Here is a 55,758-nt window from a genome sequence, read left to right on the forward strand (position 1 = left end):
CGACATCCCGGCGCACATCCCGCAGCACCCGGAATCCCGCGCACCTCCCGCAGCCGCCGGAGCCGCCGCAGGCCTCAGCTCCTGGCGAGGACGCAGAATTCGTGGCCCTCCGGGTCGGACAGGCATGTCCACGGGACGTCGCCCTGGCCGACGTCGAGGTCGGTGGCGCCGAGGGCGCGCAGGCGGGCCACCTCCGCCTCCTTGTCGGCGCCGGGGTGGGGCACCAGGTCGAGGTGGACGCGGTCCGGGACGGTCTTCCGGTCGGGGGAGCGGAGGAATTCGAGGTAGGGGCCGGTGCCGGCGGGGGAGCGCAGCACCGCCTGGCCGTCGGTCACCGCGTGCAGTGCCCAGTCCGTCGCCTCGTCCCAGAAGCGGGCCATGGCCGGCGGGTCCGCGCAGTCGACCACCACCGCGGCGACCGGCCCGGTGTCCTGGTAGGTCCTGCGGGGTTCGAGCACGCAGAATTCGTTGCCCTCGGGATCGGCGAGCACGGTCCAGGGCACGTCGCCCTGGCCCACGTCGGCGGGCGTCGCGCCGAGGGACCTCAGCCGGGCGACCAGGGCGGCCTGGTGGGCGAGGGAGGTGCTGGCGAGGTCGATGTGCACGCGGTTCTTCACCGCCGCCTTGGCCTCCGGGACGGCGATGACGTCGATGCAGACGGTGGCCGCCGGGTCCAGCCAGTCGAAGCCGGCGGGGGTGGCGCTGGTCGCGCCCTGTCCTCCGGTGGAGGCGGTCCAGCCGAGCGCATCCGCCCAGAACCGGCCGACCGCCTGGTCGTCCCGGGCCTTGATGTTCACTTGAACCAGTCGCAGTGGCATGGCGGGGATCCTATGCACACGCCGGGCGCACACGCCGGAATGACCTTTGCATAAAAGTGCGGCCCGCCGTATAGTCATGCCGTTGACGAGGAGGGTTCGATGGCGGTGCGGGTGGCGGTTGCCGGGGCGAGCGGATATGCGGGCGGGGAGGTGCTGCGGCTGCTGGTCGGGCACCCCGGAGTCCTGATCGGGGCGGTGACCGGGAATTCCAATGCCGGGCAGCGGCTCGGCGGGCTCCAGCCGCATCTGGTGCCGCTGGCCGACCGGGTGCTCCAGGACACCTCGGCCGAGGTGCTCGCCGGGCACGACGTGGTCTTCCTCGCGCTGCCGCACGGGCAGTCCGCGGCCGTGGCCGAGCAGCTCGGCGACGAGGTGCTCGTGGTCGACATGGGCGCCGACTTCCGGCTGGAGAACGCGGCCGACTGGGAGCGCTTCTACGGCTCGCCGCACGCCGGCACCTGGCCCTACGGGCTGCCCGAACTGCCAGGCGCCCGCGCCGCGCTCGCCGGGACCCGGCGGATCGCGGTGCCCGGCTGCTACCCGACCGCCGTGTCGCTCGCGCTCGTACCCGCCTACGCCGCCGCGCTCGCCGAGGACGAGGCGGTCGTCGTCGCGGCGTCCGGCACCTCGGGCGCCGGCAAGGCGGCCAAGCCGCATCTGCTGGGCTCCGAGGTCATGGGGTCGATGAGCCCGTACGGCGTCGGCGGCGGCCACCGGCACACCCCGGAGATGATCCAGAACCTCAGCGCCGCGGCCGGCACCCGGGTCGGCGTCTCCTTCACGCCCACCCTGGCGCCGATGCCCCGCGGCATCCTCGCCACCTGCACCGCCAAGGCCCGCCCCGGCGTCACCGCCGCCGACGTCCGGGCGGCCTACGAGAAGGCGTACGCCGACGAGCCGTTCGTCCACCTGCTGCCCGAGGGCCAGTGGCCCGCCACCGCGTCGGTCTACGGTTCCAACGCCGTTCACCTCCAGGTGGCGTACGACGAGGACGCGCGGCGCATCATCGCGATCAGCGCCATCGACAACCTGGCCAAGGGCACCGCGGGCGGCGCGGTGCAGAGCATGAACATCGCCCTCGGACTGCCCGAGACGACCGGGCTCACCACGATCGGAGTCGCCCCATGAGCGTGACCGCAGCGAAGGGATTCCAGGCGGCGGGCATCGCCGCCGGGATCAAGGCGAACGGCAACCCGGACCTGGCCCTGGTGGTCAACTCGGGCCCGCGCCGCGCCGCCGCGGGCGTCTTCACCTCCAACCGGGTGAAGGCCGCGCCCGTGCTGTGGTCGGAGCAGGTGCTCAAGGGCGGCGCGGTGACCGCCGTCGTCCTCAACTCCGGCGGCGCCAACGCCTGCACGGGGCCGCAGGGCTTCCAGGACACGCACGCCACCGCCGAGCGGGTCGCCGAGGTGCTCGGCCACAGCGCGGGCGAGGTCGCGGTGGCCTCCACCGGTCTGATCGGCCTGCTGCTGCCGATGGACAAGCTGCTGCCGGGCATCGGGCTGGCCGCGGCCGAGCTGTCGGAGCACGGCGGCGAGAAGGCCGCCATCGCCATCAAGACCACCGACACCGTCCACAAGACGGCCGTCGCCGGCGGCGCTCGTGGGGGCACCTCCCATGCCGGCGGCTCTGGTGGGGGCACCTCCCATGCCGGCGGCTCTGGTGGGGGCACCTCCCATGCCGGAGGCTCTGGGGGATGGACGGTCGGCGGCATGGCCAAGGGCGCGGGCATGCTCGCGCCGGGCCTGGCCACCATGCTGGTGGTGCTGACCACCGACGCCGACGTGGACACCCCCACCCTGGACAAGGCGCTGCGTGACGCCACCCGGGTGACCTTCGACCGGGCCGACTCCGACGGCTGCATGTCCACCAACGACACCGTGCTGCTGCTGGCCTCGGGCGCCTCCGGCGTCACCCCCGGCTACGACGACTTCGCCGACGCGGTCCGCGCCGTCTGCGCCGACCTGGCCAGGCAGCTGATCGGGGACGCGGAGGGCGCGAGCAAGGACATCAGGATCGAGGTCGTGAACGCCGCCACCGAGGACGAGGCGGTCGACGTCGGCCGCACGATCTCCCGCAGCAACCTGCTCAAGTGCGCGATCCACGGCGAGGACCCCAACTGGGGCCGGGTGCTGTCCGCGATCGGCACCACGTCCGCCGCCTTCGAGCCGGACCGGCTCAGCGTCGCCATCAACGGCGTGTGGGTGTGCAGGAACGGCTCGGTCGGCGAGGACCGCGACCTGGTCGACATGCGCTTCCGCGAGGTCGTGATCACCGCCGACCTGGCCGCCGGCGACGCGTCCGCGGTGATCTGGACCAACGACCTCACCGCCGACTACGTCCACGAGAACAGCGCGTACAGCTCATGACCGCCCGCAAGCACGCCGCACTCCCGAAGGCACAAGTGCTCATCGAGGCGCTCCCCTGGCTGACCCGGCACAACGGCCGGGTCGTGGTGATCAAGTTCGGCGGCAACGCCATGGTCGACGAGGAGCTGAAGGCCGCCTTCGCGCAGGACGTGGTCTTCCTGCGGCAGGCCGGCCTCAAGCCCGTCGTCGTGCACGGCGGCGGCCCGCAGATCAACGCGGCGCTCGACCGGCACGGCCTGGTCAGCGAGTTCAAGGCCGGGCTGCGGGTCACCACGCCCGAGGCGATGGAAGTGGTCCGCATGGTGCTGGCCGGGCAGGTCCAGCGCGAGCTGGTCGGGCTGCTCAACCAGCACGGGCCCCTCGCGGTCGGCCTGACCGGCGAGGACGCCCACACCATCACCGCGGTCAAGCACTTCCCGACCATCGAGGGGGAGCCCGTCGACATCGGCCGGGTCGGCGAGATCACCGCCATCGACACCGGCGCGATCGAGGCGCTGCTCGCCGACGGCCGCATCCCGGTGGTCTCCTCGATCGCCCGCGCCGCCGACGACGGGCATGTGTACAACGTCAACGCCGACACCGCCGCCGCCGCACTGGCCGCCGCGCTGGGCGCCGAGACGCTGATGGTGCTCACCGACGTCGAGGGGCTCTACGAGGACTGGCCGCACAGCGACGACGTGATCAGCCGGCTCACCGCGACCGAGCTGGAGAAGCTGCTGCCCGACCTGTCCAGCGGCATGGTCCCCAAGATGCGCGGCTGCCTCTACGCCGTACGCAACGGCGTGCACACCGCCCGCGTCATCGACGGCCGGGTCCAGCACTCGATCCTGCTGGAGATCTTCACCGACGAGGGCATCGGCACGATGGTCGTCCCCGACGACCCGCGGGCAACCACAGCAGAGCACGTACCGGAACAGGCAGGGGGAGTACGGTGACCGCCACCACGGGCACGACCGCGACCACGGATACGACCGGCGGGGCGGGCACGACCGCCACCGCGGGCACGACCGGCAACCAGGCGCTGGCCGACCGCTGGCAGGGCGTGCTCATGGACAACTACGGGTTGCCCCGGGTGCCGCTGGTACGCGGCGAGGGCGCGAAGTTCTGGGACGCGGACGGCAAGGTCTACCTGGACTTCCTCGGCGGCATCGCCGTCAACTCGCTCGGCACCGCCCACCCGGCGGTCGTCGAGGCGGTGACCCGGCAGATCGGCACCCTCGGGCATGTCTCCAACCTCTTCGTGGCCGAGCCGCCGATCGCCGTCGCCGAGCGGCTGCTCCAGCTGTTCGGCAGGACCGGGCGGGTCTTCTTCAGCAATTCCGGCGCCGAGGCCAACGAGGCCGCCTTCAAGCTCGGCCGGCTCACCGGCCGCACCCGGATGGTCGCCACCGACGGCGCCTTCCACGGCCGGACGATGGGCTCGCTGGCGCTGACCGGCCAGCCGAAGAAGCGGGACGCCTTCGTCCCGCTGCCCGGCGAGGTCACCCATGTGCCCTTCGGTGACGTGGCGGCGCTGCGGGCGGCCGTCGACACCGACACGGCCCTGGTGATCATCGAGCCGATCCAGGGCGAGAACGGCGTGGTCGTGCCGCCGGCCGGCTACCTCAGGGCCGCACGGGAGATCACCGCCGCCACCGGCACCCTGCTGGTGCTCGACGAGGTGCAGACCGGGATCGGCAGGACCGGGCACTGGTTCGAGTGCCTGGCCCAGGGCGTCGAGCCCGACGTGGTCACGCTGGCCAAGGGCCTGGGCGGCGGGCTGCCGATCGGCGCCACCGTCGCCTTCGGACCCGCTGCCGACCTGTTCACGCCGGGTGCGCACGGCACGACGTTCGGGGGCAACCCGGTAGCGTGCGCGGCCGCGCTCGCCGTCCTCGACACCATCGCGGCCGACGGGCTGCTGGACCACGTCAAGCGGCAGGGCGAGAAGCTGCGGGACGGTATCGAGGCGTTGGGCCACCCGCTGGTCGATCATGTGCGCGGCGCGGGCCTGCTGATCGGTATCGTGCTCACCGAGCCGCTGTCCGCACCGGTCCAGCAGGCGGCTCAGGACGCCGGACTCCTGGTGAACGCCGCCGTGCCCGACACGGTGCGGCTCGCGCCGCCGCTCGTCGTCGGCGACGACGACACGGACGCGTTCCTCCGGGTGCTGCCCGGCGTGCTCGACCAGGTGTGGCAAGCGAACCAGCAGAATCGGGCAGCCCGGGGCAGCGCCGGAGTCCGGGGGACAGACGGAGAATGACGCGACGATGAGCGAGGCTCAGCAGCACGGCGGCGGCCAGGCCGTACCGCAGACCCGTACGGCCAGGCACCGCAGGATCGTGGACATCCTCGGCCGGCAGCCGGTGCGATCCCAGAGCCAGCTCGCCAAGCTGCTCGCCGACGACGGGCTGAGCGTCACCCAGGCGACGCTCAGCCGCGACCTGGACGAGCTGGGCGCGGTCAAGATCCGCACCAACGACGGCGAGCTGATCTACGCCGTCCCCTCCGAGGGCGGCTACCGCACCCCGCAGGCGCCGCTCGGCGAGTCGGTCAAGGAGGAGCGGATGCGGCGGTTGGCCGCCGAGCTGCTGATCTCCGCCGAGGCGTCGGCCAACCTGGTGGTGGTCCGCACCCCGCCGGGCGCCGCTCAGTTCCTCGCGTCGGCCGTCGACACGGCCGAGGTGCACGACATTCTCGGTACGATCGCCGGTGACGACACCGTCGTACTGATCAGCCGGGACCCCGCCGGCGGCCAGAAGCTCGCCGACCACCTGCTGCGCCTCGCCCAGGGCGAGGTCTAGCCGCCCGATCCGCCCTCCATTTCGACTTGCAGGACACGCTGACCTGCGGTTTTGACGAGTCATACGGTGGAGTGCATACTTATACCAGTCAGTGTATGCACCATAAGGAGAGACCGTGACCGAGCGCGTCGTACTCGCCTACTCAGGCGGCCTTGACACCTCCGTCGCCATCGGCTGGATCGCCGAGGAGACCGGCGCCGAAGTCATCGCCGTCGCCGTGGACGTGGGCCAGGGCGGTGAGGACCTGGACGTCATCCGCAAGCGCGCCATCGCGTGCGGCGCCGTCGAGGCCGAGGTCGCCGACGCCAAGGACGAATTCGCCGACGAGTACTGCCTGCCGGCGATCCGGGCCAACGCGCTCTACATGGACCGCTACCCGCTCGTCTCCGCACTGTCCCGGCCGGCCATCGTCAAGCACCTGGTCGCCGCCGCCCGCAAGCACGGCGCCGACACCGTCGCCCACGGCTGCACCGGCAAGGGCAACGACCAGGTCCGCTTCGAGGCCGGCATCTCCTCGCTCGCCCCCGAGCTGCGCTGCATCGCCCCGGTCCGCGACTACGCGATGACCCGGGACAAGGCCATCGCCTTCTGCGAGGCCAACAACCTGCCGATCGCCACCACCAAGAAGTCGCCGTACTCGATCGACCAGAACGTCTTCGGGCGGGCCGTCGAGACCGGCTTCCTGGAGGACATCTGGAACGCGCCGATCGAGGACGTCTACGAATACACCCAGAACCCGGTGACCCCGCGGGAGGCCGACGAGGTCGTCATCAGCTTCCACCAGGGTGTGCCGGTCGCCGTCGACGGCCAGGAGGTCACCGTCCTCGAGGCGATCCAGCTGCTCAACGTGCGGGCCGGCGCCCAGGGCATCGGCCGGATCGACATGGTCGAGGACCGGCTGGTCGGCATCAAGTCCCGGGAGATCTACGAGGCCCCCGGCGCGATCGCGCTGATCACCGCCCACCAGGAGCTGGAGAACGTCACCGTCGAGCGCGAACTGGCCCGCTACAAGCGGCAGGTCGAGCAGCGCTGGGGCGAACTGGTCTACGACGGCCTGTGGTTCTCGCCGCTCAAGCGGGCGCTCGACGGCTTCATCACCGAGGCCAACGAGCACGTCACCGGCGACGTCCGGATGGTCATGCACGGCGGCAGGGCCGTCGTCAACGGCCGGAAGTCCGGCGAGTCGCTGTACGACTTCAACCTCGCCACCTACGACACCGGCGACACCTTCGACCAGTCGCTGTCCAAGGGCTTCATCGAGATCTTCGGCATGTCCAGCAAGATCGCCGCCAAGCGGGACCTCGCCCAGTGAGCGCGGACCGGCAGGGCGCCAAGCTCTGGGGCGGACGCTTCGCCGACGGACCGTCCGCCGCCCTGGAGCGGCTGTCGGCCTCGGTGCACTTCGACTTCCGGCTCGCGCCCTACGACATCGCCGGGTCCCGGGCGCACGCCCGCGCCCTCTACCGGGCCGAGCTGCTCACCGCGGACGAGCTGGACCGGATGATCGCCGGGCTCGACGGGCTGGAGGCCGACGTGGCCGCCGGCGACTTCACCGGCACCATCGCCGACGAGGACGTGCACACCGCGCTGGAGCGCGGCCTGGTCGAGCGCCTCGGCGCCGACCTGGGCGGCAAGCTGCGGGCCGGCCGGTCGCGCAACGACCAGATCGCCACCCTCTTCCGGATGTACCTGCGCGACCGCGCCCGGATCATCGGCGGCCTCGTCGCCGACCTCCAGGACGCGCTGGTCGGCCTGGCGGAGGCGCACCCGGACGCCGCGATGCCCGGCCGCACCCACCTCCAGCACGCCCAGCCGGTGCTCTTCGCGCACCACATGCTGGCGCACGTCCAGTCGCTCTCCCGGGACGCCGAGCGGCTGCGCCAGTGGGACGCGCGCACCGCCGTGTCGCCGTACGGCTCCGGCGCGCTCGCCGGGTCCTCGCTCGGCCTCGACCCCGAGGCCGTCGCCCGCGACCTGGGCTTCGAGCACGGTTCGGTGGGCAATTCCATCGACGGCACCGCCTCGCGCGACTTCGTGGCCGAATTCGCCTTCGTCACCGCGATGATCGGCGTCAACCTGTCGCGGATCGCCGAAGAGGTGATCATCTGGAACACCAAGGAATTCTCCTTCGTGACCCTGCACGACGCCTTCTCCACCGGCTCGTCGATCATGCCGCAGAAGAAGAACCCGGACATCGCCGAGCTGGCCCGCGGCAAGTCGGGGCGGCTGATCGGCAACCTCACCGGGCTGATGGCGACGCTCAAGGCGCTGCCGCTGGCGTACAACCGGGACCTCCAGGAGGACAAGGAGCCGGTCTTCGACTCCTGCGACCAGCTGGAGGTGCTGCTGCCGGCCTTCACCGGGATGATGGCCACCCTGACGGTGCACACCGAGCGGATGGCCGAACTGGCGCCCGCCGGCTTCTCGCTCGCCACCGACATCGCCGAGTGGCTGGTCAGGCAGGGCGTGCCCTTCCGGGTCGCGCACGAGGTCGCGGGGGAGTGCGTCAAGGCCTGCGAGGCCGAGGGCATCGAGCTGCACGACCTGACCGACGAGCAGTTCGCCAAGATCTCCACGCACCTGACGCCGGAGGTCCGCGGCGTGCTCAACGTGCCGGGCGCGCTGGCCTCACGCAGCGGCCGCGGTGGTACGGCGCCGAGCGCGGTCGCCGTGCAGCTCGCCGAGGTCAAGGCGGACCTGGCGGTCCAGCACGACTGGGCGCGGCAGGGGGAGTGACGGCCGGGACTCAGTCCCGGTAGACGGCGGGAGGCGGCCCGAAGGTGGCGCCGTCTCCCAGCCATGTCTGCGCCAGCCGCTTGAGCGAGCCGTCCTGCCGCATTTGCTCCAGGACGGCGTTGACGAACCGCACGAAGTCGATCTGCCGCGGCTGCATGGCGATGCCGTGCGGCTCGGCGGTGAAGCGCGGGCCGATCAGCTTGGTGTTCGGGTCCTGCCGCTGCAGGCCGATCAGGATGGTGTCGTCGGTGGAGACCGCGTCCACCTGGCCCAACTGCATGAGCATCAGGCAGTCCGTCCAGTCCTTGACGCCCACCGCGACCACCGGGTGGTCCTTGAGCCCTTCGAGGGTGTCGATGGAGGTCGTGCCGGACGCCGCGCACACCTTCTTGCCCGCCAGGTCGTCGATGGACCTCGCGGTCGACTTCTTCGGCACCAGCACCCGCTGGCCGGCGTCCATGTAGTCGCTGGAGAAGGCGACGCTCTTCCACCGCAGGCAGTTCACCGTCATCGAGTCGATGACGATGTCGACCGGGTCCTTCTGCAGCAGCACCGGGATGCGCTGGGCGGAGGTGATGGTGCGGAACTGGATGTGGTCGGGGCTGCCGAACAGCGCGGTCGAGATCCGCTTCAGCAGCTCGATCTCGTAGCCGTCGAGCTGCCCGGTCAGCGGGTTGCGGTAGCCGAACAGATACGAGTTCTGGTCCACCCCTGCGATCAGCCGGCCGCGGGCCACGATCGCCGCCATCGTCGACTTCGCCGGCATCCGCCCCGGTTGCGGCAGCGCCCCGGCCGGGCGGTAGCTGTCCGGGGTGGCGCCGCACCGCGTGTCGTCCTGCGGCTTCGCGGAGGCCGACGGGAGCGGGGGCAGGGCGGCGGTCGTGTGCCCGCGCGACGGCGTGCCGCCACCCGAGGTGCAGCCCGCCAGCAGCGCGGCGACGGCCGCCAGGGCCGCCGCGACCGTCCCGTACCGTAAGCCACCGCGCACCGCAGGCCCCCTGACACCAGGTCTCGTCCCCGTGCAACGGACGACGCCGGGAGGCCGCCCGCGGTTCCGCGGGCGGCCGTGCGCCGGTGCGGGAAGCGGCGTCAGGCGGCCTTGGCCTTGGTGGCGTAGATGTCCACGTACTCCTGGCCGCCGAGCCGCATGACCTCGCTCATCACCTCGTCGGTGACAGCCCGCAGCACGTAGCGGTCGCGGTCCATGCCCTCGTAGCGGGCGAATTCCAGCGGGCGGCCGAAGCGGATGGTGACCGGGGCGATCCGCAGCATGCCGGACCCGCCGGGCTGCACCTTGTCGGTGCCGACCATCGCGAACGGCACCACGGGGGCGCCCGTCATCAGGGCCAGCCGGGCGACACCCGTACGGCCGCGGTAGAGGCGGCCGTCGGGGGAGCGGGTGCCCTCGGGGTAGATGCCGAAGATCCGGCCCGCCTCCAGGATCCGGCGGCCCGTCATCAGCGCGGCCACGCCCCCGTGCCCGCCGTCCCGGTCCACCGGGATCATGCCGCAGGTGGTGAAGAACCAGGCCATCAGCCGGCCCTTGACGCCCTTGCCCGTGACGTACTCGTCCTTGCCGATGAAGTAGACCTGCCGCTCCACCACCAGGGACAGGAACAGCGAGTCGACGAAGGTGACGTGGTTGCCCGCCACGATCACCGGCCCGTCGCCCGGGATGTTCGCCACGCCCTCGACCCGGGGGCGGTACAGGACCCGCATCAGCAGTCCGAGAATCGCCTTGAGCACGCTGCGGGACAACGCATTCCTCCGGTTCACGCGGTGGGGCGGCCGGACCTACCGGTCCGTACGTACACGAGGACGATACTTCTTCCCCCAGAGCTTCGCCTGCCTGGGAGGTACCCCGGGGGCGCCTCCGCACGTCTCCTTCACGCGGACGGCACCCAGTGTTGACACGAGTTACGGATGTGTTCCGGCCGGTGTCGGGCGTACGCAAGCTCCTCGCGGCACGATGCGGGCATGACGGATGACCAGCAGACGACCGGCCCCGGCCGGCGCACCTTGCTGTCCGCGGCGGCTCTCGGCGCGGGCGGCGCGGTGATCGGCGCCGCGGGCGCGGCGCAGGCCCACTCCCCGGGCAGCGCGGGCAGCGGACACGGCGGCGCCCCGAAGCTGCCGGTGCCGACCATCGTCGGCCACCGCGGCAGCGCGGGCTACCGCCCCGAGCACACCTTCGGATCGTACGAGTACGGGCTGGCGATCGGCGCGGACGTCGTCGAGCAGGACGTCGTGCCCACCAGGGACGGCCACCTGGTGTGCCGCCACGAGCCGGAGATCGGCGGCACCACCGACGTCGCCGACCACCCCGAGTTCGCCGGCCGCAGGACCACCAAGACCATCGACGGCACCGCCACCACCGGCTGGTTCACCGAGGACTTCACCCTCGCCGAGCTCAAGCGGCTGCGGGCCGTCGAACGGCTGCCCGCCGTCCGGCCGCACAACGCGGTCTACAACGGCCGCTGGGACGTCCCCACCTTCGCCGAGGTCCTCGAATGGGCCGAGAAGGAGGGCCGTAGGCGCGGCAAGCCGGTCTGGCTGCACACCGAGACCAAGCACCCCACCTACTTCCGCGGCATCGGCCTGCCGCTGGAGGAGCGGCTGGTGGCGCTGCTCAAGCCCTACGGCAGGCACCGTGCCGACGCCCCGCAGTTCCTCCAGTCCTTCGAGGCGCAGAGCCTCCAGCGGCTCGGCAGGCTCGGCGTGGACGCCGCCAAGGTCTTCCTGCTCAACGGACTGACCACGCGGCCCTGGGACTTCGTCGTGTCCGGCGACAAGCGGACGGTGGCCGACCTGGTCACACCCGCGGGGCTGCGCTGGATCGCCGGCTTCGCGCAGGGCATCGGCCCGACCACCGATGTGATCATCCCGCGTGACGCGTCGGGCAGGCTGCTCCAGCCCACCGCCGTGGTCAGGGACGCGCACCGGGCCGGCCTGGTCCTGCACCCCTTCACCGCGCGCAACGAGAACCAGTTCCTGCCGGCCGACTTCCAGGTCGGCACCGACCCGAACGCGTACGGCGACCCGCTGGCCGCGTTCAGGACCTGGTTCGCCACCGGCATCGACGGCCTGTTCACGGACAACGCCGACACCGCGGTGCTGGCCCGCGAGGACCACTGGGCCTCGTGAACCGCACGGCGGCGTGCACTCCATGAGGTGAAAACGGCCGCGCCGGGCGACCGCCCGGCGCGGCCGGCACGTGCGGGCGGATATGCACAGGGCATGCCCCTGTCCCTGGACTCCGCCGCCCTGCCCGCCGGTTACGCCGCCCTGCTGGCCGCCGAGGCCGCCGCCTACGCGCTGCCCGGCACCGGACTGGAGGCCGCCGACCTCGAACAGGCCGTGTGGCTGCGGCTGCTGGAGCGCGACGGGCCGCCCGCCGACCCGGTCGGCTGGACGCGGGCCGCGGTGCGCGCCGAGGCGCTGGGCGCAGACGTGCGGCGGCATTGCGAAGGGCCGTACGCCGACCAGGACGCCGGACCGCCGCCGCGGCTGCCGCACCCGGCCGGCGATGTCGAGGACCGGGTCGTCGCGGCGGACGCCCGGCACGCCGTCCTGGCCGCGGTCCGCACGCTCCCGGGGCGCTGCCCGGAACTGGTCCGCGCACTGATGTCCGGGTCTGACCCCACATACCGGGAAATCTCCCGGGAGTTGGGAATCTCACAAGGAAGTGTGGGCCCGCTGCGCTCGCGCTGCCTCGGCTGTCTTCGATCCATCTTGAATTCGAGGGTTGGATCCCCGGTGGGACGGGGTAATGCACGGTAAACAGTCAGAGGCAGTGGGCAGCTTCGGCACGCCTGGACGGGTCTGACACGGGTATCGCTCAGGCGGGACCCCACCGGAATCTATGTGCGATCATCGGCGCCACGGAGGCGGCGTACACCCGCACCAACTCCGGTCAGGCACACGTCCCGGGCGCACACCTCACCCTCAAGCTGCCCGGACGGATTCGAAGGGGAGGCCTGCGCGCATGGGCATGAGCGTGACCATCTCTACGGCGGAGTCGAGCGACGCCGAGAAGATCCTGAAACTTCAGTACCTCTGCTACCAGAGTGAAGCCGAGCTGTACGGCGACTACAGCATCGAACCGCTGACCCAGACCCTGGAGAATCTGCGCGCCGAACTGTCCGAGGGGTACGTGCTGGTGGCACGCCTCGGCGAGGAGGTCGTGGGTTCCGTGCGCGGCGCCGTCGACGACGACGGCACCGCCAGGATCGGCAAACTGATCGTGCATCCGCGCCTGCAGCGGCACGGCCTCGGCGGGCGGCTGCTGCGCGCCGTCGAGGTCCGGCTCGCGGCCGAGGCGGAGGCCAAGCGCTACCGGCTGTTCACCGGCCACCGCAGCGAGGTCAACCTGCGGATGTACCGCAAGCTCGGCTACCAGCAGGTCGGTGTCGCCGAGCCGGTCAGCCGCAGGCTGAGCCTGGTCACCATGGAGAAGTCCGCGGAACCGGAGCATTACGCCGCCACCGCGTGAGCGTCACCGCCTGAGCGCCACCGGCCGGGCGGACCGCGTCGACCGTCACGGCCGGGGCGCGGCACCTTCCGGGGTGCCGCGCCCCGGCCGTCCGGCCTTGCGCAGCCACAACAGGCCCATGACCGGCAGGATCAGCGGCAGGAAGACATAGCCGACGCCGAAGTCCGACCAGACGGTCGCGTCGGGGAAGGCCGAGGAGTCCGCCAGCGTCAGGACGCCGACCGCGATCACCCCGAGCAGTTCCGCGGAGCACGACACCAGCGCGACCTTGCGGGCCTGGTCGCCGCCCCGCCACAGGGCGACGGTGATCACCGCGTAGACGACGCCGGCCGCGAGCGACAGCAGGTAGGCCAGCGGCGCGTCGGAGAACTTGGTGCTGATCTGCACGATCGAGCGGGACAGCGCGGCCACCGTGAAGACGCCGTAGAACCACAGCAGCAGCCGCCCGGGTCCCTGCCCGAGCCGGGTGCCGCCGGGATCCGCGGCGGTGTCCGCCGCCGCGTCCGGTGTCCGCCGCTGTGCCATCGCCGTGTCCTCCGTGCCGTCCGCGGTGCTGTCCTCAGCCATGTCCGGCTCCCCAGATCTCGTGCAGCCGCAGTTCGAGCACGGCCAGGATGACACCGCCGGCCGCCACGATCGCCGATCCCCAGCGGCTGCGCTCGGCCAGCGACATGACGGCCGCCGCCGGGACGGTGCAGGCCGCGCCGATCTGGTAGCCGACGAAGACGGCCACCCCGTGGTCGGGGCGGTCGCCCTGCCCGAGCTGCACCAGCGCCACCACCAGCTGGACCAGCGCGGCGAGCGTCACCACCGCCATGCCGATGAAGTGCCAGTCGTTGGTCGGCTCGTCGCGGTACGCGGCAAAGCCGCACCACGCCGCGAGCAGCAGCGCTGTGACCGTGACCGTGAGGGTGACCGCGTCGAGCATGCGCCGACTTTATTACGGACCCTCCGGGCGACTTCCTCCCACCCCCGCCCACGGCCCTCCAGGGCCTTGTCACGTCACCATGTCGACACTGTGTCCGCATAATGAACAATCCGACCGGATTTCGGGATCGGCCGGGATGTCTGGTTTACTGGGAACCATGACCACGACGAACCACCGCATCCTTGCGACCGAGGCGACCGCGCCCGGTGTTCGCCGCATGTGTCGAATGTGTGCCTGACCTGAGGCCCTGAGCGGCGCGTCGTCCCCGACCGCCGCGCCCCGCGTCACCACTGCCGAGCCCAGGGCGCTGCCCTCCGACGAGGCCGCCCCGGCACTCGATCCGGAGACCGCCCGGCACCGCTGCGCGACCCCAGCCGGCGGCTCGGCCCGACCGTACTGCTCCCCACGCACGAGACCGACGCCGTCAAGGCGGTCCGCGACTCGGCGGCACTCATGAAAGGCGGACGTCTGGTGGAAACCGGCACCGTGGCGGAACTGCTCGCCACCCCCGGCCCGGAACCGGCCGACGAGGTCTTCCCCGTCGGCGGCCCGGCCTCCGGCACCGACAGCACCGTCGTCGACCTCACCTTCCACGGCGAGAGCGCGACCCGGCCGGTGATCTCCCATCTGGCCCGCACCTACAACGTGGACGTGTCCATCCTGGGCGCCGCCATGGAGACCCGCGACGGCCGGCAGATCGGCCGGATGCGGATCGAACTGCCCGGCCGCTTCGAGGACAACGTGGTGCCGATCGGCTTCCTGCGCGAGCAGGGCATCCAGGTCGACATCGCCGCACCCGCCGAGGAGCCCGCGACAGGGTGAGGTGACGCCGGCGCTCAGTCGCGCCGCACCCAGTAGACGTCCGTGGTGTACGGCATCTCGATGGCCCCGCCGGCCCGGGTCGCGTCATGCGCCCCGAGCACCGCCTCCACCTCCGCACGCACCCGTGCCTGGGCGCCGGCGTCCAGCACCGCGATATGGCTGGACGACATCATCCGCTCCACCACGTCGGCCACCGTCGTCATGTACGGGTTCGGCCAGTGCTGCTCCGACATCTCGCCCCAGCCCGCCACCCGCGCCTCGAACGCCTTGCGCCAGCCGCCGCCAGGCCCCCCGTCGCCCAGCGCCGACGTCAGCGGCGGACTGGGCAGATCGCTCGGCGCCAGCCGGAAGTAGATGTCCTGGAAGTCCCGCACCCACGGCACCGACGTGTCGTAGGTGTTCCACACCAGCGCCAGCGCCCCGGCCGGCCGCAGCAGCCGCTCCACCTCGGCCAGCGCCGCCCGCTCCTCGAACCAGTGCCAGGACTGCGCGGCCACCACCGCGTCCGCGCAACCGTCGGGCAGCCCGGTCGCCTCCGCGGCGCCCGCGGTCACCGACACGCCGGGCAGCAGCTCGGCCAGCGTCTCGCGCATCTCCTTGACCGGCTCCACCGCGAGCACCTCGGCGCCGGTCAGCGCCAGCAGACGGGTGAACTTGCCGGTCCCCGCGCCGAGATCGACCACCGTACGGCCCGCCTCCAGCGGCAGCGCGTCGGCGAGCGCGGCGAGCGCGGCGAGCGGATAGGAGGGCCGGGAGCGCTCATAGGCCCCCGCGGCCCTTTGATAACCGACTCCTGCTGCGTGGTGCACCGTCACGCGGGCTGACGGTAGCAGGATCGGATGGCGTCCACGGATACCCGCCCTGACCGGCATCCGCCCTACCCTGGAAGGGCGTTCGCCGCTCCGCCCGCCGCCGGCCGCCTCGCGGCGACCCTGCCCGGCGGGTGCCGCGCCCGATGCTGCATGCTGTGCAATCCACCCATGCCCTGGTTACGGAGCAGTTGATGACCTCCACCTTTCCGGACATCTCACTCAGTACGGAGCGGCTGGTGCTGCGCCCGTACGACGAGGCCGACATCCCCGAGCTCGTGGAGATGATGAACGACGACCTGGTGACCGCGTGGACCGGTGTGCCGTGGCCGTACACAGAGGAGGCCGCCCGCGCGTTCGTCACCACCGGCGGCCTCGCGGAGCGGCGCAGCGGCCGCGGCCTGGTGCTCGCCGTCACCGAGATGCTCACCCAGCGGCTGGTCGGCACCGTTCAACTGCAGAACACCGACTGGCGCGTCCGCGGCACCGAGATCGGCTACCTGACCGCGTCCTGGGCCCGCGGCGAGGGATATGCCGGCGAGTCGGTGCTCGCACTCGTCCGCTGGCTGTTCGCCGGCCAGGGCTTCGAGCGGGTCGAGCTGCGCACCGCGGCGGACAACACCGCCTCGCAGCAGGTCGCGCAGAAGATCGGCTGCATCAGCGAGGGCGTCCTGCGCAATGCCGGCATCATCCGCAGCCGCCCCGACGACGACCCGCACGGCCGCTGGGTCGAGACCCGTACCGACCTGCTGGTGTGGAGCCTGCTCCCCGAGGACCTCGACGACGCCGACGACACAGGCGAATTCGCGGGCCGCGCCACCGGTGACGGATACGACCCCGGATACGACTCCGCCTACGACGCCTACCACGGCCACGCCGGCTACAGCACCGCCGCCCACCGCCGCTGACCCGCGTCCGCCGCCGCCCGCGCCCGCGTCCGCGTCCGTACACACGTACCGCACTCGGCGCACCGTCGCACACGCTGCCGGGTTAGGGTTCTCACCCGGGCCCGCCCTCCGACCCCGCCGAGAGGGCCCACCGGCACCCCAGCGACCCACGGCTATGGAGGCAGACGACGATGGCCGACCGGGTCACCGTGATCGGATGGGACGGGTCACCCCCGTCCGAAGCCGCCCGTGCCGCGCTCGACGCCGCCACCCTCGTGGCCGGCACCCGCCAACACCTGGCCCTGCCCTACGTCCCCGCGCAGGCCGAGCACATCGTGCTCGGCAGCATCGACATCGCCGCCCGCCGGATCGCCGGACACCGCGGCACCGCCGTCGTGCTCGCCGACGGCGACCCGGGCTTCTTCGGAGTGGTCCGCGCCCTGCGCGACCCCGAACACGGCCTGGAGATCGAGGTCATCCCCGGTGTCTCCGCCGTCGCCAGGGCCTTCGCCCGCGCCGGCATGCCCTGGGACGACGCCCGCGTCGTCGTCGCCACCAGCCGCACCCTGCGCCGCGCGGTGAACGTCTGCCGCTCCTACCCCAAGGTCGCGGTGCTCACCGCACCGGGCGCCGGCCCCGCGGAAGTCGCACTGCTGCTCACCGGGGTGCACCGCACGTTCGTCATCTGCGAGGCCCTGGGCACCGAGCAGGAGCAGATCACCGTCCTGACCTCCGACAAGGTCGCCGACCACATCTGGCGCGACCCCAACGTCGTCCTCGTCGTCGGCGGCAACACCTCCGCCCTCCCGCGGATAGCCTCCCTGGGCGCCGCCCCGCTGCAGTCCGCCGGCCCGCCCCCTGCCAAGCCCGGCGCCGGCGGCTGGATCGCCGGCCGCGACCCCGGCTTCCCCGGACCCGTCAGGGGCTGGGCACTTCCCGCCGCGGAATACGGCGGCCACGTCCCCACCGGCGTCCGCGCCGTCCAACTCGCCAGGCTCGGACCCAGAACCGGCGACCTGGTCTGGGACATCGGCGCCGCCGACGGCGCCGTCGCGGTGGAGGCCGCCCGCTTCGGTGCCGCCGTCATCGCCGTCGACCGGGACGCCGACGCCTGCGACTGGATCAGCGCCACCGCCCGCCGCAGCGGCGTCCAACTCCAGGTCGTGCACGGCACCGCGCCCCAGGCGCTCGAAGACCTCCCGGAGCCCGACGTGGTCAGGATCGGCTGCGCCGACCCCGCCGTGGTCGCCGCCTGCGCCGCCCGCCGCCCGGAGCGGATCGTCGCCTCCGCGGCCACCAGGGACGCCGCCGAGGCCATCGACAGGGCCCTGGCCGAAGGCGGTTACACCGTCGAACGCATGTTGCTCCAGTCCGTCGGCCTCGACGCCGGATGGGACGAGCGGGACCGCTCCACGGACTTCGTGCTGTGCGGCAGCCGACCCTGACCTGTTCATGATCGACGGGTCGCTCCCGGCGGCGTTTGCGCCGGTCGGAGCCCTGTCGGCACGGCAACTGTGAGATACGTCCCGAGGTGCGGACTTCGGCACGGGCGGCGGCGTCACGGGGGGTAGGCTGACGGATCGTTGTGCCGTCGTCGCGCGTTGACGGGACGTCGAAACCTCCGGCGTCCCGGCGGCCGACGTACCGCATCCCACGCACGCTCGTTGGAGTCGGTGGGGGGTGGGATGTGCGCGGTGCAGCGGCTGGAAGGAGCGAAACCGATGGGCGAGGGGCACGCATGACGGACACCGGTCAGATCCCCGGCGAGGGGCTGCCGGAGAACGCGCTCGGTGACGCGGCTCCGCAGCCGCACACCGACGCACTCGGCGCACCGCAGGCCGCCGCCCCCGGCTGGGGCGCGGAGCCGCCCGCCGAGCACGGCGCTCCCGCCTACAGCTACCTCGACCAGCCCGCCGCCCCCGGCGCCGGGCTCGACGACGACGACGACGTCCTGCTCATGCCGGGCCCGCAGGGCACCTGGAGCGACCCGCAGCCGGTGCCGCCGCAGCCGCTCCCCGTGGCGGACTACGGCACCCCGCAGGGAGTTGACACACCGTCACCCGCTCCCGCGGCCCCCGCCGCCCCGCGCCGCCCGCTGCACCTGGGCCCGCCGGTCCACGACACCCCCAGCGGCGGCGTCTCCGTACGCTCCCTCGCCGACCGCGGCCCCGCCCAGGGCGGCGCCCCCGTCCCGCCCCCGCTCCGGCTCCAGGGCGGCCCGCCGACCTCGGGCCCCGAATACCTCGACATCGCGCAGGACGACGCCCACGGCATCCCGGCGCAGCAGTCCGGCGACCCCGCCGACCCGTCGACCCCGGCCGCGGGCACCGCCTGGCCCGCCGCCCGGACCCCGTCCCAGCAGTCCCTGATCCCGCACGCCGACAGCGTGATCCCGTCCCAGCAGGCGCCCGAGCCGATCCTGGCCTTCCCCCCGGCGGAGGTCGCGGCTCCGGCGGCGGCCGCTCCGGTCGAGGCCGAGCCGGTCGCCGAGCCGTCTGTCGAGCCGGCGCCTGCGGCCGGCGGTGCGCCGACCGAGGGCGCTCCGGTGGCCGGCGGTGCGCCGGGTGAGGGTGTTTCCGCGGTCGGCGGTGCGCCGGCTCCCGCTGCGGCCGAGCCTGTGGCCGCCGGTGCGCGGGACGCGTCGGCGGCTGCTTCTACGGATGCGGCTCCGGCCTTCGGCGCCGGGGTGCCGTCGGCCGCCGGTGAGCAGCCGGTCGGGCCGGTGGCCGTACCGGCGACGCCGAGCGCGGACGAACCGGTCGCGCCCCAGCCCGCGCCGGTTGCCTATGTGGCCGAGCCCGCTGTCGCGCCCGTTACCGTCGCGCCCGCTCCCGTCGCGCCCGTCCCCGCGGCGGACGCGGGGGAGCCCGACCAGGCGGCCGAGCCCGTGGCGCCGCCGACCGCGGCCGGCCCGGTGCTCTCCGGGCCTGCCGCCGCGCTGTCCGGCGCCCTCCAGGCGGCCGCCCCGACGCCGCCGATCGGCCTCGACCTGGCCACCCCGCCCTCGGAGCCGGCCTTCGGCGGCCCGCCCGCCACGGGCGGCGACGCCTTCGTGTCGGCGACCGGCACGGCCGACCTCGCCTCGCTCGTGGCTGCCGCGGGCAACCCCTCCGCCAAGGACGCCGGTTCACCGGCCGCGCCCGAAGCCCCCGCCCCGGTGGAGGCCCCGGCACAGCCCCAGGCCGACGTACCCGGCCCCCGGCCGGTCGCCGCCGACGAGGACGCCCTCGTCGTACCCAAGGGCCGTACGGTCAAGCGCGCGCACGCGGCAGCGGCACCGCCGCAGGCCGAGGACGGCGCCGCCCCCGTGTCCGGCGAAGCCCAACCGGCGGCGGCCGCGGCCGAACCGGACGCCGCCCCGAAGGGACGCAGGGCCGCCCGGCGGGCCGAGGCCAGGGCCGCGGAGGCCGAGGTGTCGGAGCCCGCGGAGGCGTACGAACCCGCCGTGCGGGACGCGGTGCACCGGGTCATCCGGGAGCGCCGCGACATCCGCAACGGCTTCCGATCCGACCCGATCCCGCACGACGTGCTGCTGCGCGTCCTGGAGGCGGCGCACACCGCGCCCAGCGTCGGGCACTCGCAGCCGTGGGACTTCGTCGTCATCCGCTCCGAGAAGACCCGCGAGAAGATGCACGAGCTGGCCATGGCCCAGCGCGAGGCGTATGCGAAGTCGCTGCCCAAGGGCCGTGCCCGGCAGTTCCGCGAGCTGAAGATCGAGGCGATCCTCGACACCCCCGTGAACATCGTGGTGACCGCCGACCCCACCCGCGGCGGCCGGCACACCCTTGGGCGGCACACCCAGCCGCAGATGGCGCCGTATTCGTCGGCGCTGGCCGTGGAGAACCTGTGGCTCGCCGCCCGCGCGGAAGGACTCGGCGTCGGCTGGGTCAGCTTCTTCGACGAGCGCCAGATGGTCGCGGAGCTGGGCCTGCCCGAGCACCTGGAGGTCGTCGCCTACCTGTGCGTCGGGTATGTCGACGAATTCCCCGAGGAACCCGAGCTGATGCAGGCCGGCTGGTCGCAGCGCCGCCCGCTGTCCTGGGTCGTGCACGACGAGGAGTACGGCAACCGCGCGCTGCCCGGCGAGGAGCCGCACGACCTGCTCGAGGAGACGCTGCGCGGCATCCGCCCGCTGGACGCCAAGGCGCTCGGCGAGGCGTGGGAGCGGCAGAAGCGGATGACCAAGCCGGCCGGGGCACTGGGCATGCTGGAGATCATCTCCGCACAGCTCAGCGGCCTGTCCCGGCAGTGCCCGCCGCCCATCCCCGAGCCCGCGGCCGTGGCGATCTTCGCCGGCGACCACGGGGTGCACGCCCAGGGCGTCACCGCGTGGCCGCAGGAGGTCACCGCGCAGATGGTCGCCAACTTCCTCGGCGGCGGCGCGGTCTGCAACGCCTTCGCCAACCAGGTCGGGGCGGAGGTCTGCGTCATCGACGTCGGCGTCGCCTCGGAGCTGCCCGGCACACCGGGGCTGCTGCCGCGCAAGGTACGGGCCGGCACCGCGGACTTCACGGTGGGCCCCGCCATGACCCGCGAGGAGGCGCTGCGCGCCATCGAGGTCGGCATCGAGACCGCCCGCGACCTGGTCGCCGCCGGCAACAAGGCGCTGCTCACCGGTGAGATGGGCATCGCCAACACCACGACGTCGGCCGCGCTGATCGCCGTCTACACCGGGGTCGACCCCGCCGAGGTCACCGGCCGCGGCACCGGCATCAACGACGAGATGCACGCGCGCAAGGTGGAGGTCGTCCGGCGCGCGCTCGAACTGCACCGGCCCGACCCGGCCGACCCGATCGCGGTCCTCACCGCGATCGGCGGCCTCGAACACGCCGCGATGGTCGGGCTGCTGCTCGGCGCGGCCGCGCTCCGCACGCCGGTGATCCTCGACGGGGTCAGCGCGGGTGCCGCGGCGCTCGTGGCCCGCGCGATCGCACCGGAGGTGCTGGCCGCGTGCATCGCCGGGCACCGCAGCGCCGAGCCGGGCCACGTCGCGGCCCTCACCACGCTGGGCCTGCGCCCCCTGGTCGACCTCGACCTCCGCCTCGGCGAAGGCACGGGGGCGCTCCTTGCCCTTCCCCTGGTCCAGAGTGCCGCCCGCGTCATGCACGAGGTCGCCACGTTCGACGCGGCGGGCGTCACGGAAAAGTCCTAGCCCGGACCCCACAGTTGCGCTGTGTGGGTGGCTTGTCTCGCAGCTCTCCCCCAGAGCTTCGCCTGGGGGTACCCCCACGCGCCCCTGAAAAACGCTCACCCTCCAGGCGCCAACGGTGGGCGTAGGAGGACGCAGGCCAAAAGGGGCGCGGGGAACTGCGCGCGCAACCCACCACCGGGCCGCAGGCAAGCAACGCCACCGCAAGTGGCAACCACCTGGGGCGCGTGGGGGTACCCCCACGCGAAGCTCTGGGGGAGAACTGCGAGACCGCCCCCACACAGCGCAACTGTGGAGTCCGTGACAGCACCCCGCAGGGAGCGGCGGGGAACAAGGGGGTGACCCCGGTGGAACGTAAGATCGGGTCGAGGGAATCGTGAACGGCGGAAGGGAGCCGAGCCGGATGGATCGGATGGACGAGGCCCCGGCGTACCCGGTCGGACTGAGACTGCGCGGCCGCCGCGTCGTGGTGATCGGCGCCGGCCAGGTCGCCCAGCGCCGCCTCCCCGCCCTGGTCGCAGCCGGCGCGGACATCGTCGTGGTGGCGCCGCAGGCCACCGCGTCGGTCGAGGCGATGGCGGACGCCGGCGAGCTGCGGTGGGAGCGCCGGGCGTACCGTCCGGGCGACCTGGCCGAGGCCTGGTACGCCCTGGTCGCGTCCACCGACCCGGCCGCGAACACCGCGGCCTCCGCGGAGGCTGAGGAGCGCCGCGTGTGGTGCGTCCGCAGCGACGACGCCGACGCGGCGACCGCGTGGACGCCGGCCACCGGGCGTACCGAAGGCGTGACCGTGGCCGTCCTGACCGGGCGCGACCCGCGCCGCTCCGCCGCGGTGCGGGACGCGGTCATCGAGGGGCTGCGGGACGGCAGCCTGGTGGCCCCGCAGCACCGGGCGCGCACCGCCGGCGTCGCGCTGGTCGGCGGCGGCCCCGGCGACCCGGACCTGATCACGGTGCGCGGGCGCCGCCTGCTGGCCGAGGCGGACGTGGTGATCGCCGACCGGCTCGGCCCGCGCGACCTGCTGGGCGAACTCCCGCCGCATGTCGAGGTGATCGACGCGGCGAAGATCCCCTACGGCCGGGCGATGGCCCAGGAGGCCATCAATGCCGCGCTGATCGAGCACGCCAAGGCGGGCAAGGCCGTCGTGCGGCTCAAGGGCGGCGACCCGTACGTCTTCGGGCGCGGCATGGAGGAGGCGGAGGCGCTGGCGGCCGCGGGCATCGCGGTGACGGTGGTGCCGGGCATCTCCAGCTCCATCAGCGTGCCGGGCGCGGCCGGCATCCCGGTCACGCACCGGGGCGTCGCCCATGAGTTCACCGTGGTCAGCGGGCATGTCGCGCCCGACGACGCCCGCTCGCTGGTCGACTGGTCCGCGCTGGCCAGGATGCGCGGCACCCTCGTGCTGCTGATGGCCGTGGAGCGGATCGGCGCCATCGCGGACACGCTGATCGCGGGCGGGCGCCCGGCCGGGACCCCGGTCGCGGTGGTCCAGGAGGGCACCATGGCCGCCCAGCGCCGGGTGGACGCCACGCTGGCGTCGGTGGCGCGTACGGTCGCCGAGGAGGGCGTACGCCCGCCGGCCGTCATCGTCATCGGCGACGTGGTCACCGTCGGGCGGTCGGGCGCCGGCCGTGGCTGAGCCGGTCGCGGTCGCCGATCCGGACGACCCGCGGCTGTACGACTACACCGCGCTCACCGACGTGGAATTGCGCCGCCGCCGCGAACCGGCGGAGGGCCTCTTCATCGCCGAGGGGCAGAAGGTCGTCAGGCGCGCGCTGCGGGCCGGTTACGCGATGCGCTCGATGCTGCTCACCGAGAAGTGGGCGGACGCGCTGCGGGACGTGATCGACGAGGTGCCCGCGCCGGTCTACGTGGTCAGCGACGAGCTGGCGGAGCGCGTCACCGGCTACCACGTGCACCGCGGCGCGCTCGCCGCGATGCAGCGCAGGACGCTGCCGGACGCGGCCGACGTGCTGGCCGGCGCCCGCCGGGTGGTGGTCATGGAGGCGGTCAACGACCACACCAACATCGGGGCGATCTTCCGCAGCGCCGCCGCGCTCGGCATGGACGCCGTGCTGCTGTCGCCGGACTGCGCCGACCCGCTCTACCGCCGCTCGGTGAAGGTCTCGATGGGCGCGGTCTTCTCCGTGCCCTACGCCCGGCTCGCCGCCTGGCCGCGCGACCTCTACGGGACGGTGAAGGAGGCCGGCTTCCGGCTGCTCGCGCTGACCCCGGCGGCGGAGGCGACCGCGCTGCCCGACCTCGCCGCGCACGAGATCCCGCGGCTGGCACTGCTGCTGGGCGCGGAAGGACCGGGCCTGAGCCCGAAGGCGCTCGCCGCCGCCGACACCCTGGTCCGCATCCCGATGTCGCACGACATCGACTCGCTGAACGTGGGCGCGGCGGCGGCGGTCGCCTTCTACGCGGTCTCCGGCCGCCCGCCGGCCTAGCCCATCCGTCCCGCGAGCAGCCGGCGCTCCATGTCGGCCTGGCTCTGGGTGACTTCCTTGTCCTGGCCGGCCAGCTGCTGGCGGACGTAGGCGGCGAACTCGTTGGCCTGCCTGGTGATGTCGCCCGCCGCGCCGGACAGGTCGCTCGCCCAGGTCCGCGCGGTCGGCCCGCACCACACCTCGCCCTTGCCGCCGGCCATCTTGGTGTCCGCGTCCTTCAACGCGCCTGCCACATTCGACAGTTCGCGCTGCACATCGTTGTTCAGCTGATTGAGGGCCGCCCACATGGGACTTGGCACCTTGTCAGCCATGGTTTCCTCCCGTTGGTCACTGCGATTCGGCTTGCGTGGTGGGGAAGCCGGTCGGCACCGGGTGCGGCGCCGCCGCCGTGGGGCGGTAGCTGTCCCGGCTGCCGCCGTCGCGGTAAGCGGCGAGCAGTCGCTGCTGCGCCTTGCCGAACTTCCCGCATCCGCCGAGCACATCGAGATAGCCGGCGCCCGGCTGGCCGTCCGACCGGTCGTGCAGGGTGAGCCGCAGCGTCACCCCGCCGTGCTGCGCCGACCAGCCGTGCAGCGGCTCGCGCCGCGGGTCGGGCATCGACGCCTCCGGTATGTCCACCGGGGTGAAGGTCCAGCCCTGCGGCGCCAGCGCGTCCCGCACGCCGGACAGCAGCTGGGCCATCGTCACCGAGTCGTCCTTCGGCGTCAGGTAGTCCTCGATGCCGTAGCGGATCGCCCCCTTGCCGTGCGGGTCGTCCTTGCCGCAGGCGGTGAAGGCGCCGCGCCCGTTCGGTGTGTCGAGGCTGTCCGGCAGCGCGGGGCGCACCTTCCAGTACGCCGCCGCGACCGCCGTCCGCGATTCCCCGGCCTTCGCGGTGCCGTCGGCCGCGCTCGGCCCGCCACCGCCGCAACCCCCCACCAGCACGGCGGCGGTGAGCACGGCGAGGCCGGCGAGCGCGGGCGGCGGCCTGCGGCAACCCATCGTCAGTGGACCCCCGTCATCGAACCGAGCCTGCCCAGGTCGCGGTTGAGGAAGGCCTTGTCCAGCGCGTTGGCGACCGCGGGGTCCTTCAGCCACGCGTTGTACGCCTGCTTCTGGGCGGCGGTCGCGTCGTCGACCAGATGACCGTCGGCGCTCAGGAACGGCTTGCCGCCCGAGTAGATTTCCGCGTACTGCTGCGGATTGCCGAGGCTGTGGTCCTTCATGTAGCTCTGGTGGGCCGCCTCGCTCCAGTCGTCCCGCCAGGTCGCGGTGGAGGGCGGGTCGCCCATCTGGTCGGGGCTGATCTTCACGATATGGGTGGTGAAGAGGTTCAGCACGTCCTTGATGGCCGCCTTGCTGACCGTCGTGACGACCTTGCTGGGGTCGAAGGCGATGTCCACCCCGGTGCCCAGCACGGTGTTGAGCTGCGAGGTGACCGTCGACTGCCAGAAGCCGGCGTCCTTGCCGCTGCTGTCCTTCTTCTCCTGGTAGACCTTGGTCGCCACGAAGCCGAAGGTGCCCTCGATCAGACCCGCCGCGTTCTGCGCCTCCGGGTTGTCCGGGTCGCCGTCGGCGACCTGGTTGGCCATCGTCTTGCTGAAGCCGAGGAGTTCGGCGGCGGCCGTGGGATTCTGCATCGACTCGTGGAGGAAGCCCTCCCAGGCCGAGTTCGGCACCGAGACATGGCCGGGTCCGAGGTCGGTGAAGGCCGGGTCGGTGAGCGAGGCCTGCACGTCGGGCCAGTAATACTTGACGACGTCGGCGAAGACCTGCTGCATCTCCGGATGGGTGTGGTTGTCGTGGCTGGAGTAATACGTCACCAGCTTGGTCGTGTTGTCGGCGGCCATCTTCTGGTCCGCGCCAGGGCCGCCGATCATGCCCGCCTCCAGGACCGCGGCGAAGTCCTTGACGTTCGGGTCGATCAGGCCGCCGGTGTGCTCGGAGTTCGCCTTCATGAATTCCGGCAGGTATTCGATGTTGTCGTGCACGAACTGCGTCGCGGCCTTCGGATCGGCCGCGAGCGCCTTCCACACCTCGTCCGAATACTGCGTGTTGCCCGGCGCCAGGGCCTGGCTTCCCAGGTTGGTCAGCACATCGGCGGGGAAGACCGCGCGGTTCACCAGCGGCGCGAGCAGCGACAGCGGTTCGTCGCCGTAGTCGTCCTTGAAGTCGACGCCGGCCCGCATCGCGTTGGCCACGAACTCGGCCAGCGCGTCACGTCCGAGGTCCGGGTGGTCGAAGTCGAGCGCCGAGGAATTCTGCAGCAGCTCGGTCAGCCGGTACTGCCCCAGCTCGGTCGCCCCGGCCTTCGCGTAGTCCGGGTCGTACTGGTTGGCCTGGATCAGCTTGAGATAGTCCTGGAGGCTGATCTTGCCGTCCTTGAACTTCTTCGCGTCGTCCTGGGCCGCCTTCGCGGCCGCCTCCGACGTGGCGAAATTCCCCAGGGAGTTGGCGCCCGCATTGACCATGCCGCTGCCCTGGCCGAAGTCGCCCTGCTCCTTGGCCTCGTTGGCGGCCAGACTCTGCCGGCGCCGCAGCATCGGCAACTGGCCCTGCGCCCACGAGAAGTGCTTGTTGATGGTGCTCAGCCTGCTGGTGTCGAGGCCGATCCGACCGGCCTGGCCCATCCAGCCGTTGACCTGCGGTGCCGCGCTCCCGTTCCCGTCGTAACCGGTTTTGTTCTTCATCGAGTTGATAAGGTCCCAGAGCTTTTGCGGATCTATGCCGCTGAAGTCTCCGCCCCCGTCTGGTCGTCCCACGTCAATCCCTCAGTTGTCGGCAGGCCGAATCCGGCCATCGTCCGTGGAGATGCCGAACATCCTCCCAAGGCCGACTTGCGCCGTCCACCGTTCCGACGCCGTTGGGACGGCCTTGGGACACGGTCGGGACCTGCGGGAAACGCCCCGCCGACACCGCCCCGCCGACACGTCGGTTCCCGGCGCTCAGGCGGCCGGCGGCAGATCCACCGGCACCGCCAGCGCGCGCCGGTGCCTTCCCGGAGTGCCGAGCGCGATCTCATCGGCCTTGGCGCGCTTGAGATACAGGTGCACCGGGTGCTCCCACGTCATGCCGATGCCGCCGTGCAACTGCACCGCCTCCTCCGCCGCGCGCACCGCGACGGGGGAGACGTACGCCTGCGCGAGGGCCACCGCGAGCGACACCTCGGCCGGGTCGGACGGCCAGGCCGCCAGCACACCCGCCGCGTTGCGCGCCGCGGCCCGCGCCGAGACCACGTCGAGCCACAGGTCGGCCAGCCGGTGCTTGAGCGCCTGGAACGACCCCACGACCCGGCCGAACTGCCGCCGCTGCCCCAGGTAGCGGACCGTCTCGTCCAGGCACCACTGGGCCAGGCCCAGCTGCTCGGACGCCAGCAGCCCCGCGCCGGTCAGCAGCGCACGCTCCAGCGCCGCCACCGCGCTGTCCCCACCGGCGAGCAGCCGCCCCGCCGCAGCGTCGAAGCGCAGGTCGGCGAGCGGCCGCGTCAGGTCCAACGACACCGGCCGCTCCGACGCCGCCTGCGCCGCGGCCACTTCGTAGAGTCCTGGACCCTCCGGGCCGAGCGCGGGTACGACCAGCACCCCGGCGGTGAGCGCGTCCGCGACGCTGGTCACCGCGCCCGTCAGCCGCCCGCCCGCGTCCGCGCGTACGGTCGCGGGGAAGCCGTCACCGGGCGCCGCCGACAGCGGCACCGCGAGCGCGGCCCTCGCCTCGCCCGCAGCGAGCCGGCCGAGCAGCGCGGCCGTCGCCGGGTCCGCGGTGTCGCAGCCCAGCAGCGCGGTGGTCGCGAGCACCGCGCTGCCCAGGAAGGGCACGGGCGCGACCGCACCGCCCAACTCCTCAAGAACCACGGCGGCTTCGCGGGCCGAGGCGCCCTGGCCGCCCAGCTTCTCCGGCACCAGCAGCCCGGCGAGGCCCAACTCCGCGGCCAGCAGCCGCCACAGCGCCGGATCGTACGGCTCCGCGGACTCGATCCGGCCCAGCACGGCGGCATGTCCGCAACGGTCGGCGAGCACCGCGCGGACCGCGGCGCGCAGGTCGTCCTCGACGTCGGAGTAGAGCAGGTCGGGAATGGCGGGGGAGGTCATCGGGGCAGGTCCTTCCAGGCGGCGTCCTTGTCGTTGCGTGGTTCCGCGGGCAGCCCGAGCACCCGCTCGGCCACGATGTTGCGCAGGATCTCGGACGTACCGCCCTCGATCGAGTTGCCCTTCGCCCGCAGATAGCGGTAGCCCGCGTCGCGCCCGTAGAAGTCCACGCTCTGCGGCCGGACCATCGACCAGTCGCCGTAGCGCAGCCCCTGCTCGCCGAGCAGCTCCACCTCAAGGCCGCTGAGCTGCTGGTTCAGCCGGGCCAGCGACAGCTTCAGCCCCGAGCCCTCCGGACCGGGCGTGCCCGCCGCCATCTGCTGCCGCACCCGCTCGGCGGTCAGCCTGGCCACCTCGGAATCCACCCACAGCCGCAGCAGCCGGTCGTGCAGCTCGGGGGTGCGCAGCTCGGGCCGCTCGCGCCAGGTCGCGGCCACCGGGCCGATCATGCCGCTCTCCCGCGGCACGGACGCGCCGCCGCCGATCGCGACCCGCTCGTTCATCAGCGTCGCCTGCGCCACCCGCCAGCCGTCGCCGACCGCGCCGAGCCGGTGCGCGTCCGGGATCCGCACCCCGGTCAGGAAGACCTCGTTGAACTCGGCCTCACCGGTGATCTGCCGCAGCGGCCTGACCTCGACGCCGGGGTCGGTCATGTCGCACACGAAGTAGGTGATGCCGCGGTGCTTGGGCACGTCCGGGTCGGTGCGGGCGATCAGGATCGCCCAGCGCGCGGTGTGGGCGCTCGACGTCCACACCTTCTGGCCGTCCACGACCCAGCCGTCCCCGTCGCGCACCGCCCGCGTGCCCAGCCCCGCCAGATCCGAGCCGGCGCCGGGCTCGCTGAAGAGCTGGCACCAGACCTCCTCGCCGGTCCACAGGGGCCGCAGGAAGCGCGCCTTCTGCTCGGGGGTGCCGTACGCCAGGATCGTCGGCGCGGCCATCCCGAGGCCGATGCCGATACGCCGCGGGTCGTTGTCCGGCGCCCCGGCCGCGCCCAGCTCCGCATTCACCACCGCCTGCAACGCCCGCGGTGCGTCCAGCCCCCCGAGCCCCACGGGAAAGTGCACCCAAGCGAGCCCCGCGTCGAACCGGGCCCGCAGGAATTCCCCCGGCTCCGCCCCCGGGTCCCACCCCGCGAGCAGCGCCTCCACCCGCCCCCGCACATCCGCTGCGCTTACGCTTCCCATACCCGCACACCTCTCTGCCGAGACCTAAGCAAGCGCTTGTTAACTTACCGACCCGAGCCCGGCCCCGCCACTCCCTGCGGGGTGCTGTTACGGACTCCACGGTGCCGCTGCGTGGGGGGCTGGTCTCGCAGTTCCCCGAGCCCCTGGGGTGCTGCCCCTTGCGGTGGCATTGCTTGCCTGCGGCCGCGTCGTGGTTGTGCGCGCAGTTCCCCGCGCCCCTGGGCGGGTGCCACTTGCGGTGCGGTGCTTCTGCCGCGCCGTCGTGGCTTGGCGCGCAGTTCCCCGCGCCCCTTTGGTTCCTGCGTCCTCCTGCGCCCTTCGTTGGCCCCTGCCGGGGCTGGGCTCTGCGCTGGAGGGTGAGCGTTTTTCAGGGGCGCGTGGGGGTAACCCCGGGCGAAGCTCCGGGGGAGAACGGAGCGCCCCGCCGACGAGGCGGGGAAGAAAGCGACGCCACCGCAAGGGGCAATCACCCAGGGGCTCGGGGAACTGCGAGACAAGCCACCCACACAGCGCAAGTGTGGAGTCCGTAACAGAGCACCCCGCAGGGGGTGGCGGGGAACTGCGCGACAAGCCCCCGCGCAGCGGCACCGTGGGGTCCATGCAGCGCACCACAAGGGGCAGCGGGGCTCAGGGGCCCGGAGGCCCCGGGGGGAGGGTGGTCACTGAGGGGGTCGTCGGGGCGGCCCCGCCGTGGGAGAACCGGTGGCAGCCCTGAACCGCGGCGATACAGATCGCCGCCAGCAGCGTGACGATCACGAAGACGACCAGCCGCTGCCGCAACAACCGCCTCCCCGGCGCCGGGGACAGGGGCCGCCGCCCAGAACCACCCGTACGGACCGGCGTCCGCGCGGGGGACGGCACGACGGGGGTGCGGGGGACGCCCCGCCCCCCGCCCGTACCGCCGGACAGGTCGGAGCCCGCGGGACTCCGCCGGGTCCGCTGCTGCGCATATTCCTCGGCCCGTCGCCCGACGGGCCGCACCGGCCGCGGCACCCCGATCCCGCGCGCCTCCCGCGCGGCGATCTCGGCGAGCCGTTCGGACAGCTGCAAGGTGCTCGGCCTCGCCTCCGGATCCTTGGCGAGGCACGCCTGGACCAGGGGCGCCAGCGCGTCGGGCACCCCGGCCAGGTCGGGCTCCTCGTGCACCACCCGGTAGAGCATGACCTCGGAACTGCCCTGCCCGAAGGGCGAGTCCGCGGTCGCCGCGTAGGCCAGCGTGGCGCCGAAGGCGAAGACGTCGGTGGCGGGGGTGACGGCGGCGCCCCGTACCTGCTCGGGCGCGAGGAAGCCCGGCGAGCCGACGGCCGTGCCCACGTGCGTGAGCGTGCTGGCCCCGGTGGCCCAGGCGATGCCGAAGTCGATGATCCGCGGGCCCTTGGGCGACAGCAGGATGTTCGACGGCTTCAGGTCCCGGTGGACGACCCCGGCCTCGTGCACCGCGACCAGGCCCTCGGCGAGCGCCGCCCCGATCGAGGCGACCTCGGCGGCGGCGAGGACGCCGCCCTCGGCGACCTTGTCGTGCAGCGAGGGGCCGGGCACGTACTGCGTGGCGAACCAGGGGCGTTCGGCCTCCAGGTCGGCCGCGACGAGCCGGGCGGTGCAGCCGCCGCGGATCCGGCGGGCCGCGGAGACCTCGCGGGCGAACCGCGACCTGAACTCCTGGTCCTCGGCCAGCTCGGGCCTGATCACCTTGAGCGCCACCCGCTGGCCGCGCTTGTCCGCGCCCAGGTAGACCACGCCCATGCCGCCCGCGCCCAGCCGCCGGTGCAGCCGGAACGCGCCGACGACCCGCGGATCCTCGCGCCGGAGCCGCATCATCGCCATGTCCGTTCCCCTACCTCCGGTGGGCGACTACCCCACTGCTGCTTCCGGTGCCTGCACCGACGGCCGGGTCGGCCGCCCACAGCTTACGGACTCAAGTCCCGCCGCGCGGTGAAGGCCCGCAGGCGGCGGGCCGTGAATTGTCAGTGCCCGGTGGGATCCTGGAGATGTGGCGAGGGGTCCGTCCGACGGGCCGTCACTACCGCGCCCCGATCTGCCAACGGTCCGTCTGCCAAAGGGGAATGACGCCGTGAAAGGTGATCGAGTGGAAATAGTCGTCGACGCGGGGGACACCACCCGCACGTATGAGGTGATCGCCACCCGGGCCGGCCGCCGGGTGGAGACAGCGGTGCGCCGCGGGGTGGTGGAAGTGAGTGAAGTCACCCGCAGCGGCACCGTCGTGCGGACCGCCCGGTTCATGGCCACCCGGGTGCTCGCCCTGGTCGAGCAGCCGGTCCCGCGGGACGACGAGCAGGCCGGGCGGCTCCCGGCGGCTCAGGGATGACCCGGGGTCCCCGGGCGGCGGCGTCCACCCAGGGGAGTATCCGCGGGGGTCGCTGTCATCCTCCGGGAGGCCTGCAAAGGGGTACCAGGGCGTGACGACCGGGGGTGGCGGCGCACCTAGTGTTGAGGTCAGCGGCGGGCGGAGCACTCGTCCCCCGAGGTCAAGCGCCCGCCGCTGCCAAAACTGCACATTGCGAGCGACCACACAGCAGACCACACGACCTCAAGGGAGAGGCATGGCGGGCATGGGCGAGACGGTGATCCGCACCGCGAGAGCCATGCGCGGCGGGCGGCGGACCGGGCCCCGGCATCCGCTGGTGGCGGCGGCCATGGTGCTGCCGCTGGCCGCACTGCTCGCCTACCTCTTCGGAGGTGTGGATGCGGTGGTCACACAAGCGTCGTCCGTGGCCGGCCTGATGGGGCGCTGAGAGGCGTGCCAGGCCTGGAAGAGCGGTCCGGGCCAGGGACTCACCGGTAGAACCCCGTGGGGACGGGGGTATGGCGGACGACTGCGTTTGCCCGGGTGTCACTCGACACCCGGGCATTGCGCTGTCCGGACCCCGTCCGACCGCCCGGAGGGCCGCACGGCCGCCGGGATGCTTGACTGGCCCGATGACGACCACGGGGGAGCAGTCCGGGACTCACACGAGCGGCGCGGTCCGTATCGACCCGCAGACCGTACGCCGCACGGTCCGGCCACCGGCCGACGACGCCCTGGTCACCGCGCTGGCCGCCGCCGCGGCCGCGGCAGCCCGCCGCGACCGGCCCGACCGCGCGCCCGACCCGTCCGCCGCCCCCGCGCCGCCCACCGTGCCCGCGGCCACCACCGTGCTGGCCGACCGCCCCGACGGCACGGTCGTCCGCGTCGGCGCGGTCGTCGCCAAGGCGCACGCCCCCGGCACGGATGCCGCCGCGCTCGCGACCCGCATCGCGGTCGCCGCCCACCCCCTCCTTCGCGGCATCCTCCTCCCCCCACTCCCGGAACCGCCCCGGACCCCCGCACCCGGAGCACCCGCAACCCCGGGCTTGCCCGGCCCGTCCGGGCAGCAGAGGCCGCCCGGACGGCCCGGCGAGGACAGCCGGCCCGGCCCGCTCCTCCAGGACAACCCGACCCGCGCGTCCGTCCCGCTCGTCGCGCACTCCCCGGATGGGGGAGCGGTGCGCGGGCGGCCGGTCAGTGCGTGGCCTTACGGCGTGCCCGTCGACCGGCACGATCCGGCCGCGGCGCCCTGGGCCGAGGCGGCCGTGCTGCTCGCCCGGCTGCACACCGTGCCCGCGGTGGCGCTGCCGGGCCCGCTGCCGCCGATGCGCGGCCCGGCCAAGGCCGCGCTCGCCGTCGCCCGGCTGCGCGGTGTCGCCGACTCGGCGGCGGCCCGTACCGTACGCCGGGCGTGGCGGCGGCTGCCCGCCTGGGCCAGGGACGAGGCGCCGCCCCCGGGGGCCGCCGCTCTCTGCCACGGCGACCTGCACCTGGGCCAGCTGGTCCGCCACCCCGCGCCGGACGGTGACTGGCTGCTGATCGACGTGGACGACCTGGGCATCGGTCCGGCCGCCTGGGATCTGGCCAGGCCCGCCATGTGGTTCGCGGCGGGCCTGCTCGCCCCGGACGCCTGGGGCGTCTTCCTGGCCGCCTACCGTGCCGCAGGCGGTCCCGCCGTACCGGAGAGCGGCGACCCGTGGGCCCAACTCGACGTCCCTGCCCGCGCGCTGGCCGTACAGACCGCGGCGATCGGCGTGGCGAAGGCGGCCAGGGACGGCCGCGAACTGGACGAGGCGGAGTCCGAACTCGTCGCCACCTGCGCCCGCATCGCGCAACTGGGCCCCGCCTGAGAGACGGCCCCGCCCGCGAGGCGGATGGCGCCCTCGCGGGACCCGGCCGCCCCCGGAGGGATCTCTCCGCCAGGGCCTAAAGTGAACTCATCTGCCAACGCGAGGAGATGAGGCGACAGATGGTCTGCCCCAAGTGTCACGGCCACATGCAGACGTACAACCGCAGTGGTGTCCAGATCGAGCAGTGCGGCAACTGCCGCGGCATCTTTCTCGACTACGGCGAGCTTGAGGCGCTGACCCAGCTCGAAGGCAACTGGAACAAGCCGGTCCCGCCGCCGCAGGCCTACCCCGCGCCGCCCGTGCAGCACCAGCCCGGCTACCCGCAGCCCCCCGCCCCGGCCTGGGGCGCCCCGCAGTACGGCCACGGGCACGGCCACGGGCACGGCCACGGGCACAACAAGCACCACGGGCACGGATTCGCCCGCATGCTCTTCTCGTCCTGACCCCGGGGGACCGGACCCCGAACCCGGGGTCCGGCCCCCCGGGAACGACCGACGGCCGGGGGCCGGAGGCGCGAAGCCTCCGGCCCCCGGCCGTCGTGTGTGCTGGTGGACGATACTGGGATTGAACCAGTGACCTCTTCCGTGTCAGGGAAGCGCTCTCCCGCTGAGCTAATCGTCCTCGGGCGGCGCCGCGGCGCCGGTGGTGCGTGCGCGATACTGGGATTGAACCAGTGACCTCTTCCGTGTCAGGGAAGCGCTCTCCCGCTGAGCTAATCGCGCGGGATGTCCTGCTGGGGACCGGATCCGGTGGGATCCCGTGGACGATACTGGGATTGAACCAGTGACCTCTTCCGTGTCAGGGAAGCGCTCTCCCGCTGAGCTAATCGTCCTTGGAGGTGGAGACGGGATTTGAACCCGTGTAGACGGCTTTGCAGGCCGTTGCCTCGCCTCTCGGCCACTCCACCAACACAGCAGGGGTCCCGGGAGGATCCCCCACGTCGAGCGGACGACGAGATTCGAACTCGCGACCCTCACCTTGGCAAGGTGATGCTCTACCAACTGAGCCACGTCCGCAGGTGTACCTCGAAACAAGTTCCGGGGCGACGCGTTGAACTCTAGCGGATTCCGGGGCCAGCTCAAAAATCGGTTTCCGCAGCGTGCCGGGCCAATGGTGCGCGGTTGACGCGCCGGGCGCCGCCCCACCCCCCGTGACCTGCCCGGCCTAGACTCGGCTGCGGCCCGGTCCAGTCATCAAGGGAAGCACCGTGCGCGATCTCGCCCCCATGGCCCGTTTCGGCGGCCTTGTCGCCTCCGACCTGCGGGATGTCACCGCGGACGCCGGTGCGCTCGACTCCGCGGGCTTCTGGGCGGTCGCGGTGGACTTCGAGGGCCGTACGGTCTGCGCCCGCTTCGGCGACGTACGCCGTACGCCACGGGCCGCAGCCGACGCCGCGGGCAGCGCGGTGGCCACCGCCGCCAGGGCCGCCGGGTGGCGCGGGCCCGACCCGGCCGCCTGGACCAGTTCCATGGACCGGCGGGCGTACGAGGACGGCGTCCGTACGATCAGGCGGCACATCGCCGCAGGCGACGTCTACCAGGTCAACCTCTGCCGGGTGCTCGCCGCACCGCTGCCGCGCGGCGGGGCGGGCGCCGACATCGACGCGCTCGGCGCGGCCCTCGCGCTCGGCAATCCCGCGCCCTACGCCGGAACGATCCGGCTGCCCGCGCACGGCGTCGAGATCGCCACCGCCTCGCCGGAACTCTTCCTGAGCCGGCACGGCCGCACCGTCGAGTCCCGCCCGATCAAGGGCACCGCGCGGACCGCCGACGGCTTCCTGCCCAAGGACGAGGCGGAGAACGTGATGATCGTCGACCTGGTGCGCAACGACCTCGGCCGGGTCTGCGCCACCGGCTCGGTCACCGTGCCCGCGCTGTGCGCGGTCGAGCCGCACCCCGGCCTGGTCCACCTGGTCTCCACCGTCCGCGGCGAGCTGCGCCCCGACGCCGGCTGGCCGGAACTGCTCGCGGCCGCCTTCCCGCCCGGGTCGGTCACCGGCGCACCCAAAACCAGCGCCCTGAGCATCATCGGCGAGCTGGAGACCGCGCCCCGCGGCCCCTACTGCGGTGCGATCGGATGGGTCGACGCCGACCGCGGCACCGCCGCGCTCGCGGTGGGCATCCGCACCTTCTGGATCGACCGCGGCACCGCGGGGCGCCCCGAACTGCGGTTCGGGACCGGCGCCGGCATCACCTGGGGTTCCGACCCCGCGGGTGAATGGGCGGAGACGGAACTGAAGGCCGAGCGGCTGCTGGCGGTAGCGTCGGAGGTACACGAGGCGAGGGGAAGGACACTGCGGTGACGAGGATCTGGGTGGACGGCGGACTGCGGGACACCGCGGACGCCACGGTGTCGGTGCTCGACCACGGGCTGACCGTCGGCGACGGCGTCTTCGAGACGCTCAAGACGACACAGGGGCACGCCTTCGCCCTGACCCGGCACCTCAGGCGGCTGGCCCGCTCGGCACGCGGCCTCGGCCTGCCCGAGCCCGACCAGGACGAGGTGGCCCGCGCCTGCGAGGCGGTGCTCGCCGCCAACCCGATGCCGCACGGCCGGCTCAGGATCACCTACACCGGCGGCATCTCCCCGCTCGGCTCCGACCGCGGCGACGCCGGCGCCACCCTGGTGGTCGCGATCGGCACGGCCGTCCCGCACCCCGGGCCGAGCGCGATCGTCACCGTGCCCTGGACCCGCAACGAACGCGGCGCGCTCACCGGCCTGAAGACCACCTCCTACGGCGAGAACGTCGTCGCGCTCGCCCGCGCCCGCGAACAGGGCGCCAGCGAGGCGGTCTTCGCCAACACCACGGGCCGGCTGTGCGAGGGCACCGGCTCCAACGTCTTCGTCGTCCTCGACGGCCGGCTGCTCACCCCGCCGCTGTCCTCGGGATGCCTCGCCGGAATCACCCGCGAACTGGTCGTCGAATGGGCCGGCGCGCAGGAGGAGGACCTGCCGTACGAGGCGCTGGCCGAGGCCGAGGAGGTCTTCCTCACCTCCTCGCTGCGCGACGTGCAGGCCGTCAACCGCGTCGACGCCCGCGAACTGCCCGGCGCCCCGGGCCCGGTGACCGCCAAGGCCATGGAGGTCTTCGCCGAGCGCTCCGCCGACCACCCGAACCCGTAGGTCCGCTCCTGGCGGTACGGCCGCGGGACCGTACACTCGACGGCACCCCGCCGAGGGCACCGCGGGGTGGCGAACCGGGAGCGCGACGCATGACGACGACCCTGAGACCGGCGGGACCCGAACGGCGCGAGCACGACGGGGCGCGGTCGCGGGACTTCACGGTCTGCGTCAACGGTCGGCCGGTCGGCAGCGTGCGGATCGGCGCGGATCCGCGGGGCGGGCCCGGGAGGATCGACGCGCTGGCCGTCGACGAGCCCGACCGGCGCCGCGGCCGCGGCGCCGTCGCGGCCCTCGCCGCGGAGGAGGTCCTCCGCCAGTGGGGCTGCACCCGGGTGCTGGTGTCGGTCCCCGACGAGGCCGCGTACGCCCTGCGGCTGGCCACGGCACTCGGCTACACCGAGACCAACCGCACCCTCCACAAAGCCCTGAGCACGGGCCCCGCCCCCGCGGACCTGCCGTCCGGCAGCGTGCTCCGTGAGCTGACCGGGCAAGACAGCGCGGACTGGCTGGCGCGCCAGCGAGCCGGCTTCGTCACGGCGCTCACCGCCGCCGGGGTCCCCGCCGAGCACGCCGAGTCCCATGCGGCGGCCTCCTACGCCCAAGCCTTCCCCGGCGGCACCCCCGCCCCCGGCACCGCCCTGCTCGGACTCGACCACGAGGGCACCACCGTCGGACGCCTGTGGCTCCACACCACGCCGGGCCCCGGCTGGGTCCAGGCCGTCGAGGTCTCCGCGCCCCACCGCGGCCACGGACACGGCCGCACACTCATGCTGGCCGCCGAGTCCGCCTGCCGCGCGGCGGGCACCACCTCGCTGGGGCTCAACGTCTTCACCGCCAACGAGGTGGCGATCCGCCTCTACACCTCCCTCGGCTACGGGGCGACGCTCCGGCAACTCTGGAAACCGCTCGGCTAGCGCCGGGCTTTGGCGGTAGGGGGTGGCCCCCACGCGCCTCTTCCAGGCCGGCTTCCTCCGCCGCCCAGGGCGCTGCCCCTTGCGGTGGTCTGTCGCCTTCTCGCCGTCCTGGTTGCGCGCGCAGTTCCCCGCGCCCCTTTTGGCCTGCGTCCTCCTGCGCCCAGGCGTTCGCCCCTGCCAGGGGCAGGGCTCTGCGCAGAGGGCACGCGTTTTTCAGGGGCGCGTGGGGGTACCCCCACGCGAAGCTCTGGGGGAGAACGGAGCGACAAGCCACGACGCACGCGCAGCCAGGCAACGCCACCGCAAGGGGCAATCACCCAGGGGCTCGGGGAACTGCGAGACAGGCCCCCACCGGGCCGCGGGAAGGCAACGCAGCGCACCGCAAGAGGCAGCGCCGCAGTGGCTCGCCCTAGGCGAGGAGCTGGTCCGCCAGGGACTCGATGCGGGCGCGCAGGCCGGACTGGGACTGGCCGCCGTCGAGGCGTTCGCCGGCGATGACGTACGTGGGCGTCCCCGTCACGCCGATCGCCTTGCCTTCGGCAAGGTCCGCGTCGACGACGAGCAGATGCCGCCCGTCGATGAGCGCGGTATCGAACTCCTCCGCGTCGAAGCCGAGTTCGCGCGCGATGTCGACGAGCAGCGGCTCACCCGCCGCGTCGAGGTCCTCCGCGCGGGCGAGGACGGCCTCGGCGTACTCCCACGCGCGCCCCTGGGCGTAAGCCTCTTCGTACGCCTGCGCCGCCGCGACGGCGTGCGCGTGCTTGGGCAGCGGGAAGTGCCGCAGCTGGATGTCGAGCGCGTCGCCGTACCGCTCGCGCAGCGCCCGGAGGTCGTCGAGGGCGGTCCGGCAGTCGGGGCACTGGAGTTCGCACCAGACGTCGAGGACGGCACGGCGGCCGGCCGGGGGAGGGGGAAGATCCATGGGCCCAGTCTCCCACTCGGGGAGGAGGCACCCCGGAGATCCCCCTGAACCTGTGCGTTCACCGTGGCCTTCCGCGGGGGGTCGGGGGCACGATGGGGAGGACCGACCGACGGGAGCCGCAGGATGCTGACCACGACGCTATGTGCCGCGCTGTCCGCGGGCGGCCTGGCCATCGCGATGCTGACCGCCTACCGGCGGCGCTTCCTCGCGGCCACCCGGATCGCCGCGGCGTCCCTGGTGCCGGTGGGGCTGGCGATGGCCGGGCTGGTCACGCTGGGCCGCAAGGTCGGTATGGCCACCGGCCATTGGGCCGCCGACCTGGTGCTCAAGCCGACCGTGTGGATGGGCTTCGGCGTGCTCGCGGTGTCCGCGCTGCTCTACGGCGTCACCCGGCTGATCTCGGCCCGGCTGCCGGAGGGCGGCGTCCGCGCCCCGGCCGCGGTGCCCGGCGCGTCCACCCCGGCGATACCGGCGGGGCGTCCGGCGTCCGGCCGGCGCCGGGGCGGCTCGGACAGCGGCCTGTCGGACTTCGCCGACGTCGAGGAGATCCTCAAGCGCCGCGGCATCTGACGTCCACCGGGCTGTCCGCAGTATGGACAGGGGGGTCGCCGTCGGACGGGCGTACCGCGCGTAACGGACGACGCGGAGCGTTCCGCGGTGGGTGCCCGGGGGTGTTGTCCAGCACTCGGACGCTCCGTGCCCGCATCATGGAAGATCCCTTGGGAGTCTGCGTGTTGGGCCACGGGCGCCCCCGCTCTGCGCGAAGATCATCCCGTGCTGCCCACCACCAGCGACCGCGTCGCCGCTGCGCGGCCGGACCGTGCCGGACCGACCGCCTCCGATGTCCTCCCCGCCCCCCGCTCCGCACCAGCCGCCCGCGCCGTGGTCACCGAGGAGCCACGCGCCACCGGCGCCGCTGTGCCGCTGAAGGTCCTGCCCGCCGAGCCCGCGGCCGAGCCGCAGGGCTGTCTCTACGCCCTGTCCCAGCCGCCGCTGATGCTCTTCCTGCTGGTGATCGGCGGCCTGCTGGGCCTCGGCGCGGCGTACGACCTGCTGTTCCTCTGACGCCCCGGCGAGCGCCGGTCGTCCGCCGCGAACGCCGAGGACCGGCCGCCGGGGCGGTCAGGACGCGGCGACGGCCTCGTCGGGGCCCGCGTCGCCCGTCTCGCCGGCCTCCCGGCGCCTGGCCCGGTAGGCGGCCACGTGCAGGCGGTTGCCGCAGGTGCGGCTGTCGCAGTAGCGGCGGGACCGGTTCCGGGACAGGTCGACGAAGGCGTGCCGGCAGTCCGGCGCGTCGCAGCGCCTGAGCCGCTCGCGCTCGCCGGCCACGATCAGGAAGGCCAGCGCCATCCCGCAGTCCGCCGCGAGGTGGTCGGACAGCGACGCGCCCGGCGCGAAGTAGTGCACGTGCCAGTCGTAGCCGTCGTGGTCGGTGAGCCGGGGCGTGGTGCCGGCCTCGGCGATCATCGCGTTGAGCATGGTCGCCGCGGTCGCGTCGTCCGTGGTCGCGAAGACCTCGGCGAAGCGGCCGCGCACCGCCTGGACCGCGGTGATGTCGTTGCGGTCGAGTCGGCCTATCTCGCTGACCTTGTTGCGCTCCACGAAGGCGCGCAGGTCGGCGACCTCGGCCAGTGCCTCGCGGCCCGCGATCACGGGTGCGGTGTTGATCAGGTCGACCACACTGTCGAGCGCGCACCTGGTGTCATGGTTGATCAGCACGGAACGCTCCCTGCCGGCGTCGTCGAGCGGCTGCGTTCCGGTGACTCTAGCGCGCGAGAGCCGCCGCCGTGGGGGTGCCGGTCCCACGGGCGGCGGCTCTCGTTCTTGCGGTGTCAGGCGGCAGGGCACTGCCCTGCGCTGCCTTGGGTGTCCGGACTGTCCCCCCGAGTAGGACGGCCGCGGACGGTCGGTGACCGGGCTCAGCTCTCCGCGAGGATGTGGGAGAGCTCGGTGTCGAGGTCGAAGTGACGATGCTCGGTGCCTGGTGGCACGGCGGCGTCCGTCCGCTTGAGGAAGGACTCCAGGGCCCGCGCCGGGGCTTCGAGCAGGGCTTCGCCCTCGGGGGAGCTGAGGGCGATGCACACGACGCCCTGACCGTGGCTGCGGGACGGCCAGACTCTGACGTCTCCGGTGCCGGTGGGCCGGTGCAGACCCTCGGCGAGCAGGTCGCGGGCAAACACCCATTCGACCGTTTCTTCGGCTCCGGTGTGGAAGGTGGCGTGCACGGCATACGGATCGGCCGTGTCGTACCGCAAGCCCGCGGGTACAGGCAGTGAGGATTCGCTCGACACAACGAGGCGCAGGTGCAGCTCGCAGCTGACCGTGGTGTTCATAAGCGCCAGGGCCTTTCGCTCAGTGTGCGCTCGGGGATTCGCACGTCGGCGAAATCGACATGCCACCTGCGGGGACGTTGTAAACACCTCTGAGAAGTTTGTGAGGCTTCTCGTACCTCGTACGGGCTAGTCACGAGAAGGGCGGAACGGCCATTTCGGTGATCGCCCCGAAGTCCGGTACGTTGGCATATATGATCGCGGAGAGTGACCAGGTCGAGAGACCCGTGGCCAAAGATTCTGGGCTCGGCTCACGGGCCCCCGCCTTCGTGCAGCGATCGCGCCCGCTGCACGCCGTTTGGCGAGCCGGAATCTTCATCGTCGGCCTCGCCGTGATCGGCGGCGGCATCATCCTGCTCCCGCTGCCCGGACCGGGCTGGCTGATCATCTTCGGCGGTATGGCGATCTGGGGCACCGAATTCGTCTGGGCGCAGAAAGTGCTCCGCTGGACCCGCCGCAAGGTCACGGACGCCGCCAGGGCCGCCGCGGACCCCCGCGTCCGGCGCCGCAACCTGCTGATCGGCTCGGCGGCCGTGATCCTGCTGGCCGGTCTCGCCATCTGGTACGTGGTGAGCTTCGGCTTCACCCTGCCGTGGCGGCTGGGCTGAGCCGGCGGGACCGCCGCCCTGGTCGGGCGGCCTGTCCGGGTGCGGTAAAGTAGTGCGCACGCCGGGGCGATTAGCTCAGCGGGAGAGCACTTCGTTCACACCGAAGGGGTCACTGGTTCGATCCCAGTATCGCCCACCCGGATCGAGGGGCCCGGAAACCGTTCCACACGGTTTCCGGGCCCCTCGGCATTTCCCCGCCGCCCGCCGGACGTCTCGCGCACACTGGGCGCATGGACTGGAGCCACTACCGCTTCCGCAGCACCTGGCTGCTGGACGCGGCGCCGGACGCGGTCTACCAGGTGCTGGAGCGCCCCGACTTCTACCCGCGGTGGTGGCCGCAGATCCGCGAGGTCCGGCAGACCGGCGACACCACGGGAGTGCTCCGCTTCCGCTCGCTCCTGCCCTACGACCTGGTGGTCACCGCCCGCTCCACCCGCCAGGACCCCGAGCGCCGGTTACTCGAAGTCGCCATGACCGGCGACCTGGAGGGCTGGGTCCGCTGGACGGCCACCTCCAACGGCCCCGGCACCCGGCTGCTGTTCGAGCAGGACGTCATCGTCCGCAAACCCCTGATGCGCCTGCTGGCCGTCCCGGGCCGCCCCTTCTTCGTCGCCAACCACGCCCTGATGATGCGCAGCGGCCGCACCGGCCTGCTCGCCCGCCTCGCGGCCGCGGACCCCGGCGATGTCGTTTGAACGCCGAGTGCCATCGCCTGTAGGCTTCTCTCCATCCCGGGCGATTAGCTCAGCGGGAGAGCACTTCGTTCACACCGAAGGGGTCACTGGTTCGATCCCAGTATCGCCCACCAGCCGAACCCGACTGGAACACAGCACCACCCAGGGGCCGTCCGCCAGGACGGCCCCTGCTGGTTGCAGGGCAGCGCCTGTCCCCGATGGGCGGGCGCCTTTGTGCTTGGACGTCGCCATGGGCGTCACACCAGCGCGATGACGCACCATACGACTTTGCCTCCGGTGGGCAGGAGGTAGTAGTCCCACTCCTTGGAAATCTCGTCCACGATGACCAGGCCCCGACCGCTCTCGGCGTTCTCGGCTATCGCCGTATCGGGAACGGGCGGATGGTCGCTGGGGTCGGATACCTCCGCGATGAGCTGAGACCCGTCATGGCGAAGGGTCAGTGTGACGTGAGCGCCGGGCGCGCCGGGCGCGACGTGTCGCACGGCGTTGGAGACCAGCTCGCAGACGGCCAGTTCGGTCGTGTCGATGCGCTCGTCGGCGACCTGCCAGGCATTGAGGACGTCGCGGACGTGCCGTCTGGCCCAGGGCGTGGCCTCGGCCTTGGCGTCGAGTTCCAGGGTGCTGACGTAGCGCTCAGCCGTCATGGCTGCCTGCCTCGACGGCCGGTGACGGGGGGTTTGTCGCCGCGGCCTCGCTGGCGAGCCGCACAGTGCCACGGATCTTCTCTGCCAGTTCCTCGCGCATGAACCCCGCCACTGTCGGGTCGTGGTGGAAGTGCTTGGCATTCAGCACAAGGACGTTGACAACACCCTCGCTACGGCAGTTCGCGATGAGCTCCATCCAGGTGTCCAGCCGTTCACTGGGGCGTTCCTCGTAGTGAACGCCGGCCAGGCCAAGGCCCAGGTCGACAGAGAACGCGACCAGAGCGGTGATCGCTTGGTGGACATCCTCATCGTCCATGCCGGGGAGGCGACGGAGGTAGGCGAACGCGGCGAGGGGGGCGACTACGCGAGCGTCGCTGTGGGGGTGCGGTCGGATGGGTGTTGCCGTCACGCTGCTGCTCCTGCGCTGGGGAATAGGGCCATGGGGAGCGTGCGTGGAACTACCAGTCCGGCGTCACGACGTCGCCGCATGGGGTTTCCATACGCCGGACGTATGGACTGTCGGATAGTGCGCGGCTACTTTCCGTAGGCTTGGCCTTTGGCACTGGCGCATCGCGGCCTCGGGGTACGGAATGGCACAGCAACAGATTCGGCACTGCTCCTGCGGTACGCGGCTGGCGCGCGACAACCGGGGCGCGCTATGTGCCGCGTGCCAGCGTCGGCATCAGCTCAGCGCCGTGACGCAACCACCTGCTGTGCCCTCCGAGTTCTGGCAGGACGACCGCCTGCGTGCGGCCCTGGACAGTTGGCACTTCGGCAAGGTCTTCTACGCCTATCGAACGCACCCGTGGCATGAGCGTGTGGTGTCGCAAGAGGCGCTAGCCGGATGGCTGGGGCTTACTCAGGCGCAGCTCAGCCGGATCGAGAGCGCCGGCAATGCGCCGCAAGACCTCGGCAAACTCATGAGCTGGGCGCATAGCCTGCGGATTCCCGCTTACCTACTGTGGTTCAAGCTCCAGCGTGATCACCAGCTCGCCGCTGCCGCTACACCGCGACAAGGGACCGACCGTCAGAAACCGGAGCAACGATCCGAGAGCCCGGGATCGGCGCTGCTTCCGATCGTGGTCAACGGACGACGGGTCTTCGTGCCGTTCGACGCGGACGTGGTGGTGACCGACTGTCTCGGCAGCCTGTCGGTGACACCCGCCGACATCACCATCGTCACGGAAGACGAGGCCATGAGTCCGCTCCACCGCCGAACGCTCCTCAGCGGCGCTGCCGCTGCTGCTTTGCCCGGACCGGGCATGAAAGAACTTCAGCGCGTCGCGAGCGCTCTGGAAGATTCCCGCCGTTACCAAGGCGGTCCAGCTGCCGACTATTTCCGTACGCGACTCGACGATGCCAAGCACGACGATGGCTCCCTCGGTCCGAAGAAGACCCTGCCTGTGGTGCTCGGGCTGCTGGGGGCCATCGCGCAGCATGCCCGGGACGTGAAACCCGGGGCCCGCCGCGAGCTGCTGTCGGCAGGCGCCGACGGAGCGGAGTTCGCCGGCTGGCTGTACCGCGACATTCACCAGCCCAGTCAGGCCTGCTTCTGGTATGACCGCGCCATGGAGTGGGCGCAAGAAGCCGACGACGCCGCCATGCAGGGGTACGTCCTGCTCAAGAAGTCCCAGATGGCATACGACGAGCGCGATGCCCTGCGGGTGCTCAGCCTGGCACAAGCAGGGAGCCATCAGCGGTGGCAGTTGCCGCCGCGCGTCCGTGCTGAAGTCACGCAGCAAGAAGCACTCGGCCTGGCCATGACCGGCGAACCGCTGGACGCTGTCCAGCAGAAGCTCGATGAGGCTCACGAGCTGCTGACCACCGTGCCCGACGATGACTCCACGCTGCTCGGCGCCTACTTCACCGAGGACACGCTGCTCTTGCGGAATGCCGTTGCCTACACCGAGGCCGGGAAACCACGCACGGCGGTGGAGCTTTTCACCGGGGCGATCGCCACGGGAACGCTGTCGCGCCGTGACACGGGGTTCTTCAACGCCCGGCGGGCTGCCGCCGTGGCGCTGTGCGGCGAGCCTGACGAAGCCGCCCGGCTCGGCCGCCAGTCTGCCAAGGTGGCTCGCACGATGAAGTCGGGACGGACCCTGCGCGTCCTTGGCGAGGTACTGCACACCTTGGACCGCTGGAGCAGCCGGCCTGCGGTCCGAGACTTCCGCGAAGCTCTGCGCGCCTCCTGACGGTCACCGAGGCGCCGTTACCCATTCGGCCACGGTGCGAATGACGAGCGCCTGCCATTCCTGGCTCTGGGGGTCGAGGTACTGCGGGTCGTCGTGGACGGCGAAGCCGTGCTGAGAGCCATCGATCTCAACCAGCTCGCAGGGGCCGCCGAATCGCCGGGCTGCCGCCCGGGACGACTCGATGGGCACGAAGGTGTCCGCGGTGCCGTGCACGATGAGCGTCGGCGCCCGCACACCGCCGAGCGCCTCGTGGGGGCGGAGCCAGAACACCTCGTTGAAGATGGGCCGCCCGTGTTTCAAGGTCGGCGTGAACTGGATGAAGCCTTCCGACACCAACTGCTGGGCGGCTTCATCCTGGAGGTGGTCGTTCTCCCAATACGCCCGGCTGTCGATGGTGCGCTTCTTGTAGTCGAGCTGGGGATTGAGAAGCACGACGCGCGAAAGGTCGTCCGGTCGCTGCGCGGCGTAGTACGCACAGATGCCCCCGCCGAAGCTGGCACCTAGCAGCGTGACGTCCTCGGCCCCGGTAGCTTCCCGGACGTATGCCAGCACGACCCGGATGTCGTTCAGGACGGCGGAGAGCGTCAGGTCTTCCTGGCGCCCCTCGCTCTGCCCGTGGCCGCGGAGGTCGAAGCGCAGCGAGGCGACGCCCGCGCCGGCCAGCCCGTCCGCGAGGCGTGTGAAGAAGCCACCTTCTTCTCTGGTGACACCCCCGCCGTGTACGAGCACGACGGCCCGAGAGGTGGGCTTTCCCGGCTCAACCAAGGTGCCGGCGAGGTGGAGACCGTCGAGGGTGCGGACTGTCACATCTGCAGCGGTGGGCATGGAGCAAGCGTAGAAGGATCCGCATGGCGCGCCCACGGCGGTGGCTCCTGCCCGACTCCCGGTGGCGGCGTACCGCTGGTCTCGCGCTTTCATGAACTCGGGCCGGCCGAAGCGCGGCAGCGTCCCTGGCGCCGATACGTGAACGGGCCGGCTCGATAGCATGCGACGCATGGCCATCAGACTTGAGAACGTCGCCATCGCCGTGCGCGACCTCGAAGCGACGATCTCCTTCTTCACCGACCTCGGCCTCACGGTCGTCGGCCGTGACACGGTCAGTGGTGAGTGGACCGACACCGCCGTCGGCCTTGACGGCAATCACGCGAAAATCGCCATGCTCCAGACGCCGGACGGTCACGGTCGCCTTGAGCTCTTCGAGTACATCCACCCCGAAGCGATCGAGACGGCGCCCACTCTCCCCAATGAGATCGGCATGCACCGCGTCGCCTTCTCGGTCGACGACATCGACGAAGCCCTTGAGGTGGCCGCGAAGCACGGGTGTCATCCGCTTCGCGGTGTGGCGACCTATCAGGACGTCTACAAGCTCACGTACGTCCGCGGTCCCAGCGGCATCATCGTGATGTTCGCCGAGGAGCTGAAGAAGGACTGACGGCCGATCGCCGCACGGCTCAAGATCGCTGCCGGCTCAAGCCGCTGCTTCCGCCTCCGAGGAGGCCTCCGCGATGTGTTCGCGCACCCGCGCCTCCGGCAGCCGGGCGCGCAGCGCCAGCAGGTAGACGAGGGCGGCCAGTGCCAGGTTCACCACGAAGCCCCAGCCGAGGCCGATCCAGCCGCGGCCGCCGTCGTAGTCGCCCGCCCAGCTGGTCAGCGCCAGGCCGCCGAGCCAGGGGAGCACCCAGGTCGCGCCCGCCCGCCAGTCCAGTCGCGGGCTCGTGCCCCGGGCGGTCAGTTCGAGGACCGCGAGCAGGACGAAGCCGATGCCGATGGTCGCGAAGAGCTTCCAGTTGGTGGTCCAGCCTGCCCAGTAGACGATCAGGTTCGCCGAGTACAGCCCCAGGAAGGGGATCAGGTCGCCGCCGGGGACCTTGAACGGGCGCTCGTGGTCCGGTATTTGCCGGCGCATCGCGGCGAGCACCACGGGACCGGAGCCGAAGGACAGCACCGTGGCGGACGTGATGAAGCCGACGAGCTGCTGCCAGCTGGGGAAGGGCAGGAAGACCACGAGCCCGAGCACGAACGTCACGACCAGGCTGACCAGCGGGGCCCCGCGCCGGGTGGTGGTCGACAGGGCCTCGGGCGCGTTCCCGTTGCGCGCCATGGCGTAGGAGATGCGGGCGGTGACCGTCGTGTAGACCAGGCCGGTGTCGGCCGGGGAGATCACCGCGTCGGCGTACAGCAGGTACGCCAGCCAGCCAAGACCGACGGCACTGGCGATGGCCGCCAGCGGGCCGAAGTCGTCGGTGAACTCCAGCTGCAGCCAGCCGCCGGAGGACGCCAGGTCGTGCCCGGGTACGGCGCCGAGGAAGGCGACTTCGAGCAGGATGTAGATCACCGCGGTGAGCAGCACGGCGCCGATGATCGCGAACGGCACGTTGCGCCGCGGGTTGTCCGTCTCGCCTGCCAGCTCGACCGCCTGCCGGAATCCCAGGAAGGAGAAGGTGATGCCGGCTGTCGAGATGGCGGTGAAGACGCCCTTGGCGCCGCCCGGCGCGAAGCCGCCGTACTGCCGGGCGGTGAAGTTGTGGCCGTGGAAGGCGGTGATCAGGAAGGCCGCGATCACCAGCAGGATGATCGCCAGCTTCCACCACACCAGCACGTTGTTGACCCGGGCGAACCAGCGGATGCCGAAGTAGTTCAGCGCCACGAAGAAGGCCATTGCCACGACCGCGACCGCGTAACCGAGGCCGGTCAGCGTGTACGCCCCCGACTCGTGGTGGTCGGTGAAGTGCGCCCACCGGGTGGCGTACTGCAGCGCGCCCTCCACCTCGATGGGCGCCACGGTGGCCGCCGCGACCCAGGTGATCCACCCCATCGTGTAACTGGCGAAAGAGCCGAAGGACAGGTGCGGGAAGCGCACCACACCGCCGGACACGGGGAACATGGTGCCGAGTTCGGCGAAGCACAGGCCGATCAGCAGGATCATCACCGCGGCGATCGCCCACGAGAAGATCGACGCGGGACCGGCCACCTTCGCCGCGTTCAGGGCGCCGAACAGCCAGCCGGAGCCGATGATGGAGCCGACGCCCGCGAAGAGCAGGCTGACCCTGCCCATGTCTCTGCGCAGCCGCGGCGGCCCTTCGGACGGCCCGCCCGAGGACTTGTCCGTACGCCCGGAAACCGTGGTCATGCGCGCCGCCCTTCCGCCGTGCAGCCCGCCGCGGACCCGGGGGCCCAGGGCTGCCTTCACTGGGGCGGCCTGCCCGGAGATCGGCAGGACATGCCGGCGGCGGCGGCCCCGGGTCAGTCCTCCTGGAGGGGGATGGTCGCCGTCTCCAGGAAGAACTGGTCGATGCTGCGCACCGACTGCAGGAAGTCGTCGAGGTTGACCGGCTTGGTCACATACGCGTTCGCGTGCCGCTGGTAGGCCGCGCTCACGTCGTCGGGCGTGGCCGACGTGGTGAGGACCACGACCGGGATCGTGCGCAGCGCGGCGTCCTCCTTCAGCACCGCCAGGAGTTCGCGGCCGTTCATCCGCGGCATGTTCAGGTCGAGCACGATGAGGTCGGGCCGCGCGTGCTCGGGATCGCGCAGATATGCCAGCGCCTCGATGCCGTCGTCGGCCCTGGCGATGTCGCGGGCGACACCGCCGTCGGTGAGCGCCTCCTCGATCAGCAGGGCGTCGGCCGGGTCGTCCTCGACGAGGAGCACGTGGTAAGCGCGTGGGCGGGCGAGGGCATTCACAACGGTGCTCCTGGTGTTCCGGTCGGAGATCGGGTGGGGCTGCGGTTCCGCGGTGAAGACCAGCCCCGGCCAGCGGCGCCGGGCGCCCTGGCGGGTGATTCCCCAGGCGCGTCCGAGTTCGGGATAGCCGGCGCCGCCCAGGGCCGCGGCCGACGCGGCCTCCGCGGCCCGGCTCTCGGTCGCGTGCAGGATGTAGGACAGCACCTGGAGCCGGGTCAGCGCTGTGCCGGGATCAACGTCCTGACCAGGGCTTTTCTGCTCACTCAGCGCCTCGGCGGCAAGCCGGTCCGCGAGATCGGCCACCGCCTGCTCGGCGCGTGAGACGAACTCGTCATGGCCGAAGCGGAGGTCGGGCGGCTTGCCGGGCACCTGTGGACTATAGGCAGCGTCCGGATCACCTGACAACACCAGTTGTCCTGTAGGTACGATGGCGCCGCCGCCGACCACTCGCGGGTCGTCGCCGGGTTCTCCCGCGACGTGGCATGCGTTGCGCAGGAGGAGAGACCAGTGACAGTGGCGACCGAAGGACCTGAGAAGGCGCTCGGCATCGGGACGGGCAAACCGGCGGCGATGCCCCGCGACACGGGGCGGTGGACCACGCGGCGCTGGCTGACGACCGGTGTCGCGGTGTCGCTCACCGTCCTGCTCGTGCTGGGGCTCGCGGGCGGCTGGGCGCTCAACCGCGCCACCTCGCTGTCCGGCACGGTGATCGACGAGGACACACCGGCGCTGGTCTCGGCGGTGCGGCTGGAGAATTCGCTGACCGACCAGGAGACCGGGATCCGGGGCTACGGGCTGACCGGCCAGCCCAGCTTCCTGGAGCCCTACCGCGCGGGTCTCGACGACCAGCGCGCCTACACCACGCGGCTGCGGACGCTGCTGGCGGGCAACGCGGCGGCCGTCGCGGACCTCGACGCGGTCACCCGGCAGGCCGATGCGTGGCAGCAGCTCCTCGCCCGGCCCGTGGCCGCGGCGCCGCCCGGCGCCCCGGTCGCCCTGGCGGCGGAGCGCGCCGACGAGGGCAAGCGCGCCTTCGACAGCGTGCGCGCCGCGACCACCGGCCTCGAACAGACCCTCCAGCGGCACCGCGACCACTCCCGCAACGAGCTGAACGCCGCCGGGCGGGTCCGCGACCGGATATTCCTGCTGATCGCGGCAGTGATCCTGCTCCTGACCGCCGCGGTGTTCGTGGGACTGCGCCGCGGTGTCACCCGCCCGTTGGGGGAGCTGTCGAGTGACGTACGCCTCGTAGCCGACGGCGCGTTCGAGCACCCGGTGACCCCGACGGGGCCCGCCGACCTGCGCCGGCTGGCCGGCGACGTCGAGCAGATGCGCGGCCGGCTGGTCCACGAGCTGGCCTTCACCGACACCGCACGGCAGCAGCTGGACGAGCAGGCCACGGACCTGCGCAGGTCGAACGAGGAACTGGAGCAGTTCGCCTACGTGGCCTCGCACGACCTCCAGGAGCCGCTGCGGAAGGTCGCGAGCTTCTGCCAGCTGCTGCAGCGCCGCTACGCCGACCAGCTCGACGAGCGCGCCGGGCAGTACATCGGCTACGCCGTCGACGGCGCCAACCGCATGCAGACCCTCATCCACGACCTGCTGGCCTTCTCCCGGGTGGGCCGGCTGCACACCGAGACCTCGCCGGTCGACCTCGAAGCGCTGTTCAACCGCACCATCGACGCCCTCAGCATCGCCATCGAGGAGTCTGGCACCGAGCTGACCCACGACCCGCTGCCCGAGGTCGTCGGCGACCGCACGCAGCTGGGGGTGCTGCTGCAGAACCTGCTGTCCAACGCGGTCAAGTTCCGCGCCCCGGACCGCCCGGCACGCGTCGCCGTCACCGCCTCCCACCACGATGACGGGATGTGGCATTTCGCGGTCACCGACAACGGCATCGGGATCAAGGCGGAATTCGCCGAGCAGGTCTTCGTCATCTTCCAGCGGCTGCACACCCGCGAGACCTACTCCGGCAACGGCATCGGCCTGGCGCTGTGCAAGAAGATCGTCGAATTCCACGGCGGGGCCATCGCGGTCGACACCGGCCACGGCCCCGGCACGCGCATCACCTTCACCCTGCCGGGACCCGCTCCGGTCCCGGCGACGGTCGCGACTGAGGAGAGCCAGGAGTGACGCAGGCGCAATCCGGTGCGGCAGCGGTGCCGACCGGCGGCAGACTCCGCATTCTGCTGATCGAGGACGATCCGGGCGACGCGCTGCTGGTCGAGGAATACGTCGCCGAGTCCACCCTGGACGTCGAGATGCGCTGGGTGCAGTGCCTCGCCGACGGCATGGCGGAGGCGGCCCGCAGCACCCCCGACTGCATCCTGCTCGACCTGCACCTGCCCGACGCCATGGGCCTGGGAGCGGTCGCCCGGATCCAGGCCGTCAGCCCCGCGGCGGCCGTCATCGTCCTGACCGGGCTCTCGGAGGACCGGGCAGGTCCGGAGGCCGTCGCCTCCGGCGCCCAGGACTACCTGGTCAAAGGCGCGGTCACCGGCGAACTCCTGGACCGGGCGGTCCGCTACGCCGTGCACCGCAAGCAGGCCGAGCACACCGCCGCGGAGCTGCGCGTCAACCAGCAGCGCGCGCAGGAGAACCAGCGCCTGGAGCGCGGGCTGCTGCCCGTCCCGATGCTCTCCCCGGGCGCCCCGGTCCGCCCGACGTCCTGCTACCTGCCGGGCCGCGAGGGGGCGCTGCTGGGCGGGGACTTCCTCGACGTGGTGGAGACCGCGGACGGCACCGTCCACGCCGTCATCGGCGACGTCAGCGGCCACGGGCCCGACGAGGCGGCGATAGGGGTGTGCCTGCGCATCGCCTGGCGCTCCCTGATCCTGGGCGGCCACCGCAACGGCGAGCTGCTCGCCCTGATGGACCGGATCCTGATCGCCGAGCGCCCCTACCCCGCGATGTTCGCCACCGTCGCGACGCTCTCGATCGACCGCGCGGTCGGCCGCGCCGACGTCACCCTCGCCGGGCACGACGCCCCGCTGCTCATCGAGAACGGGGTCGCCGCCTCCGTCGAGGCGCAGCCGGGGATAGCGCTCGGCCTGATCCCCGAGGCGAACGACTGGACCACCACGAGGGTCAAGCTCCCGCCTTCCGGCGCGCTGCTGCTGCACACCGACGGCCTGATCGAGGGCCACGCGGGCAGCGGACCCGAGCGGCTCGGGACGGACGGCCTGGTCCGCGTGATCAAGGCGGCGCCGTCCCCGTGGGGCCAGGCGCTGATCGACCACCTGACCGCCGTCACCCGCGGCCTCGACGGGGGGCGCCACCTCGACGACGTCGCCGTGCTGCTGCTGGGCTGGGGCGCCACCGGTTCCGACGGCCGGTCCCCGGGGGGCGCTGTCCCGCCGCCGAGGAGCCCGTAGCGGCTTTTCCACAGGTTCGGCGGCGGCCTTCGCGGGGAGAGCTTCCGGCTCGGTACGATTCAGCGGTGCGGCGATGGCTTGCCGCACGGCCTCGTACGACCTCAGTCAGGAGCAGACCGGTGTCAGACCTCCGTGTGATCATCAAACGCGATTCCGCCGAACCGGAAGAGCGGACGGTCACGACGGGCACGACCGCGGCCGAGCTGTTCCAGGGCGAGCGCTCGGTCGTCGCCGCCCGCGTCGGCGGCGAGCTGAAGGACCTCGCCTACGCGGTGGCGGACGGCGAGGAGGTCGAGCCGGTCGACATCACCAGCGAGGACGGGCTGAACATCCTGCGGCACTCCACCGCGCATGTCATGGCGCAGGCGGTGCAGGAGCTGTTCCCCGACGCGAAGCTGGGCATCGGCCCGCCGGTCAAGGACGGCTTCTACTACGACTTCGACGTCGACAAGCCCTTCCACCCCGACGACCTCAAGGCCGTCGAGAAGAAGATGCAGGAGATCCAGAAGCGCGGCCAGCGCTTCTCCCGCCGGGTCGTCACCGACGAGCAGGCCCGCGAGGAGCTGGCCGACGAGCCGTACAAACTGGAGCTGATCGGCCTCAAGGGCGCGTCGGCGACCAGCGACGACGGCGCGGACGTCGAGGTGGGCGGCGGCGAGCTGACCATCTACGACAACCTGGACGCGAAGACCGGCGAGCTGTGCTGGAAGGACCTGTGCCGCGGCCCGCACCTGCCCACCACGCGCTACATCCCGGCGTTCAAGCTCATGCGCAATGCCGCCGCCTACTGGCGCGGCAGCGAGAAGAACCCGATGCTCCAGCGCATCTACGGCACCGCGTGGCCCACCAAGGAAGAGCTGAAGGCGCACCTGGACTTCCTTGAGGAGGCCGCCAAGCGCGACCACCGCAAGCTGGGCAACGAGCTGGACCTCTTCTCCATCCCCGAGCAGATCGGCTCGGGCCTGGCCATCTTCCACCCCAAGGGCGGCATCGTCCGCCGGGTCATGGAGGACTACTCGCGCCGCAGGCACGAGGAGGAGGGGTACGACTTCGTCTACACCCCGCACGCCACCAAGGGCACGCTCTTCGAGATCTCCGGGCACCTGGACTGGTACGCCGACGGCATGTATCCGCCCATGCAGCTCGACGAGGGCACGGACTACTACCTCAAGCCCATGAACTGCCCGATGCACAACCTGGTCTTCGACGCCCGTGGCCGCTCCTACCGGGAACTGCCGCTGCGGTTCTTCGAGTTCGGCACCGTCTACCGCTACGAGAAGTCCGGCGTCGTGCACGGCCTGACCCGGGCGCGCGGCTTCACCCAGGACGACGCGCACATCTACTGCACCAAGGAGCAGATGGCCGACGAGCTGGACTCGACGCTGACCTTCGTGCTCAACCTGCTGCGGGACTACGGGCTCACCGACTTCTACCTGGAGCTGTCCACCAAGGACCCGGAGAAGTACGTCGGGTCCGACGAGGTGTGGGAGGAGGCCACCGAGACGCTGCGCAAGGTCGCCGAGAAGCAGGGCCTCCCGCTGGTGCCCGACCCGGGCGGCGCCGCCTTCTACGGCCCGAAGATCTCCGTCCAGACCAAGGACGCGATCGGCCGCAGCTGGCAGATGTCGACCGTGCAGCTGGACTTCAACCTGCCCGAGCGCTTCGACCTCCAGTACACGGCGCCCGACGGCTCGCGCCAGCGGCCCGTCATGATCCACCGGGCGCTGTTCGGCTCGATCGAGCGCTTCTTCGCGGTGCTGCTCGAGCACTACGCGGGCGCGTTCCCGGCGTGGCTGGCCCCGGTCCAGGCGGTCGGCATCCCGGTCGGCGACGCGCATGTGCCGTATCTCCAGGAGTTCGCCGGCGAGGCGAAGCGCAAGGGGCTGCGGGTCGAGGTGGACGCGTCCTCGGACCGTATGCAGAAGAAGATCAGGACGCACCAGAAGCTGAAGGTGCCCTTCATGATCATCGTCGGCGACGAGGACATGACGAACGGCACGGTCTCCTTCCGCTACCGCGACGGCTCGCAGGAGAACGGCATCCCCCGCGACGAGGCGCTGGCCAAGCTGGTCGACGTGGTGGAGCGCCGGGTCCAGGTCTGACCGGACGGCTGCCCCCGGGCCCTCAGCGGCCCGGGGGCAGCTCGCCCTCGCGGGCGAAGGTCTGGTAGAGCCAGGAGGAGAAGGAGCCGGTCACCGCGCCCAGCAGCGCCAGGCCCATCAGCATCATGAAGGCCGCGATCGTCCGGCCCGCCGGGGTGACCGGGGTCACGTCGCCGTAGCCGACGGTGGTGAGCGTCTCGCAGGTCCACCACGAGGCGTCGCCGAAGGTGAGGATGGTCGCACCGGGGGCGTGCCGCTCCTGCTGGTAGACCGCCAGCGCCCCGGAGAAGCCGAGCAGCACCGCCGCCATGCCCGCGTAGGCGATCACCCGGCCGTAAAGGCTCAGCCGCGGCTGCTCGCGGCGGCGCTGCACCACCTGGTAGATGTGCACCGCCCGCAGCGGGCGCAGCAGCGGCAGCAGCAGCACGATGGTGTCCAGCAGGTGCCTGCCGACGTAGCGCGGGCCGAAGCGCCGCCCGCTGAGCCGCACCCGCACCGCGTAGTCCACGGCGAAGACCGCCCAGGCGAAGCCGATCACGGCCAGCAGCGCGTCGTGCACGGCCCGCGGCAGGCCTTGGGCGAGCACATGGGCCGCGTAGGCGCCGAGAAAGATCATCGACAAGAGGAACAGCGGGAGCTCGCTGCGGTTCTCCCACCGGACCAGCCGGCCGTCGTCGTCGTCCATCCGGCCAGGATCTCGGTACGCATACGGCGGCGGGCCCGGCGACACGCGTGCCACCGGCGAAGTCCTATGCTGATCGGCATGACGAGTGAGCCGCAGCAGGGGCAGGGAGCGGGGGTACCGGACGCCTTCCAGCGACTGTGGACCCCGCACCGCATGGCGTACATCCAGGGTGAGAACAAGCCGACCGGCCCCGGTGCCGGCGACGGATGTCCCTTCTGTGCGATTCCGGCCGAGTCGGACGAGGACGGCCTGGTCATCAGCCGCGGCGAGCACGTCTACGCGGTGCTGAACCTCTACCCGTACAACAGCGGCCATCTGATGGTGGTCCCTTACCGCCATGTCGCGGACTACACCGAGCTGGACGCGGCGGAGACCGTCGAGCTGGCCGGGCTGACCAAGCGGGCGATGACCGCGCTGCGGAATGCGTCGGGCGCGCAGGGCTTCAACATCGGGATGAACCAGGGCGACGTGGCGGGCGCGGGCATCGCCGCCCACCTGCACCAGCACGTGGTGCCGCGCTGGGGAGGCGACGTCAACTTCATGCCGGTGGTCGGCCACACCAAGGTGCTGCCGCAACTCCTCGCCGACACCCGCAAGATGCTCGCGGACGCCTGGCCGCGCTGACCGGGCCGCGCCGACCTGGCCCGGCCCGGCCGAAAGCGCCGGGCCGGGCGGAGAGCTACGCGTCGTAGGCGTCGGCCTTCCTGGGCTCGACACCCTGGACGAGGCCGCTGAGCAGCGACGAGCGGTTGGTGAAGTGCGAGGTGTCCACGCCGTTCTCGGCCATCACCTGGATGGCGGCGGCGTGCACCGCGCGCAGCACCGGGGTCGCC

54 protein-coding genes, 7 tRNA genes and 1 pseudogene (1 of these 62 cut by a window edge) are annotated in these 55,758 nt (G+C 72.3%); 35 read left to right on the forward strand and 27 right to left on the reverse strand.

The window, feature by feature from the left end; genetic code table 11:
• Nucleotides 1-74: 74 nt before the first annotated feature.
• Entirely contained in the window at nt 75-818 is a 744-nt protein-coding gene (locus OG900_33775) for a VOC family protein (protein WUH94633.1), read from the reverse strand.
• A gap of 99 nt (nt 819-917) precedes the next feature.
• Here OG900_33775 and argC point away from each other — a divergent pair, with 99 nt between their 5' ends.
• The 7 genes from argC (at nt 918) to argH (ending at nt 8,706) form a co-directional block, all read left to right on the forward strand.
• Complete coding sequence (gene argC, locus OG900_33780; GenBank protein ID WUH94634.1) at nt 918-1,946, forward strand: N-acetyl-gamma-glutamyl-phosphate reductase; 1,029 nt, start codon at nt 918-920, stop codon at nt 1,944-1,946.
• The gene (locus OG900_33785; GenBank protein WUH94635.1) at nt 1,943-3,187 is read left to right on the forward strand and encodes a bifunctional ornithine acetyltransferase/N-acetylglutamate synthase; all 1,245 of its coding nucleotides are present in this window, start codon (nt 1,943-1,945) and stop codon (nt 3,185-3,187) included. The genes argC and OG900_33785 overlap by 4 nt, the downstream gene beginning before the upstream one ends.
• On the forward strand, nt 3,184-4,122 hold the full coding sequence (gene argB / locus OG900_33790) for an acetylglutamate kinase (GenBank protein ID WUH94636.1): 939 nt from the start codon (nt 3,184-3,186) through the stop codon (nt 4,120-4,122). Before OG900_33785 ends, argB begins: the two co-directional genes overlap by 4 nt.
• Nucleotides 4,119-5,429, forward strand: coding sequence for an acetylornithine transaminase (locus OG900_33795; protein WUH94637.1), 1,311 nt, complete (start codon nt 4,119-4,121; stop codon nt 5,427-5,429). The genes argB and OG900_33795 overlap by 4 nt, the downstream gene beginning before the upstream one ends.
• A 7-nt stretch (nt 5,430-5,436) precedes the next feature.
• Nucleotides 5,437-5,970 (forward strand): arginine repressor, encoded by a 534-nt coding sequence (locus OG900_33800; GenBank protein ID WUH94638.1) that lies wholly within the window; start codon nt 5,437-5,439, stop codon nt 5,968-5,970.
• 115 nt (nt 5,971-6,085) lie between these two features.
• Entirely contained in the window at nt 6,086-7,282 is a 1,197-nt protein-coding gene (locus OG900_33805; GenBank protein ID WUH94639.1) for an argininosuccinate synthase, read from the forward strand.
• Entirely contained in the window at nt 7,279-8,706 is a 1,428-nt protein-coding gene (argH, locus tag OG900_33810; protein ID WUH94640.1) for an argininosuccinate lyase, read from the forward strand. Before OG900_33805 ends, argH begins: the two co-directional genes overlap by 4 nt.
• Before the next feature lie 10 nt (nt 8,707-8,716).
• On the opposite strand, the gene OG900_33815 is transcribed toward argH, so the two are convergent.
• Both OG900_33815 and OG900_33820 read right to left on the reverse strand, forming a co-directional pair.
• Nucleotides 8,717-9,694 carry a glutamate ABC transporter substrate-binding protein gene (locus OG900_33815; GenBank protein WUH94641.1) on the reverse strand — a complete coding sequence of 326 codons (978 nt, stop codon included), beginning with the start codon at nt 9,692-9,694 and terminating at the stop codon, nt 8,717-8,719.
• Nucleotides 9,695-9,795: 101 nt separating this feature from the next.
• Nucleotides 9,796-10,464, reverse strand: a complete 669-nt coding sequence (locus OG900_33820; GenBank protein WUH94642.1) for a 1-acyl-sn-glycerol-3-phosphate acyltransferase — start codon at nt 10,462-10,464, stop codon at nt 9,796-9,798.
• Between the two features lie 219 nt (nt 10,465-10,683).
• Between OG900_33820 and OG900_33825 the strand changes: the two genes are divergently transcribed.
• From OG900_33825 to OG900_33835, 3 genes are all read left to right on the forward strand, one after another.
• Nucleotides 10,684-11,850 carry a glycerophosphodiester phosphodiesterase gene (locus OG900_33825; GenBank protein ID WUH94643.1) on the forward strand — a complete coding sequence of 389 codons (1,167 nt, stop codon included), beginning with the start codon at nt 10,684-10,686 and terminating at the stop codon, nt 11,848-11,850.
• 93 nt (nt 11,851-11,943) lie between these two features.
• Nucleotides 11,944-12,486 (forward strand): sigma-70 family RNA polymerase sigma factor, encoded by a 543-nt coding sequence (locus OG900_33830; protein ID WUH94644.1) that lies wholly within the window; start codon nt 11,944-11,946, stop codon nt 12,484-12,486.
• Nucleotides 12,487-12,691: 205 nt separating this feature from the next.
• On the forward strand, nt 12,692-13,198 hold the full coding sequence (locus tag OG900_33835) for a GNAT family N-acetyltransferase (protein WUH94645.1): 507 nt from the start codon (nt 12,692-12,694) through the stop codon (nt 13,196-13,198).
• A gap of 45 nt (nt 13,199-13,243) precedes the next feature.
• Here OG900_33835 and OG900_33840 read toward each other — a convergent pair whose 3' ends face one another.
• Together OG900_33840 and OG900_33845 are read right to left on the reverse strand one after the other, a co-directional pair.
• The gene (locus tag OG900_33840) at nt 13,244-13,765 is read right to left on the reverse strand and encodes a hypothetical protein (GenBank protein WUH94646.1); all 522 of its coding nucleotides are present in this window, start codon (nt 13,763-13,765) and stop codon (nt 13,244-13,246) included.
• On the reverse strand, nt 13,758-14,126 hold the full coding sequence (locus tag OG900_33845) for a hypothetical protein (GenBank protein WUH94647.1): 369 nt from the start codon (nt 14,124-14,126) through the stop codon (nt 13,758-13,760). The genes OG900_33840 and OG900_33845 overlap by 8 nt, the downstream gene beginning before the upstream one ends.
• Nucleotides 14,127-14,421: 295 nt before the next feature.
• Between OG900_33845 and OG900_33850 the strand changes: the two are divergent.
• A pseudogene (locus OG900_33850) lies at nt 14,422-14,948 on the forward strand (methionine ABC transporter ATP-binding protein).
• A gap of 14 nt (nt 14,949-14,962) precedes the next feature.
• On the opposite strand, the gene OG900_33855 reads toward OG900_33850, so the two are convergent.
• Nucleotides 14,963-15,763, reverse strand: coding sequence for a class I SAM-dependent methyltransferase (locus tag OG900_33855; protein ID WUH94648.1), 801 nt, complete (start codon nt 15,761-15,763; stop codon nt 14,963-14,965).
• 188 nt (nt 15,764-15,951) lie between these two features.
• Here OG900_33855 and OG900_33860 point away from each other — a divergent pair, with 188 nt between their 5' ends.
• The 5 genes from OG900_33860 to OG900_33880 all read left to right on the forward strand — a co-directional run bounded on the left by OG900_33860 (nt 15,952) and on the right by OG900_33880 (nt 24,243).
• Nucleotides 15,952-16,665 carry a GNAT family N-acetyltransferase gene (locus OG900_33860; protein ID WUH94649.1) on the forward strand — a complete coding sequence of 238 codons (714 nt, stop codon included), beginning with the start codon at nt 15,952-15,954 and terminating at the stop codon, nt 16,663-16,665.
• 170 nt (nt 16,666-16,835) lie between these two features.
• Nucleotides 16,836-18,089: a precorrin-6y C5,15-methyltransferase (decarboxylating) subunit CbiE gene (gene cbiE, locus OG900_33865; protein ID WUH94650.1), complete on the forward strand. Its 1,254-nt coding sequence runs from the start codon at nt 16,836-16,838 to the stop codon at nt 18,087-18,089.
• 293 nt (nt 18,090-18,382) lie between these two features.
• Nucleotides 18,383-21,796: a nicotinate-nucleotide--dimethylbenzimidazole phosphoribosyltransferase gene (gene cobT / locus OG900_33870; protein WUH94651.1), complete on the forward strand. Its 3,414-nt coding sequence runs from the start codon at nt 18,383-18,385 to the stop codon at nt 21,794-21,796.
• Between the two features lie 409 nt (nt 21,797-22,205).
• Entirely contained in the window at nt 22,206-23,432 is a 1,227-nt protein-coding gene (gene cobA, locus OG900_33875; GenBank protein WUH96016.1) for a uroporphyrinogen-III C-methyltransferase, read from the forward strand.
• Nucleotides 23,425-24,243 (forward strand): RNA methyltransferase, encoded by an 819-nt coding sequence (locus tag OG900_33880; protein ID WUH94652.1) that lies wholly within the window; start codon nt 23,425-23,427, stop codon nt 24,241-24,243. Before cobA ends, OG900_33880 begins: the two co-directional genes overlap by 8 nt.
• Here the strand turns inward: OG900_33880 and OG900_33885 are convergent.
• From OG900_33885 to OG900_33910, 6 genes are all read right to left on the reverse strand, one after another.
• Entirely contained in the window at nt 24,240-24,554 is a 315-nt protein-coding gene (locus OG900_33885) for a hypothetical protein (GenBank protein WUH94653.1), read from the reverse strand. The two genes, OG900_33880 and OG900_33885, sit on opposite strands and share 4 nt — an antisense overlap.
• Before the next feature lie 16 nt (nt 24,555-24,570).
• Nucleotides 24,571-25,224 carry a hypothetical protein gene (locus OG900_33890; GenBank protein WUH94654.1) on the reverse strand — a complete coding sequence of 218 codons (654 nt, stop codon included), beginning with the start codon at nt 25,222-25,224 and terminating at the stop codon, nt 24,571-24,573.
• A 2-nt stretch (nt 25,225-25,226) separates the two neighbouring features.
• Nucleotides 25,227-26,912: a hypothetical protein gene (locus tag OG900_33895; GenBank protein WUH94655.1), complete on the reverse strand. Its 1,686-nt coding sequence runs from the start codon at nt 26,910-26,912 to the stop codon at nt 25,227-25,229.
• 255 nt (nt 26,913-27,167) lie between these two features.
• Nucleotides 27,168-28,310, reverse strand: coding sequence for an acyl-CoA/acyl-ACP dehydrogenase (locus tag OG900_33900; protein ID WUH94656.1), 1,143 nt, complete (start codon nt 28,308-28,310; stop codon nt 27,168-27,170).
• Complete coding sequence (locus OG900_33905) at nt 28,307-29,494, reverse strand: acyl-CoA dehydrogenase family protein (protein WUH94657.1); 1,188 nt, start codon at nt 29,492-29,494, stop codon at nt 28,307-28,309. The genes OG900_33900 and OG900_33905 overlap by 4 nt, the downstream gene beginning before the upstream one ends.
• Nucleotides 29,495-30,121: 627 nt before the next feature.
• Nucleotides 30,122-31,318, reverse strand: a complete 1,197-nt coding sequence (locus OG900_33910; protein WUH94658.1) for a serine/threonine protein kinase — start codon at nt 31,316-31,318, stop codon at nt 30,122-30,124.
• A gap of 247 nt (nt 31,319-31,565) precedes the next feature.
• Between OG900_33910 and OG900_33915 the strand changes: the two genes are divergently transcribed.
• The 4 genes from OG900_33915 (at nt 31,566) to OG900_33930 (ending at nt 34,092) form a co-directional block, all read left to right on the forward strand.
• Nucleotides 31,566-31,820, forward strand: a complete 255-nt coding sequence (locus OG900_33915; protein ID WUH94659.1) for a hypothetical protein — start codon at nt 31,566-31,568, stop codon at nt 31,818-31,820.
• A 235-nt stretch (nt 31,821-32,055) separates the two neighbouring features.
• Nucleotides 32,056-32,247 (forward strand): hypothetical protein, encoded by a 192-nt coding sequence (locus OG900_33920; protein WUH94660.1) that lies wholly within the window; start codon nt 32,056-32,058, stop codon nt 32,245-32,247.
• Between the two features lie 400 nt (nt 32,248-32,647).
• On the forward strand, nt 32,648-33,649 hold the full coding sequence (locus OG900_33925) for an aminoglycoside phosphotransferase family protein (protein WUH96017.1): 1,002 nt from the start codon (nt 32,648-32,650) through the stop codon (nt 33,647-33,649).
• Between the two features lie 119 nt (nt 33,650-33,768).
• Complete coding sequence (locus tag OG900_33930) at nt 33,769-34,092, forward strand: zf-TFIIB domain-containing protein (protein ID WUH96018.1); 324 nt, start codon at nt 33,769-33,771, stop codon at nt 34,090-34,092.
• Nucleotides 34,093-34,195: 103 nt separating this feature from the next.
• On the opposite strand, the gene OG900_33935 is transcribed toward OG900_33930, so the two are convergent.
• From OG900_33935 to OG900_33955, 5 genes are all read right to left on the reverse strand, one after another.
• Nucleotides 34,196-34,270: transfer RNA gene (locus OG900_33935), tRNA-Val, on the reverse strand.
• Between the two features lie 29 nt (nt 34,271-34,299).
• A tRNA-Val gene (locus OG900_33940) sits at nt 34,300-34,371 on the reverse strand.
• A gap of 38 nt (nt 34,372-34,409) precedes the next feature.
• A tRNA-Val gene (locus OG900_33945) sits at nt 34,410-34,481 on the reverse strand.
• Between the two features lies 1 nt (nt 34,482).
• Nucleotides 34,483-34,556, reverse strand: a tRNA-Cys gene (locus OG900_33950).
• A 36-nt stretch (nt 34,557-34,592) separates the two neighbouring features.
• Nucleotides 34,593-34,665, reverse strand: a tRNA-Gly gene (locus tag OG900_33955).
• Between the two features lie 191 nt (nt 34,666-34,856).
• Here OG900_33955 and OG900_33960 point away from each other — a divergent pair.
• From OG900_33960 to OG900_33970, 3 genes are all read left to right on the forward strand, one after another.
• The gene (locus OG900_33960; GenBank protein WUH94661.1) at nt 34,857-35,951 is read left to right on the forward strand and encodes a chorismate-binding protein; all 1,095 of its coding nucleotides are present in this window, start codon (nt 34,857-34,859) and stop codon (nt 35,949-35,951) included.
• Nucleotides 35,948-36,772: an aminodeoxychorismate lyase gene (locus OG900_33965; GenBank protein ID WUH94662.1), complete on the forward strand. Its 825-nt coding sequence runs from the start codon at nt 35,948-35,950 to the stop codon at nt 36,770-36,772. The genes OG900_33960 and OG900_33965 overlap by 4 nt, the downstream gene beginning before the upstream one ends.
• Before the next feature lie 89 nt (nt 36,773-36,861).
• Entirely contained in the window at nt 36,862-37,686 is an 825-nt protein-coding gene (locus OG900_33970; protein WUH94663.1) for a GNAT family N-acetyltransferase, read from the forward strand.
• Nucleotides 37,687-38,095: 409 nt separating this feature from the next.
• Here OG900_33970 and OG900_33975 read toward each other — a convergent pair whose 3' ends face one another.
• Nucleotides 38,096-38,608, reverse strand: a complete 513-nt coding sequence (locus tag OG900_33975; protein WUH94664.1) for a DsbA family protein — start codon at nt 38,606-38,608, stop codon at nt 38,096-38,098.
• 123 nt (nt 38,609-38,731) lie between these two features.
• Between OG900_33975 and OG900_33980 the strand changes: the two genes are divergently transcribed.
• Together OG900_33980 and OG900_33985 are read left to right on the forward strand one after the other, a co-directional pair.
• A complete protein-coding gene (locus OG900_33980; GenBank protein ID WUH94665.1) occupies nt 38,732-39,178 on the forward strand; it encodes a hypothetical protein in 447 nt (148 codons plus the stop codon).
• A gap of 204 nt (nt 39,179-39,382) precedes the next feature.
• A complete protein-coding gene (locus OG900_33985) occupies nt 39,383-39,673 on the forward strand; it encodes a hypothetical protein (GenBank protein WUH96098.1) in 291 nt (96 codons plus the stop codon).
• A 57-nt stretch (nt 39,674-39,730) separates the two neighbouring features.
• Here the strand turns inward: OG900_33985 and OG900_33990 are convergent, their stop codons facing one another.
• Entirely contained in the window at nt 39,731-40,327 is a 597-nt protein-coding gene (locus OG900_33990) for a CGNR zinc finger domain-containing protein (protein ID WUH94666.1), read from the reverse strand.
• 200 nt (nt 40,328-40,527) lie between these two features.
• On the reverse strand, nt 40,528-40,941 hold the full coding sequence (locus tag OG900_33995) for an SsgA family sporulation/cell division regulator (protein ID WUH94667.1): 414 nt from the start codon (nt 40,939-40,941) through the stop codon (nt 40,528-40,530).
• 191 nt (nt 40,942-41,132) lie between these two features.
• Here OG900_33995 and OG900_34000 point away from each other — a divergent pair, with 191 nt between their 5' ends.
• From OG900_34000 to OG900_34015, 4 genes are all read left to right on the forward strand, one after another.
• Nucleotides 41,133-41,546, forward strand: coding sequence for a TIGR02611 family protein (locus OG900_34000; GenBank protein WUH94668.1), 414 nt, complete (start codon nt 41,133-41,135; stop codon nt 41,544-41,546).
• Nucleotides 41,547-41,610: 64 nt separating this feature from the next.
• Nucleotides 41,611-41,682 (forward strand) — tRNA-Val (locus tag OG900_34005).
• A 94-nt stretch (nt 41,683-41,776) separates the two neighbouring features.
• Complete coding sequence (locus tag OG900_34010) at nt 41,777-42,241, forward strand: SRPBCC family protein (GenBank protein ID WUH94669.1); 465 nt, start codon at nt 41,777-41,779, stop codon at nt 42,239-42,241.
• A gap of 38 nt (nt 42,242-42,279) precedes the next feature.
• Nucleotides 42,280-42,354, forward strand: a tRNA-Val gene (locus OG900_34015).
• Nucleotides 42,355-42,477: 123 nt separating this feature from the next.
• Here OG900_34015 and OG900_34020 read toward each other — a convergent pair.
• Complete coding sequence (locus tag OG900_34020) at nt 42,478-42,885, reverse strand: ATP-binding protein (protein ID WUH94670.1); 408 nt, start codon at nt 42,883-42,885, stop codon at nt 42,478-42,480.
• Nucleotides 42,875-43,294, reverse strand: coding sequence for a hypothetical protein (locus tag OG900_34025; GenBank protein ID WUH94671.1), 420 nt, complete (start codon nt 43,292-43,294; stop codon nt 42,875-42,877). Before OG900_34025 ends, OG900_34020 begins: the two co-directional genes overlap by 11 nt.
• A 304-nt stretch (nt 43,295-43,598) precedes the next feature.
• On the opposite strand from OG900_34025, the gene OG900_34030 reads away from it, so the two are divergent.
• Entirely contained in the window at nt 43,599-45,080 is a 1,482-nt protein-coding gene (locus OG900_34030; GenBank protein WUH94672.1) for a helix-turn-helix domain-containing protein, read from the forward strand.
• Nucleotides 45,081-45,083: 3 nt separating this feature from the next.
• On the opposite strand, the gene OG900_34035 is transcribed toward OG900_34030, so the two are convergent.
• Nucleotides 45,084-45,905, reverse strand: coding sequence for a lysophospholipase (locus OG900_34035; GenBank protein ID WUH94673.1), 822 nt, complete (start codon nt 45,903-45,905; stop codon nt 45,084-45,086).
• 169 nt (nt 45,906-46,074) lie between these two features.
• Between OG900_34035 and OG900_34040 the strand changes: the two genes are divergently transcribed.
• Entirely contained in the window at nt 46,075-46,512 is a 438-nt protein-coding gene (locus tag OG900_34040; GenBank protein ID WUH94674.1) for a VOC family protein, read from the forward strand.
• A 36-nt stretch (nt 46,513-46,548) separates the two neighbouring features.
• Here the strand turns inward: OG900_34040 and OG900_34045 are convergent, their stop codons facing one another.
• Both OG900_34045 and OG900_34050 read right to left on the reverse strand, forming a co-directional pair.
• Nucleotides 46,549-48,210 (reverse strand): APC family permease, encoded by a 1,662-nt coding sequence (locus OG900_34045; GenBank protein ID WUH94675.1) that lies wholly within the window; start codon nt 48,208-48,210, stop codon nt 46,549-46,551.
• A gap of 113 nt (nt 48,211-48,323) precedes the next feature.
• Nucleotides 48,324-49,133 (reverse strand): response regulator, encoded by an 810-nt coding sequence (locus tag OG900_34050; GenBank protein ID WUH94676.1) that lies wholly within the window; start codon nt 49,131-49,133, stop codon nt 48,324-48,326.
• A 201-nt stretch (nt 49,134-49,334) separates the two neighbouring features.
• Between OG900_34050 and OG900_34055 the strand changes: the two genes are divergently transcribed.
• The 3 genes from OG900_34055 (at nt 49,335) to thrS (ending at nt 54,240) form a co-directional block, all read left to right on the forward strand.
• Nucleotides 49,335-50,897 (forward strand): CHASE3 domain-containing protein, encoded by a 1,563-nt coding sequence (locus tag OG900_34055; protein ID WUH96019.1) that lies wholly within the window; start codon nt 49,335-49,337, stop codon nt 50,895-50,897.
• Entirely contained in the window at nt 50,894-52,138 is a 1,245-nt protein-coding gene (locus tag OG900_34060) for a fused response regulator/phosphatase (GenBank protein ID WUH94677.1), read from the forward strand. Before OG900_34055 ends, OG900_34060 begins: the two co-directional genes overlap by 4 nt.
• A 119-nt stretch (nt 52,139-52,257) precedes the next feature.
• On the forward strand, nt 52,258-54,240 hold the full coding sequence (gene thrS / locus OG900_34065) for a threonine--tRNA ligase (GenBank protein ID WUH94678.1): 1,983 nt from the start codon (nt 52,258-52,260) through the stop codon (nt 54,238-54,240).
• Between the two features lie 22 nt (nt 54,241-54,262).
• Here thrS and OG900_34070 read toward each other — a convergent pair whose 3' ends face one another.
• The gene (locus tag OG900_34070; protein WUH94679.1) at nt 54,263-54,925 is read right to left on the reverse strand and encodes a potassium channel family protein; all 663 of its coding nucleotides are present in this window, start codon (nt 54,923-54,925) and stop codon (nt 54,263-54,265) included.
• Between the two features lie 66 nt (nt 54,926-54,991).
• Between OG900_34070 and OG900_34075 the strand changes: the two genes are divergently transcribed.
• A complete protein-coding gene (locus tag OG900_34075; protein ID WUH94680.1) occupies nt 54,992-55,549 on the forward strand; it encodes an HIT domain-containing protein in 558 nt (185 codons plus the stop codon).
• A 55-nt stretch (nt 55,550-55,604) separates the two neighbouring features.
• On the opposite strand, the gene OG900_34080 is transcribed toward OG900_34075, so the two are convergent.
• Nucleotides 55,605-55,758, reverse strand: the final stretch of a protein-coding gene (locus tag OG900_34080) for a hypothetical protein (GenBank protein WUH94681.1). Its footprint extends 1,496 nt past the window's final position; the window shows 154 of its 1,650 coding nt (coding positions 1,497-1,650); its start codon lies beyond the right edge, outside the window; the stop codon is at nt 55,605-55,607.

Source organism: Streptomyces sp. NBC_00433 (assembly GCA_036015235.1).
Taxonomy (GTDB): Bacteria; Actinomycetota; Actinomycetes; order Streptomycetales; family Streptomycetaceae; genus Actinacidiphila.

What these genes read in the sequence shown, in the direction of transcription:
- OG900_33845 (WUH94647.1), bottom strand. Translation starts at nt 14,126, where the DNA reads ATGCTCGACGCGGTCACCCTCACGGTCACGGTCACAGCGCTGCTGCTC.
- OG900_34035 (WUH94673.1), bottom strand. Translation starts at nt 45,905, where the DNA reads ATGCCCACCGCTGCAGATGTGACAGTCCGCACCCTCGACGGTCTCCAC.
- OG900_33885 (WUH94653.1), bottom strand. Translation starts at nt 24,554, where the DNA reads ATGGCTGACAAGGTGCCAAGTCCCATGTGGGCGGCCCTCAATCAGCTG.
- OG900_33910 (WUH94658.1), bottom strand. Translation starts at nt 31,318, where the DNA reads ATGGCGATGATGCGGCTCCGGCGCGAGGATCCGCGGGTCGTCGGCGCG.
- cobT (WUH94651.1), top strand. Translation starts at nt 18,383, where the DNA reads ATGACGGACACCGGTCAGATCCCCGGCGAGGGGCTGCCGGAGAACGCG.
- OG900_33860 (WUH94649.1), top strand. Translation starts at nt 15,952, where the DNA reads ATGACCTCCACCTTTCCGGACATCTCACTCAGTACGGAGCGGCTGGTG.
- cbiE (WUH94650.1), top strand. Translation starts at nt 16,836, where the DNA reads ATGGCCGACCGGGTCACCGTGATCGGATGGGACGGGTCACCCCCGTCC.
- OG900_33995 (WUH94667.1), bottom strand. Translation starts at nt 40,941, where the DNA reads ATGAACACCACGGTCAGCTGCGAGCTGCACCTGCGCCTCGTTGTGTCG.
- OG900_33895 (WUH94655.1), bottom strand. Translation starts at nt 26,912, where the DNA reads ATGAAGAACAAAACCGGTTACGACGGGAACGGGAGCGCGGCACCGCAG.
- OG900_33970 (WUH94663.1), top strand. Translation starts at nt 36,862, where the DNA reads ATGACGACGACCCTGAGACCGGCGGGACCCGAACGGCGCGAGCACGAC.
- OG900_34070 (WUH94679.1), bottom strand. Translation starts at nt 54,925, where the DNA reads ATGGACGACGACGACGGCCGGCTGGTCCGGTGGGAGAACCGCAGCGAG.
- OG900_33825 (WUH94643.1), top strand. Translation starts at nt 10,684, where the DNA reads ATGACGGATGACCAGCAGACGACCGGCCCCGGCCGGCGCACCTTGCTG.
- OG900_33905 (WUH94657.1), bottom strand. Translation starts at nt 29,494, where the DNA reads ATGGGAAGCGTAAGCGCAGCGGATGTGCGGGGGCGGGTGGAGGCGCTG.
- cobA (WUH96016.1), top strand. Translation starts at nt 22,206, where the DNA reads ATGGACGAGGCCCCGGCGTACCCGGTCGGACTGAGACTGCGCGGCCGC.
- OG900_34040 (WUH94674.1), top strand. Translation starts at nt 46,075, where the DNA reads ATGGCCATCAGACTTGAGAACGTCGCCATCGCCGTGCGCGACCTCGAA.
- OG900_33785 (WUH94635.1), top strand. Translation starts at nt 1,943, where the DNA reads ATGAGCGTGACCGCAGCGAAGGGATTCCAGGCGGCGGGCATCGCCGCC.
- OG900_33900 (WUH94656.1), bottom strand. Translation starts at nt 28,310, where the DNA reads ATGACCTCCCCCGCCATTCCCGACCTGCTCTACTCCGACGTCGAGGAC.
- argC (WUH94634.1), top strand. Translation starts at nt 918, where the DNA reads ATGGCGGTGCGGGTGGCGGTTGCCGGGGCGAGCGGATATGCGGGCGGG.
- OG900_34055 (WUH96019.1), top strand. Translation starts at nt 49,335, where the DNA reads ATGCCCCGCGACACGGGGCGGTGGACCACGCGGCGCTGGCTGACGACC.
- OG900_33835 (WUH94645.1), top strand. Translation starts at nt 12,692, where the DNA reads ATGGGCATGAGCGTGACCATCTCTACGGCGGAGTCGAGCGACGCCGAG.
- OG900_33775 (WUH94633.1), bottom strand. Translation starts at nt 818, where the DNA reads ATGCCACTGCGACTGGTTCAAGTGAACATCAAGGCCCGGGACGACCAG.
- OG900_33980 (WUH94665.1), top strand. Translation starts at nt 38,732, where the DNA reads ATGCTGACCACGACGCTATGTGCCGCGCTGTCCGCGGGCGGCCTGGCC.
- OG900_33830 (WUH94644.1), top strand. Translation starts at nt 11,944, where the DNA reads ATGCCCCTGTCCCTGGACTCCGCCGCCCTGCCCGCCGGTTACGCCGCC.
- OG900_33800 (WUH94638.1), top strand. Translation starts at nt 5,437, where the DNA reads ATGAGCGAGGCTCAGCAGCACGGCGGCGGCCAGGCCGTACCGCAGACC.
- OG900_33890 (WUH94654.1), bottom strand. Translation starts at nt 25,224, where the DNA reads ATGGGTTGCCGCAGGCCGCCGCCCGCGCTCGCCGGCCTCGCCGTGCTC.
- OG900_33975 (WUH94664.1), bottom strand. Translation starts at nt 38,608, where the DNA reads ATGGATCTTCCCCCTCCCCCGGCCGGCCGCCGTGCCGTCCTCGACGTC.
- OG900_34010 (WUH94669.1), top strand. Translation starts at nt 41,777, where the DNA reads ATGGACTGGAGCCACTACCGCTTCCGCAGCACCTGGCTGCTGGACGCG.
- OG900_34075 (WUH94680.1), top strand. Translation starts at nt 54,992, where the DNA reads ATGCTGATCGGCATGACGAGTGAGCCGCAGCAGGGGCAGGGAGCGGGG.
- OG900_34020 (WUH94670.1), bottom strand. Translation starts at nt 42,885, where the DNA reads ATGACGGCTGAGCGCTACGTCAGCACCCTGGAACTCGACGCCAAGGCC.
- OG900_33840 (WUH94646.1), bottom strand. Translation starts at nt 13,765, where the DNA reads ATGGCTGAGGACAGCACCGCGGACGGCACGGAGGACACGGCGATGGCA.
- OG900_33930 (WUH96018.1), top strand. Translation starts at nt 33,769, where the DNA reads ATGGTCTGCCCCAAGTGTCACGGCCACATGCAGACGTACAACCGCAGT.
- OG900_34045 (WUH94675.1), bottom strand. Translation starts at nt 48,210, where the DNA reads ATGACCACGGTTTCCGGGCGTACGGACAAGTCCTCGGGCGGGCCGTCC.
- OG900_34000 (WUH94668.1), top strand. Translation starts at nt 41,133, where the DNA reads ATGATCGCGGAGAGTGACCAGGTCGAGAGACCCGTGGCCAAAGATTCT.
- argB (WUH94636.1), top strand. Translation starts at nt 3,184, where the DNA reads ATGACCGCCCGCAAGCACGCCGCACTCCCGAAGGCACAAGTGCTCATC.
- OG900_33920 (WUH94660.1), top strand. Translation starts at nt 32,056, where the DNA reads ATGGCGGGCATGGGCGAGACGGTGATCCGCACCGCGAGAGCCATGCGC.